This window comes from Priestia sp. YIM B13552 (assembly GCF_042787775.1).
In the GTDB taxonomy this organism is placed as follows: Bacteria; Bacillota; Bacilli; order Bacillales; family Bacillaceae_H; genus Priestia; species Priestia megaterium_E.
Genome location: NZ_JBHZOU010000008.1, coordinates 57,672 through 115,342 on the forward strand (window position 1 = coordinate 57,672; position 57,671 = coordinate 115,342).

Sequence of the window (57,671 nt, forward strand, 5' to 3'; positions counted from 1 at the left end):
CTTTGTATTTTCCAATGCATCTTTTTTCATTTCAGAAAGTTCTTCATTATTTAAAACATTATTTCCATCAACATCTGTGAAATAATATTTCTCATAAAGTTTCCCATCTAGTTCAGTTTGATATACTGCGTACAAATGATTGTTTCCCGGTTCTTCTATAACATTGGTATCTATTGGTTTTCCATTATTATGAATGAATTTTGTTTCTATATCACCTTGCGGTACAGTTTTAGATTCTACCTTAGATTTTAATTCGAATTTTTGGTCTTTATTATCTTTAGTATTATCTTGAATCCAACTTGTTTTAACTTCTGATTGTACAGATTCATTAAATAATTCTTTATCCAATGAATTTTGATTACTTACTTCAGCGTGAGCTTTTGACAAATCTAAAAGTCCAAATAATGATATAGTTACTGCGATAACAGTAACTTTTTTACAAAATACACCATTTAATTTCATGCACATTTACCTCCTTTTAATAACTTTAAAGTTAAATAAAAACAAAAATACCATAAAAATGGAATTACCTTTACCAGTGTACATGTTTTTATGAGTTATGAAAACAGTAAAATAAAAAAACTAGCCTTTTACAGCTAGTTTTTTTATTTTACTGTGTAGTCATTTACTTACTAATACAGCTAACAAGTCAATAATATCATCTATCCTGTATGCTATTATTGCTGTACTTACTGCAGTAACTAACAACAAAAATAATTTGAGAGTCTCTACCAAATCTTTGGCAATTTTGTGCATTTAATTCACTCCTTCTGAAATCAGTTTATTTACATATGTACATGGAAGGACTTACCATTCACTTAATAAATTTCCGTTCTAATTATCAAAGATGTATTTTTTAAACCAACTCTAACATGGTTATTATAAAATATAAATACTTTATTAAATTATAAACTAATTGAATTGGAGTTAATATAAGTTTATAAACAACAATTAATCAAGCTCTTATAATTATTTTTGAGAGAATATGTCCAAAATATATTAATTTTTTAGCCAGAAAGTCTGTCTCTATGATAATGCCTGTATCAAGTCTTTTCATACTATATTAAAAAAGGGGAAGTCTATTATACGCAATATCTAGACTATTCTGCCACAAAAGTATCCATTTTTCAGTTTATAGAAGGATGTTATAACTGAAACGGAATCTATAGTATAGCATCATCGACTGTCCACCCCTCAAACAATTGAAAAATAAATAGGAAAAGCACTTTAAGACTTGATGTTTCTGTGTCCAATTTATTAACTTAAATCCATTTTTTACAAAAAACCTTCGATAGGTTTAACACTTACATAATGATATTCTTCCTACTAAATCACTTACCATTATAATAGTTTTTTCTTTTTTCTATATTACCCCTTTTTATGAAAAATTTTTACAATAATTCATTTCTTTAGTATTGATAATTTGCTATAATGAAAAAAGTTGACTTTTAAACCCAAAAAAGTAACAATATAGGTAGTCTTAAAGGGGGCTCAATGTAGAGTTTTATATTAATGTTAATTACTTGAGGGTTAAGTTAACAATTTATTATCTACTACATTGAAAAGAGGTAGCCAAGTGCTTAAAAAGTTGAAAAATTCAAAAGGTCTACAAATAGCTTTAGCAGCTGGAATTTTAGGGGCTGTTATTATACCTTCTTCTGTATCAGCATCTGATGATGAATATGGGTATTATTTTACTATCAAAACTCTTCAAAAGAACTCATATACTGCATACAAATATAGACAAACAGATGATACAAGAAATCCCTGGAAAGTTGGTATGACTTATTCCAATGAGCCCGGTGGAAAGACTATTACTCGATTTTGGATGACAGAATCTAAAACTAAATCTCGAGCAACCAACTCAGTTGATGTGTTAGAGGGATATGAGTACTATAACCCCACATATAAACTAGCTAATAAACACGACGTAGCTTTAACCGCAGAGAATAACAATTACAATACTAATACATACATTGCTGAAGGCTATTGGGACGAAGAAACACGATAGGAATACTAAAATAAAATGCCCTCGTATGAGGGCATTTTATTTTAGTATTTATATATTGTTACTTTTAAAAAGAATGGAGAATAAAATGAAGAGTAATATATTAAGATTCTGTAAGGACAAAAAATCTATATCTATCTTTTGGTTTATCATTTTACTTCCTTGTTTAGATCTAATTTTAGTTAAAGCACAATGGAAGCTCGGTTTAAACCCAAATCTTTCGTTTGTATTAGCCGGAATGTCCGCAGGACATATACCACAAATTCTTTTGTTCTGGTTCCTGCCAATTTATACATTAATCTTGTGTTCAGATTCTTATATACAAGACGTTAAAACAGGGGTGAATAATTTAATAATTTCTAGAAAAGGAAAAAGAGCTTATTTGCTAAACAATTTTTATAGTTCTTTTCTAATTCCTTTTCTAGTGATGTTTATTGCTCTGCTAATCAACTTAATTTTGGCATGGATAGTAAATAGCAATGGACATGAATCTAGTGGCCTATTAGAAATGAGTAATCCTAAAAATGAATTATTTAGCTTTAGTCAGCAACATCCTTTTTTAATAAACGTTATTTTTTTAATAAATGTTAGTTTCTTTACAGGATTGGCAGGGTTATTAGGATTAAGTATCTCCATGATATTTCCAGATCGCAAGTATACATACCCATTAACCTTTTTTATATGGTTTATTCTTGTAGCTCTTCCCAATCACACCATAACTATGGTCATGCAGCCGTTTACAGAATATGATTATAACTATGTTATTTCTTCGTGGCTTTTTAATTTTATTATCCTTTTTATCATTGCTATTGTGGCTTATATTTATAAGGAGAAAACAGATGAATTATAATAATAAATCTCTTTTTATTGTTTCTTTCTTATTGCTTACCCTATTTTTAGCTTTCTTCTGGGTTATGCAAAATAGTACGTTTATTAATACAGTACAAAAAGATGTATTAGTATATATGAATAGCAGTTGGCAAGGATTTAACTCTCAGCGTGCCTATGCAATTTATTATACTTTACTTTTTCTCTTGTTTATGAACCTAGGATTAAGGAAGGAAGAACCTTCTGTTGTAGTTTTACATAAAAGTCGAACAGATTTCTATGTAAAACGATCAGTACATATTTTAATATCAGCTCTCTGGTTCTCTTTTTCTATCTCAATAATAAATATCCTTTTGACCCTTATTTTTATAGAACACTCATTATTAATAAAAGAAAGGTTCTATTTAATAACACTCTTAAACGGAATATCCATTTTTTTATTTTTCAGTTGGATTGGTATATTAGAAAAAATTATTGAGGACAAAATAAATTCTTATGTTTTAGGGTTAATAGTTACGTTCATTTTAATTAGTTCTACTTATTTTTTAAGAGATTATTTACCATGGCTACCGATTAAAGATATCCGTTTATATGAAGGGTTTTTAACAAAAGCTTGGGACATTTATGATACTCTAGTCCTTTATTTAAAGCAATTAGGACTTGTGGTAGCAATTTTAATTTTAGGACATATTATTTTTAAGGAAAAGGATATTATCTTTTATGAGAAATAATATGAGGAATTTTATACTGATTTTTTCATGTATTTTCCAGAGTTATAGCTTTGTTGCTTTTTTCTCCTCTTTTTATAATCAATGGGGGCATATACCTTCGTATTTAATGGCAATACCTACTGAAGCATCATATCCTTTAATGATTGTGTGGTACATCGTATTTTCCAGTATAAGTTTGTATTTTTCAGGAGAATTATATGATAAACTACATGGTTTTGGTAAATACATATTAGTGCGTAACTATAATAAGAAGATGTTTTTCTTAAGATTTATGGGATCGATTGCTATTAAAATAATATTTATTTTAATAATACAAACTTCTATTTACTACTTAACTATGTTATTTATTGATCATGATTTACATTCTATAGAATGGCTTTTACTGTTCAAAAGTTTGTTAATTTATTATATAACAATGTTTACTTTAATATTGCTTCAAATAGGATTAGAGCTATATATATCACCACAAATAGCTTTTTTAATTGTAAATATTTACGTAGTATTTTCTATCTTATTAGCAGGATTAATTTTTGATTATAGGGCTTATAAATCTTTGTTATACTTCTTGATACCGAACTTTATGATGGGACTAAGAACGGATATTATCAATCAACAAGACTTTATTATAGAGTTTAATTATGCAATTCCTCTTCTAGTGTTGTATATATCTACTATAATCTGTCTCTCTTTGCAAAAGATAATGAAAAAAGACTTCTATTAACTTTTTAACCGGAGGAATAAAATGACAACTATTATCGCTTCAAATTTAAGTAAAAAAATAAAAAAACAATATGTACTTAAAGATATAAATTACACATTTGACACTGGCATGATTTATGGATTGTATGGTCGAAACGGTTCAGGAAAAACTATGCTTTTAAGGGCCCTTTCCGGGCTGATACGTCCTTCAGAAGGTAGTATACTAATAGATAATAAGAAGTTGCATGAGGATATATCTTTCCCACCAAGTATAGGTGTAATCATAGAAAATACAAGTTTATTACCACAATATGATGCTTTTACAAACTTGAAGATATTAGCAAAAATTAAGAATATTGCATCAGATGAAGATATTAAAGAGGCAATTAAACGTGTTGGGCTTGATCCCCTTAGTAAATTAAAAGTAAAAAAATTTTCATTGGGAATGAAACAACGTTTAAGTATAGCTCAAGCAATATTTGAAAAGCCAGATATTATTTTACTTGATGAACCTACAAACGCAATTGATGAGGAAGGTATTACCTCTATTAGGAATCTATTATTAAAGGAGAAGGACAGAGGAGCTACAATTGTAATTGCCAGTCATAATAAAGAAGACTTAACCATATTAGCTGATAAAAAAATTATAATGAATAGTGGTGAAATTGTAGATAATGACTAATATTAAAAGAGGTATATTTATTGTTATTGTGCTGGTCTTAGCCTTCCTGTTGATTTATAGTATGTTTTTTTCAAAACTAAAGTTAGATTTAAAAAACCGTAATACAGTAGATAATCCTGCTAAAGAAATTACATTATCTACTGGTACATATACAGCAGGAAAAGAAATAAAGCCTGGATACTATGATGTTTCTAGCACTTCAGGAAGCATCAAATATAACAATATATCTGTAAAGAAAAAAGAAAGTATACTAAATTATCCAGTTCAAGATAATACTTCTCAAGATATCGAAGGGCATGGAAAGTTAAAATTTACACCATCGAAGTTTCAACAATTACATAAAGACAAATCTAATAAATATACTGTAGATCATACTGGCTTCTATTTGCTTGGAAAAGAACTTCCTCCGGGGCGTTATGAATTAGTAAGTCAATCTAATAGTGGTCAGGTTTATATATATGAATCTGAGGATATGAGCACAATAAATAAGAGCTTTGATTTAAAAACTCAAGATAAAAAAAATATTAATTTATATAAAGGCAACCTAATGTTTATTCAAATTAATGAACATGCAAGTAATGATCATCCTGTTGTACTCCACTATAAGCGTAAATTAGAAGAAAAATAAAGACTATAAAAGTTAATTAATGTGCAGAAGTGAATATGCACTATTACAGAAAAATTTTTTTATTTCATCTTATAACCCTTGTTTAAGACAAATTAACAAAAAGGTTAAGCGAAATGCTTAACCTTTTTGTTTTCAATTTAATTCTAGTCAATTAAAGCTTTAATTTTTTAAATCTTCTTGTTCTAACTTATAGTTTTTGTACTGCGTATAATAGCAATTCCTCGATGTTTCTTTTCCCTAGTTCTTTCGCTTTTTGTTGCAATTCTTTCTTCAATTCACTTGATATCTTTACGCGTACAACTTCCAGATCGCTATCAATATAAATCCCACGGCTGCGTTTATTAATCTTCCCTGAGACAAGAACCGACTCTAATAACTCAACGATTTCTTGTGCTGATTCCGTCAATAATACAGGTTTGATTTCAACGATAAATTGCTCTTTCTCTTCTTGTGGCGTAATTCTCATGTTGGTCGGGCTTAGGTACTGATAGAACAAATCCATGAGCTTATAAAGCTGTGATTTCGCATAGGCTGTTTGCTTAAAGGCAAATGTGGCATAGCCTTCTTTGGTAACAGTTTTTTTTGATTCAATCTCGTAGGCTGCTTCAAAGCCTCGGTGAAGTAACTCCTCTAATGTTATCTCTTCATGTTGTTCTGTAACAGCCATAATTGGATCTTCTACAGAGATGATACGGGCAAACTGCTCTTTTTCTTCATTTTTCTTCACAAAAAGCTGAAATAGCGCAATATTCTGTTCGGCATGATAAAAATGACGCTTACTCGGTTTGCGCCCTACTTCATGCGTGAGCTTAAACGCTTCTAGATCTTCCTCATTCACAAAATAACAATTAATGCCCCGGTATTCTTCTTGGAACGCAGGTAACAGTTCTTGCTTAATATACTTATTCACCGTTGTGACCGAGATATCCAGTTGATGCGCGACTTCTTTTGTCGTAAGTCCTGGCTTTTTTAACTCTTCTTGTAAACGAACAACATCCTCGATATCAAATTCATAACGTCCTTCGATATGCCAGTCATCTTTATTGATAGGGCTTAATTTTCCTTGTTGAATATATGTATAAATTGTTTTCTTTGATGAAATAGCTAACATCTCCATCACATCTTCAATAGTAATAATTTTAATAGGATTATCAATCATTACATACACTCCTTTTCTTTCTATTTCATTCAATAATTAATTATAACATATATATGAGTAATTACAGTTTAAAAGTTTTTATACATGATATGTAAATAGTACAACTAACTTATAAAAATATAAGTTTTACTATTTACTTTAAGTGATGACAAATAGGAGATTTTTCTACAAAAGATATAAATGATAAACTATTTATATAAAAAGTAAGTTTACAATTTTACTTTTAAATAGGTTACAATTAATAAGTACTAAATATAATAAATAATTTTAAATAACTACTTAATTATAAAAATATTAGGTATTTAATTAAGGTAATTAGTAATTTAAATTTTGTTAGTAATATTATTATTACGTGTTGCAAGTTTTTAACTATTTATATACATATAAATATAACTTTAACCCTCACATAGAGAAGAAACTATTTCAATACAAGGAATATCTATAAATAAGAAGACATGATTTACGAAAGGAGAGGTTTCATGCAAGATTTCTCGTTAGTACACATAGGAACAGAAGTAAGGGAAAGAAAAGGGGATTTCAATAAAATCGTTTCACTAATGCTGGACACTACATACTACGATGCTTTGGAAGAAAGAAATGAGCATCACCAGCGAAAAAATGAAGATATATTTAGTGATTTTACGGATGAAGAAATGATGTACTACTATGTCCATCAACGAAAGCATATTCGAAAGAATCGAGAACGAAAGGAAAATACAAAAACCGAATACGTACGGATACTACTGCAGTTTTATCAGTATGCTGTAGAAAGTGAATCGTTCCTACGCCAAGATATAGACAATTATATAGAAGAAACTATTTTTAAAAATCTACGTCCTTGGCATATACGGAACTATCAGAGTTATTTAAGCACTGCATTGTTAGGAAAGGGTGGAAAACCCTATTCACCTGCAACCTTAGACGCGAAAATGACGATTTTAAAAAGTTTTATAAAATGGCTACATGAATCGAAGTTTATACAGCATCCATTACACAAAGAAATCTTAAGTACGTCACTATCTGAGCAAGAAATTCCGAACCGAGATTTGTATTACCATGAAGTCAAACAGATTCTAGATTATTACAAAGACCATCCTATTAATTATGGATTGTTAACGATGTTAGCGATGACAGGGTTGCGCGTGCAAGAAGTAGCTAAAGCCTCATGGGGAGATGTGTATTTAGATAGTTTGAGTGGTCATTATCGGTTAAGAGGAGTAGGTAAGGGTGGAAAGAGATTTGATAAGTTACTTCATCCATCGCTATACGAGCGCATTCATGCTTTTCGAGAACGACGCCACGTCAGTACAGTATTAAATTCAAGTGATCAAGGACCATTATTTCCAACCAAAGACGGAGGATATTATCAATACAAAAATTTAAGTAATTATATTGTCCGTATTATTGAACGAACGGAGTTACCTTTTATAAAAGAACGGACTGACAAAATTACGCCCCATTATTTTCGTCACTTTTATGCGATTTATAGTAGGCAGCAGGGAGCAGACATCTTTTTAATCCAAAAAGAACTAGGTCACAGTGATCGTAAGACCACCGAACGTTATCTGGAGAAGGTTTTGCAGCGAGAGCAAGAAATTGGACTGATGTGGAAGGATCAAGATTTTTAGCTATTACTGTATAGTAAATGAAAAATCCTAATTATTACGAGTTGGCAACATACCTTAAGAAAGAGCTACTAATTTTTTTCAGTAGCTCTTTTTGTCTTTTTAATATGTATCTTATGAAGTTTTAATTTCAATCGTATATAAATTCCATTATTATACATAATAAAAAGAAACTCTCTCAAAAGGGGCTTTCGATAGTGAATAGAGAACAAGTTATTAAAATTTATCAAGATGTTCTAGAAAAGAGGAGAAAACGATTTCCAAACTATTTCTTTGTAGGTGATGAAGGAAAAAAATATATGCGCTATATGACATGCTATTTACTTGAGAAACACTTAACAATTCCAATTGATGAAATCCCTTTTCAAGTAGGCGCAAATACATTATGGTCTCATCGTCTAAGACCACCTGCTATGCTATATGGATGGAATTATTATGAAGTCATTGATAATGCCTATCCTGGAAAATTTAAACCTTGGCAATTCCAACAAGCTCCTGATAAATATTGGGATGGAGAAGAAGGAAAAAAAAGGGCAATTGAGGCAGTAAAGTATGTAATAGAGAATAAATCAAAACTCGCTATGGAAGAAATACCCTTTAAGGTTAATTTTCATTTTTTTAAACAGCATGGTTTGGGGGGTGCCTTTACCCTTTTAGGCTACTCTCCTTTTCAAATAGTTGAATCTATTTACCCTGGTGTCTTTAGACCTTGGCAATTCGCCCATGTTCCCATGAATTGTTGGAAAAATGAAGAATATATTCGAGAAGCTATGGAAAATTTTTTATTTAAGCAACTGCTTTTTTCTTCATATGAGGAGGCTTGTCTCAAATTAAAAGGAAGTGATTTTGCCGATTTCCAGTTAACTGGTCTGTTTCAAATGGCATTTGATTCAAGAATGAATAATGTGAGGAAGTGGATAAAAAGACAATTAAACAATATAGACATTGAACTATCATATGTAGATCTCGATTATTAAAAAGAATTACTTGAACTAAATTAACCTTGTTTCCAATTCTAACTTTTAAAATAATAATTAATAAACATATAATTACTTACTTTGATTTTTCTTCTTCATAAAAAGGTACAAAGACTCCACAAAAAAAAGAAAAATAAGAGAGAATAGAACAAATAATTCAGCTAATTCCATTACTCTAAAGGGACTTAGAGCATTGTAAAAAGCCTGAGAAACATCAAATCCTTGTAGCATATCAATGCCTAAAGAAAATCCCATTAAGCATCCCATCATTAAAAGGCTAATACCTATGATTTTCATATCTATCACGCTCCATTTAGTAGCTTCTTCTTTTTGTTCTAAGATGATACCCAATTATTTATTGTTAATTTTTACATAAAAATCTTTTATAAGGTTAAAGTAATAAAAACTTAAAGAAGGGTGTTTAAATTTATGCCTTCGTTTTTTAAAAATCGCAAACAAGAAAAGAAACGATCACAGGATGAAGAGCATCAGACTGCTAATCATGGAAAAGAACAGCTAGAAGTTTCATTAACACATAACCTTAACATGATTAAGCAGAAAACCGGAAAAAGTTCAGATGTGATTATCCGTGAGATAAAATTGGGCGGGGAATCTGATATTAAAACGGCGATTATTTATATAGAAGGAATTGTAGACAATCAGTCGATTCAAGATTATATATTACAATCTATAATGAAAGATAATCATAAAGAAGAAATTGGTGAGCACAATGCGATTGACCTGCTTTCTGAAGATATAATGACAGTTGGAAACATAACTCCCATAACTAGTTTGGATGATTTATTTTCCTCCTTAATGGCGGGAGATACTCTAATCTTAGTAGATGGAGTAAATCAAGCATTAAGTGCTAGCACAGAAGGTGGAGAGAAACGTTCCATTTCGGAATCTACTACCGAAATGGTGGTACGAGGGCCAAAAGGAGCGTTTACAGAGTCTCTCGGCACCAATACGGCTATGGTACGTCGTATTATTAAGACTCCAGATTTATGGATGGAGTCTCTAAAAGTTGGGCGTGTAACAAAGACCGATGTAACGTTTATGTACATACATGGTATTGCTAACGATAAAGTTGTTGATGAAGTTCGTCAGCGATTACAGAGAATTGATATTGATAGCATCTTGGAATCAGGATATATTCAACAGCTAATAGAAGATCAAACAGCCACTACTTTTCCAACTATATACAATACGGAAAGACCTGACGTTGTAGCAGGGAACTTGTTAGAAGGAAGAATTGCTATATTCGTGGACGGCACTCCCTTTGTCCTCGTTGCGCCAGCCGTATTTATACAATTTTTCCAATCGGCTGAAGATTATTATGCGCGATTTGACATTGCAACTTCCATTCGTCTTTTGCGTATTTTTATGTTCATGATTTCCCTTATCGCGCCAGCTACATACGTCGCGGTTACAACCTTTCACCAAGAAATGGTGCCAACAACGCTCATTGTAGCAATTGCAGCACAAAGAGAGGCCGTCCCATTCCCTGCATTCGTAGAAGCTCTACTTATGGAAATAACTTTTGAGATTTTACGGGAAGCAGGGATACGTTTACCCAAAGCTGTTGGTTCAGCAGTTTCTATTGTGGGAGCCCTTGTAATTGGCCAAGCAGCTGTTCAAGCGAGCATTGTATCACCAGCAATGGTTATTATTGTATCAATTACAGCCATCGCAAGTTTTGCTACACCTTCTTTTGATATGGCCATCTCAGCTCGCTTAGTTCGTTTTTTGTTTATGATTGGTGCAGCAACATTTGGTTTCTACGGCATTATTTTATGTCTTTTAATGATGGTTGTCCATTTATGCAGCTTACGGTCATTTGGAATTCCCTATATGTCCCCGTTTGCTCCTTTTATCGCGGTAAACAACGGTGACACTGTTGTAAAGTTACCATGGTGGACATTGAGACAAAGACCACGATTAGTTACTGCTAACACAGTTCGAGAGAGACCAAATCAGCAACCACGTCCTCCTGCATCTCGTGGCATGGTAAATCGTGATTTCGAAGAGGGTGACAACGATGAAGCGTAAAGGAATTCTTCTTTTTATGATGGTGACAATGACTTTATTACTCACAAGTTGCTGGAGTAAAAAAGAATTAACAGACCTTGCTATTGTCGCAGCAATGGGTATTGATAAAACAAAAGCTGGAAGGTATCACATAACGCTCCAAATTATTAACCCGGGCAACGTGGCAGGAGGTATGCAAGGAGGAGGAGGAGGTACACAAAGCCCTCCCATTACAATCTACTCAGCTTCAGGAGACAATCTAGTCGAAGCAAGTAGACGAGCTTCAGGAAGAATTTCCCGGAGATTATATTATGCTCACACAAACTTGGTGGTAGTTGGAGAAAAACTGGCTAAAGAAGAAGGCCTCGATACATTAATTGATGGTCTAGATCGAGATCCAGAGTTTCGAAATACATCAACACTTGTAATTGCCAACCATTCTTCCGCAGCTGATGTTGTTAAAACATTAACTCCAGTTGATAAAATTCCAGCAAATAAGATACTAAAAACCTTAGAATTTACACAAAGAAAATGGGGAGAAAATATAAAGACATCACTCCAAGAGGTAATGAAGAGTCTTGAATCTCCGGGAAGAGGAACAGTTGTATCAGGATTTCGTCTGGTTGGTAATCCTCAGCAAGCACAAAAGCTGGATAACCTTCAGGAAAGTGCACCGGCGGCAACGCTTCAAGCTTCCGGAATTGCTGTTTTAAAAAAAGGCAAATTGGTGGATTGGCTGTATGGAAAACCAGCAAGAGGAACGGTATGGATTCTCGATAAAATCCAAGGAACAGATATTAATATTGATTGGGAAGGCAAGAAAGAAGCTATTGCCTATCAAACTGTACGACAAAAAACAAGTGTTTCTGCTCAAGTGAAGAACCAGCAACCTCATATTTCTGTTCATACGCGTGTTGAAGGGGATATCGGTGATATGGAGGTACCTATTGATATTACCAATCCAAAGGTCATTAGGAAAATCGAACAATCCGTGAGAAAAGAAATTAAAAAAGAGCTAGAGACAGCTATTAAACGCGCGCAAAAAAACAAAACGGATATTTTGGGGTTTGGCGAAGTAGTTCATCGTACTAGACCAAATCAATTTAAGAAATTAAAAACAGAATGGAATGATGTCTACTTTCCAAAGTTAGATGTAGATATCACAGTGGAAGCCTATGTGCGTCGAGCTGGATTACGAAACAAATCGTTTCTTTCAGGTGTAAAAGAGAATCAAAAGTAAGGGAAAGGAGGTGTCAGTTAGATGGAAAAAGCTAAAATTAGTTCCAGTCAACTATTTATTTTAATGGTCCTATTTGAGTTAGGAAGTGCTTTATTAGTACCTCTTGCGATAGATGCAAAACAAGACGCTTGGCTTGCGATTCTGCTTGGAATGGTATGCAGTTTCATTCTATTATTAGTCTATCATAAGCTTTATACCTATTATCCAAACCTCTTACCTACAGAATATATGCAAAGGATTCTAGGGAAAGTACTTGGAACCGTACTAGCCTTTGTTTACATTCTTTACTTTATGTATGATGCATCAAGAGTTCTACGCGATTTTGGTGAGATGCTGTTAACTTTCGCCTATGCTGACACGCCTTTATTCATCGCGAATGCATTGTTAATGCTTGTCATTATTTATACCATTAGAAAAGGAATTGAGGTCATAGCTCGATCCGGAGAACTGCTTTTTATTTTTATGTATGTCCTTGCGATTGCTGGCTTTATCTTAATTGTTTCTTCTGGGTTAATCGAGATTAAAAATTTACAACCTATTCTGGAAGAAGGCTTATTTCCTGTCTTAAAAGTGGTATTTACTCAAACTTTGTATTTTCCTTTTACAGAAGTTGTTGTATTCACTATGATTTTTCCATATTTGAATAATCCTAAGAAGGCAAAGGTGACCATGCTATGTGCATCAGGATTAAGTGGAATCAATTTAATTATTACCATGCTTATTAATGTCTCTGTACTGGGTGTTGATTTAACTGCACGTTCCCAATACCCACTTCTTAGCACAATTGAGAGCATCCAAGTAGCTAATTTTTTAGAACGTCTTGATGTATTTTTTATGCTTGCCTTAATCATCACTATCTTCTTTAAAATCTGTGTATTATTTTACGCAGCTGTCGTAGGAACTGCTAGTCTGTTCAAGGTTAAATCACCTTCACAGTTATCGTATCCTTTAGGGCTAATCATTCTCTTTTTATCTATTACCATTGCGAGTAACCTTCAAGAACATAACCATGAAGGATTGAAGGTGGCAATGTTCACTATACACATTCCTCTTCTTGGGATTATTCCTCCTCTGTTGCTTCTTGTTGCTTTCTTGAAAAATAGAAAGAAACAGAGAGGATAACAGGTTCATTTGCCTGTTTTTTTTGATGATAAAATAATTCTTATATTCTGTTCAATCCTTCTAAGCTAGTGCTTATCAGTATGATTTTAAACTATGTGAGGTGAATTTTCTGTATACTTGGTTTTATGATCATTTCATCAATACAATTCTATTTCCTCTTACTTGTATAGGGATGGTAGCTATCATGTTGAGTGCATATGCGTACTTTAAATTTAGAAAAAACTAACTACCATAATATCTATTATTTAAAAAATATATTCTATTTGCTATTAAATAAACCAACTTCCTCCAAAAATATCCCTAAGGTGGTATTAAGATATGTCAGCACTCTATTGTAGACCTATCTTAGAAAAACTTTGTATTTGTCGTCAAGTAAAGTAAGCGATAAAGTATTAACTTTTATAATATAGCTTATATATTTACTGTTTTAGATAAGGTGAGTTTATATTATATTTCTAATTAAATTTATCTTGTTAAAAACATATTAATACCAAATAATTGTACAATTTTTGTTTAGCTACCATTAATATATAAATTCATTAAAAGAAATGTTATCAAAGTAACTTCTAGTGAATAAGATACCCATCGGAAGGAGGAAATTATTTAGTGGAAAAAGCAAAGATTAGTGGAAGTCAATTATTTACCTTAATGATATTGTTTGAATTTGGAAGCGCGTTCATTCTTCCTATTGCTATAGAAGCTAAGCAAGATGCTTGGCTTTCCATTATGTTTGGAATGATAGGCGGTTTCCTTTTGTTTTTAGTCTACTATCAACTCTATCGTTACTACCCTAACTTATTGCTTGTCGAATTCACACAAAAAATCATGGGAAAATGGATTGGGCGTCTTATTTCATTTCTTTATATTTTTTACTTTGCAAACATTGCTTCCAGAGTAATCCGAGATTTTGGAGACATGCTATTGACATTTGCCTATCCAGATACTCCTTTATTTATTGTAAATGCCTTACTGATGCTTGTTGTTATCTATACCGTGAGCAAGGGAATCGAGGTTTTGGCAAGATCCAGTCAACTTATGTTTATTTTGTTCTACCTCTCTGTTATTTCTGGATTCATTCTTATTGTATGTGCTGGTATAATCGATTTTACGAATTTACAACCTGTATTAGAAGAAGGTATTTGGCTTCCTCTAAAAACTGCTCTAACTCAAAATATATATTTTCCATTTGGAGAAACTGTTGTATTTTTGATGATTTTACCGTACGTGAAAAACATGAGCAAAGGAATTGGATTAAGTGCTATTGGATTAACAGGTATCAATTTAATGATTATCATGATTATAAATGTCAGTGTATTAGGAGTAAGCCTTACTGCTCGCTCACAGTTTCCTCTTCTAAGTACAGTAGAAAGTATTCAAGTGGCTGATTTTTTAGAGCGTCTTGACGTTTTTTTTATGCTTACAGCAGTTATTGGGGGATTTTTTAAAATAAGTGTGTTTTTCTACGCTACTGTAACAGGTACAGCAAATTTATTTAAAATTAAATCTCCATCTAAGATATGCTTTCCCTTAGGACTTGTTATTCTACTTTATTCTCTAAGCTTAGCAAATAATTATGAAGAGCTTATACAAGAAGCGCTTAAAATACTACCATTTTCTTTAAATATACATTTTCAAGTTATACTTCCTCTTTTACTCCTTACTGTAGCTTTCTTCAAAAATAGAGCAAAGCTTAAGAAATCCGATGTCACTCCACATCAACACTAGGCTTAAAGAATAGAAAGCAAGAACCATAAAATACAGTAAGGAACCATCGCCCTAATCTCTCCTTAAGAAAAAACAACCCAACTCCCACGGATTGTTTTTTCTCTTTTTAAGCTGTTATGTTATACAAAGTTAGTTAACATAAAACATATTCCAGAACCCAATAAAGAAAACCTTGCAGGGCAAGGAATTTAGAGATAATAAAAATACCATCTTTTTATTAATTATTCATTATCAGCAGCTTGTGTTGAAATTTGCCAAGTAACACCGAATTTATCTGTTACTTGGCCATATGATGGGCTCCAAAAAGTTTCTTGAAGTGGCATTCCTACTTGACCACCTTCTTTTAGTTTTTCGAACACTTCTTTTGATTTTTCTACGCTGTCTATGGTGATGGCTACCGTTACTTGTGATCCAATTTGGTATGGTTGACCCGGAAATGTGTCAGAAAGCATTAAATCATTCTCACCAATTTGTAAATGCGCATTCATTACACGATCTATTGCTTCTATAGGAGTAGGAAATTCTGGATTTCCGGGCATTTCTCCGAAAGTTTTAACTCCAATAACTTTTGCATCCAATGTTTTTTCGTAAAATTTAACAGCTTCTTGGCCATTACCGTTCATAACTAAATAAGGATAAATTCCTAAAACCATCAAAAACACCCCTTTTAAAATTTTATTTAGTCTTTAATAATCATAGTTACATGAAAAAAGAACTCATATTTGAGTTAGTCATAACACTTACTACGTATCTATACAACAAATTTATTGGGTTATCCTGCACCGTTAGTTTATTGAGAAAAAAACATTGAATTATTTGATGCAATCCAGGAGACATATGAAGAGTTGTTAGATGAAGAGAAAAGATATAGGTATGTTATAGCAAAACTAGCAGATGAATTTGATAACTTAGGCAAGATAGAAGATATTATTGTTGATAATGCTATTGGAAAAATCGCGATCGGCCATGATAAAGTTTTTGTTGGTGGTATTGAAGGCATAACAAAGAGGTTATTTATGTTTACCTCACAAGAAGTCAAAGCTGAATTAATACAATAACAAATTAGTGACTTATAGAAATACGTAAAGTAATTGATAGTCTGAAAAATGCAGAAGTTAATTATAATCCTCCAGTAGCAGAACAGTAATGTTTTTACAAGGAAGTAAGTAAAGAAAAATTAATCTTATTTTATGAGGAGAGATCAATGAAATTTATTTTAGCTTATTCCTATAATATATCTTATGGTGCGACAAGAAGTCGCTTTCTTACAGTGTAGCTAACGCTACTCATCTAGACGTAGAGATGATCTCCATCCAAAACGGCATACTTGGTAACGAGCTTGTCGGTTGCATGAGGAAATGCGGAAACAGAGGACAAATGCATGGTCCAGAATACTGCTAGGAGAAGATAGGTATGGTAAACGAAAGTGAAGGTTTGTAAGCTTCGTCAGTGTTAGCTCAAGATAATGCATAAGTCTCGCTTGGGTCTTGGTAAGAGGAAAAGTAGAATCATAAGGCTACTCTGATGCGTCCCGCATCTTACCCGGAGTAAAGAACCTGCCTACCCCTATCGCATCTGTAGAATGTGGAACTTGGTAAGCCCTATGTTATCTGCATAAGCAGTAGGATGACTGTAAAGTCAAACGAAGTGGCAGAGGGTATGGGACGTGAGAAAAAGCGAAGGCCGTTATCTCGAAAGAGAACAGGAAAACAAGAATATTGTATAACTGGACGGATACTGTCGTCTTTATAGACAATGGCAGGCTCGAAAGAGCGCCCACTTCTCACTGGTCTTCAACACGAAAATAAATTTGTGGCTATCTTCTAACGAAAAGGAGCGTGCTGTTATGAATACCTCTCTACGAGCGTCGGCGCACGTCTCGCATAAAGATTGGTACTCTATTGATTGGAGTATTATACAAAAATATGTAACGAAGTTACGACAAAGAATTTATCGTGCCGAACAACAAAATCAACAAAGAAAAGTAAGGAAACTTCAACGTTTACTCCTTCGGAGTAAAGCAAATTTACTGCTTTCTATTCGCAGAGTAACACAACAAAATAACGGTAAGCAAACACCTGGTGTAGATGGCTATACGGCCTCAAAACCAAGCGAACGTATCAAACTTTATCAACAACTAGTTCAATGCAATGTCTTTCGACATCGTCCAAAGCCAGCAAAAAGAACGTTTATTCCGAAGAAAAACGGAAAGCTAAGACCTTTGGGTATTCCTACGATGCGAGACCGAGTCTATCAAAACGTAGTAAAAAACGCACTTGAACCCCAATGGGAGGTTAAATTTGAACCTACTTCCTACGGTTTTCGTCCTAAACGAAGTACGCATGATGCAATAAGTAATCTTTTTAAGAAGCTTAACACCAATAGCAAAAAAAAGTGGGTATTCGAAGGAGATTTTTTAGGATGTTTCGGTGCGTGACGTTAATCTGAAATTTCAATAGAAATATTGATTGGGATGATTTAGTAATAAACTGCAATTCTGATAGAGGGAATGAAAGCCGTCATGTTGAGCTGAAACCTCTACACTGATACTCCCATGTGCAGAAAGAAAGGCTAATTTTGGACTGTTTAGTAGCTGGGTAAAGTCGATGAAATCTAATGGAATTCAACATTAGGTCAGAGTAATCGGGTGGTGATAGTACATGGTGAGAATGTTCTTTTAGAACCGACGAACTTCTGAATGTACAGGTCCTTAACCTAGGGATTTCCTGAGATGGATTTCTTGCCTCACACTGAGGTAGTTGGTGGAGTGAAGTAAAAATCGAAGCTATGAAACACTCTGTGTTTAACAATGAAAACAATGTGCCAACGGGCTTATAGGAAGCACCTAACTACTATCTATACTAGGAACTGTGGAACGTCAGAAACTAGAAACTGAGGTCTTCTTCGGAAGAAAAACGATTAGCCTCGAACAGGTGTATTGAAAACCTTACGGTATAAGATACTTTATTCTAGTGAAAGTGGTGCCATAGTACCGATGAAACTGCTAATCACAGTTGAGGGAGGGGCACTAGTCAATCCTATTTTATTAGTAACTCATACAATAGTTGAACTTCTATCTTCGAGTATGACAGGGAAAGCATCTCCTAGGAGGTGTCCCAATAGAAGGCTTATGAACAAATACAGGTATTCAGATTACTACAATATGACGCCCATATTTGATGAACTCTATCAGAAATCGAGTGAAAACAAGAAATTCAAAAAACTGATGGATGTAATCCAATCGGATAACAACATTAAGCTCGCTTTCAGAATGATAAAATCAAATACTGGTTCAAAAACAGCTGGAACTGATGGACTAACCATCCAAAATATTAAAGAAAATAATATTGATGAATACGTCCAGCAAGTACGTAATAAGCTTAACAACTTCAGTCCAGATGAAGTCAGAAGGGTTCATATCCCTAAGGAAAATAGCAAAGAAAAAAGACCGTTAGGTATTCCCACGATGATAGACAGACTGATTCAACAATCGATTAAACAAGTTCTAGAGCCTATATGTGAAGCGAAATTCCATCCACATAGTTATGGGTTCAGACCTAACAGAAGTACAAATCATGCTCTGGTAAGAATGAGTTCATTGGTTAATGTAGGTCATTTTTATCATGTTGTGGACATCGATATTAAGGGGTTCTTTGATAACGTAAGCCATAACAAATTGATTAAACAAATGTACTCGCTAGGTATCCATGATAGAAAACTTCTATCGGTTATTAAATCAATGTTGAAAGCCCCAATCGCTGGAGAAGGTATTCCAACCAAGGGAACACCGCAAGGTGGAATCCTTAGTCCCCTTCTCTCTAACATAGTTCTTAACGAACTAGATTGGTGGATTAGCTCACAGTGGGAAACGTTCAAAACCAAATCTAACTATTCAAATGACTCAAACAGATATAGAGCTATCAACAAAACAAAATTGAAAAAGATTTTCATCATTAGATATGCAGACGATTTTAAGATTATGTGCAAAACTCATAAACAGGCTCAGAACATATATCATGCAGTCAAAGATTGGTTGAAACAAAGACTTGGTTTAGATATAAGCCCTGACAAATCCAAAGTCATTAACTTAAAAAGAAATCCTTCGGATTTTCTCGGATTTGAAATTAGAGCAGTTAAAAAGAGTGGAAAATATGTTGCGTACTCTCATGTTAAGTCGAAAGCTAAGGTTAGAATCAGGAAACAATTAACGGAACAAGTTAAGAAAATCCAGAAGAAACCTTCGCCTGAAAACATTAAGCGATTAAACGCAATCATATTAGGACTCCATGTTTACTATAAGTCCGCAACTCACGTCTGGAAAGACTTTGGAGAAATTGCTTACCCTGTATATAGGATGATGTTCAACCGTCTGAAAAAGTTATCTAAATATGAAAAGGTTAAGAAAAAGAACACTATTTTTGAAAAATTCTATGGAAAATGCGATGCAAAAACATGGACGATTAGTGGAATTTCCATATTCCCTATTCACTATGTGCATTCGCAGAACATCATGTGCTTTTCGCAAGACACATGTGATTATACAAACAAAGGTAGACAGAAATCTACCAAGGCACTGAAAAATCAAACCGATATTAAAGTCATAGAACTTGCGAAAAACTACGTCAAAGAACGAAGCATACAATACAACGATAATCGTATAGCTCGTGCGTCGATGTGCAGTTTTAAATGTGAACTAACTGGAATGGAACTTGAAGTTAAAGATGTGCACGCACATCACAAAATACCTATTAAATTAGGTGGAACGGATGAATACGATAATTTAATAATTGTTCATAAAGATATCCATAGACTTATTCATGCAACATCTGAAACAGTAATAAACAAGCACATTAACCTTATTCATAACAAGCAAAAGCTTAAAAAGCTGAATACTTTAAGGGCATATTGTAAACTAGAAGCCATTTCAATGGCTTCAGAGGATAATAATAAAATAGCTTGATGAAACGCCGTATGCAGGGAAACTTGCACGTACGGTGTGAGGTGGGGGAAAAGTAAGTATCGTCACAGGTAATGCTGTCGAGAACACTTACCTATCACGCATACCATCTTAATCATGATTGGATAGTAGAACAAACATCTATGTTTCCAGGAAACACTCTCATCAAAAGATGGCTTAAAATGGGTTACATAGAGAAGGATATGCTTCGTACGACAACAGAAGGAACCCCTCAAGGGGGTATTGTGTCTCCCCTTCTAGCTAATATCGCCTTATGCGGTATGGAAGAAGAAATTGGTATTGTTTATAAAAAGACATACAAACCAAACGGAGGATACGCAATCGATCCAAAATGTAAGATAGGACGTGTTCTCTATGCCGATGACTTTGTCATCGTAACGGAAACGAAGGAAAAGGCTGAAAGCATGTATGAGAAACTAACTCCTTACTTACAAAAGCGAGGAATTACACTTAGTAAAGAAAAAACTAGAGTTACACATATTGAGAACGGGTTTGATTTTCTCGGTTTCTCGCTGCGTCAATACAAGACGGAACAAGGCAATAAGCTACTAATCAAACCTAGCAGAGACAGCATTAAAAAAGCAAAAAATAAGATAAAAGATACGTTCGCAATAATGAGAGGACGACCAGTAAAAGAACTAATACGTGTTTTAAATCCAATTATTCGTGGTTACGGACAGTATTGGAAACATGTCGTTTCTAAAAAGACGTTTGGGTATATGGATAATTACTTATTCCTTAAAATAACAAAACACCTTAAACGACTACATCCAAAGAAGGCGTGGAAATGGATTATTAAACGTTATTTTAAGAAGCCCAACCATGGAGGGAATGATAAATGGACTCTCACATGTCCACTTACTAACATTCAATTGTTAAAGATGTCCTGGATTAAGATAGAACGGCATGTCATGGTAGCCTATAAAAACAGCCCAGATGATCCGAGTCTAAGAGAGTATTGGGAAAAACGAGACCGTAAGGTCTTTAATAATGAAAATACATTGGATAGGATGAAGCTCGCAAGAAAACAAGGATATCGTTGTGCATTATGTAAGCAGACTTTACAAAATGGAGAGAAAGTTACAGTGCGAAACTTAGAGGTTTCTACAGGTGAATTTGCTAAATTAGTACATGTACCATGTATTAAATAAACAAGTTGTTCGGATAAAAAGAAGGCTTGAGCCGTATGACGGGAAATCTGTCACGTGCGGTTCTTAGGGGGGGCGGGCGCTCGTGAGAGTGCCTGCCTACCCGACGTAACGGAACATGTATAGGTTATGCAGTCTAAAAATAGAAGGAACTACTGCTCCTCAAAAGTAGTTCCTTGCTGTAATATAAATGTATTTTGGGTGATCTAATTTATCTGAAGTAGTTTATACAGAAAAAATAATTGATGAATAACTTACAGAAACAGATTCTTTTTTAGTTATTTACTAACTTCCACTACGAATGGAACTATAAAGACTTTGTTACTGCGCTGAAACTCTCCCCAAATTTTATAGACGCCAGGTGAAGGAAATGTTGTATGGAACATAGCATTAGACCCTTTTATCCTTTCATCCATCGGATGTACGTGCAGATATTTTGTTGCATCTTGATTCAAAATGACAACGTGTCCTACAGCTCCAAGGTATGGTTGTAAATCCTGAATAGGTTGTTTGGTTTTAGCGTCTTCAAAATGAAAATTTAGCATAGTTTCCTGATTCACTTTTAGCTGTCTATCTATTTTAAGAGACACTCGATTCCTATTCTCATTTTTTACCAATTCCTTATCAGGTGTAAGGCTAACAGGAACTGGTGTATTTCCTTTAACAGAAACCGTATGCATTTGAACTGTATCCGATTGTCCTTTCGGTACAAAGTCAGCAATTAACTGAAATGATCCTCCCTGAGTAAACGTAACAGGTACTGTGAACACACCTTTTCCCTTATAAGTAGGATGGATATGTTGATATTTTGACAAGTCTTTGCTTGCAACAATCAGATGCATTTTCTTTTCTTGATTCATCTCAAATTCGGAAATAGGCTTCCCTTTATTATCTTTAATTGTGATTGTTAACTGGTTGGTTGTATTAGTCTGAGGAGACTGTTTAAACTTCCAATCGGTTTGTACTGCGACTTGTTGTTTTTCTTTTAAAGAATCATTATGGTTCATGTTTGCCATGTCTTGTTTTATCTGCTTGTATTCAGACTCCTTATTACATGCTACCAAAGCAATCATAGTTAAGAGAGATACCACGACAAATAGTAACTTTTTCATATCTACACCCTTTCATTGTAATAAGTACTGCTGTCCCCTATTTATATCAAATGGATGTGGAGAAACTATGCAGACCTATCCATACAAATATAGCCTCTATACTCAAACACAGAATTAAGTAAAAATCGATAAGTAATTACGTAAACTTACTTATAATAAATTGTGTTTAATAAAAATAAGAAATCTTAAGAGGCATGCGTATTAATACGCATGCCTCTTAAGTGAGCTTTCATAAAAAATTCCAAAATATAAATATCAGATAATGCTTATAGGGTTTGTCAAAAATTATTTTATCAAATAAATGCCGACTGTTAAATATGGAAATATAATCAATTAAATAGGTTTATTTGGATAATATTAGTGAATTAGATACAATTACATAACTAGAAAGGTGTATAAAATGACTATCAACTATACTTCCGCCGAAAGTATAGTTGATACTGTTTCACAACGTTAATGAAATTAAATTTACTCCTTCTTACGAACTTCCACTAAAAATAATTTTTTATCAAAGACGCCTCTTTTATCAGCTTTATGTCGTCTAAATCTCTCTAAATCTTTGATGGAAAATCCATGGCACTTTGTTAATCCATAGATTACTTCTAATAAATCTGCAAGTTCTTCTATAGCCTCATTTGAGTTAGAAGCTGCTAAATACTCATTTAATTCTTCCTGACTTTTCCTTTGAAGTTCTTTTAAATAATCCTGTTCTGTTAAAACTTCAACCACACACTCGCCTTCGGATTCTTGGATAATTTCGGGTATGCGGTCTCTAATTAGTTTATTGTAAATAGTCATATATCTTATCTCCTTTATAATTAGAACGTTTACTATACAGACGCAGCAGAACTATCTAAACAAAAAACAAGCCTTTGAAAACAAATGCTTGTTTTTGTTTAGAACTTATTAATATAAACTGTTAGAAGGTATTTTCATCTGTATCTACATTGATTAATTTTTTACATTTTCATATTCAACAACACGTTTCATTGCTTGAATGTGGCCTAAATGATTGGATTCATGTAATACAGCCAAACCTGCTAATTGTTCATAAGTATCAAAACCCATAAATGGTTTTTGAAGTGTTTTCTTTAATTGTTCATTTGGAATTTGCTGAAGACGAATGGACTGATCCTTGAGCTGAATAATCAATTCGTCTAAGCTAGGCACCTCATACTTCCAATCAGCTGGTTTTGTACCATTACTAAACAATTCGATATAGTTTGCTGGAAGGTAAGTCGTTTTTTCTGGAAAGCCAAACATTAATTGCTCAGTGAATGTTAATACATGACCAACATGCCAATGAATTGTATTGTTAAAACCATTTGGCTGAACACTCGCTACTTCTTTAGAAATAGATTCTACATTTCTTATAAAGTAATCCTTTGCCACTTTAAACTGCTTAAATACTAATTCATTCATGTAATCTCACTACCTTCCAATCATTATTTTTCACTTTAATATTCCTATACAGGTATTTGATATTTAGGTGAGAAAGAACGTAATCTAACAACAGAATGTTTTAAATGTCTAACTAGCTGATTTATTTCATCTTCAGTGGTTAGTGCTCCTATACTTATACGAATTGAGCTTCTAATCTCGTCATCTGTCTTTCCAATTGCTTTTAATACATGTGAAAGTTTTGATGACGTAGAGCTACATGCGGAAGCAATAGATACACAAATTCCCAATTCATTTAACATACTGGCTAAGGATTCCCCTCTAATCCCAGAAAATTGAATGTTTATTGTGGAGGGAACATTAGCATGTATGTCTCCGTTTATTAAACAATCCTCGATTTCTGCTTGGAGATTAGTTAAGAATAAGTCACGTAGGTACTCTGTCTTTGTGAAATTCAAGTATAGATCTTCTTGAACTATTTTTGCAGCAATCCCAAAACCGACAATACCTGCTACATTTTCTGTTCCAGAACGCATACCAAATTCTTGAGATCCTCCAAGGATAAGAGGAGGAATATTCACCTCTTCACGTAAATATAAACACCCTACTCCCTTAGGTCCATAAATTTTATGTGCTGACATGGATAAACTATCAATTGGAAGTTCCTTTAAATTAACTGTTATTTTCCCAACTGCCTGTACTGCATCGCAATGGAAATGAATATTGTGCTTTTTACACAGTTTACCTATTTCTTTTATAGGCTGTATAGACCCAATTTCATTATTTACCATCATGACTGCAACAAGAACGGTTTGGCTAGTTATAGCTCTTTCGATATCATTAAGATCCACAATACCAGCCGCATTGACAGGTATTGTGGTAATTTGAAATCCATGATGCTTTCTTAAGTAATCACAAGTTTTTAAGATAGCTGGATGTTCAATTGCACTTGTAATAATATGCTTCCTCTTTGAATTTTTAGCTGCTATGCCCTTTAATATAGTGGAATTTGCCTCAGATCCACCACTTGTAAAAAATATATTACTATCCTCAACACCAATAAGATTAGCTATATCTTTACGTGCTATTTCAATGGCCTCTTTAGCGCGATACCCTATAGAATAAGTACTCGACGGATTTCCAAAATGATTTTGAAGATACGGTAACATACCTTCTAGTACTCTTGGATCAATAGGAGTAGTGGCATTATAGTCAAAATAAATAGGTGTATGCATTGTTAAAATGCACCTTCCCCTTCAACCAGAAATTCTTTCTGTTCAAATTTCTTTTTTGTTGGATTTGCGCACTGATTTAAAATATTTAAAGCGATATCAACACAATGAAGCTGTGAAGGTTCTAACTCACCTAACCATTCAACAACATCATCGCGTATAATAGACGAAATTTCAGCTTTAGACATACTAACTATTTTTTCTGAAACAATACTTGCTGTAGCAATAGACGTAGAGCATCCATAAGCTCTATAAGCTACATCGGAGATAACCTCTTGGTTTAACCTTAAATACATGTGTACTGTATCACCACAAATAGGATTACTGATTTCGATCACATAGTCCGCATCTGCAAGTTCACCAATATTCCTAGGATTCATAAAATGGTCACAGATTATATCATTGAACATTTTAAATTCCTCCTTTGACAGCCATGCCTTTTTCTTTTTCTTCGATAAACTTTTCAAGGTTAATTGCACAACAACCTACTTCTACGCCTGGCATCCTTGAAATATATACTAACGTCTGTCCATTACGACCACATTCACAAGATGTATCTTTTCTTAAATAGCCAACATCTTCTGTCAGAATGAAGCCTGGATAAGAAATAGAAGTTGGGTCATAAATAGCAATAATGCCTCTTTCTCCATATTCAACTTCTTCTAAGACATTGTGTGGGTTACGCATAGAAACGTGGACCCATGGTGGAATATGTTTTTCTTGTTTATGGCATTCTACTGCAAGCATATTAGCTTCTACTAATCCATACATATCCCTTACATTGTATGATTGAACGCCTAAGTATTCATGACAAAGCTCATTAAATTCTGCTCGTGGAATTTCTTCACCAGTGAACTTTTTCCACCCTCCAAGCGTAATAATAAAGCTATTCTTTTCTAAATTAAGTTTAATATTGCGATCCATACAATATTTAATTAATCTATATACTAAAAATGGAGGGCCTACTATATGTCTAGTATGCTTTCCATCCCAACTTTGTAAGGCTTCTACAGCTTTTTCGGGGTTGAATGTTATTTTCTTTACTAAATTAACGCTACCATCTAATAAACCAGCAAAAACATTCAGTGCTTTTACCATTCCCATTTCAGGCATTTCTTCAGTTGGTGGGAAAAGGAATAATCCCATCCCTCTGGAGAACTTAAAGAACTCTCTATAGGTAGTTACAACACTATCAAATGCACTGTCCATCGTTAAACGATCACGACGAGATACACTAGGAATACCACTTGTCCCTGTACTTCTCATTTCGAATTCAACTTCGTTTAATTTCGATGTCATAAGAAGGTGAGAATCGCATTGTTTAAATGTTTGAACTGGAATTAAAGGGATTTTTGCTAAATCATTAAAATCCTTTATATCCTGATGGCTAATGTTTTTCTTCTTACATAAATCACGATAAAATTGGTTGTTTTCATAATGGTAGTTAAAGTTATCTGCGATAACGCTACCTTTATATTCATTTACTGTATCAAAAGGCATTTTATAAAGGTTATGAGCACTGCCGACTAATGTATTTAATGGGGATAATCCTAGTTCTTTTAACTGAGTAGATAAGTTCATTTAATAGCCTCCTTAGTGTTCTGAGCTTGTATTTGTTTTACTAACAACACAACGTCCTCAATCGTTTTGCACCAGCCATAGTCCTCAGTTGGAATGCTAATATCTAACTTTTGCTCTAAATCTAAAACAAGTTCTAGGCGATCAGTTGAATCCAGTGATAAATCTCCGGACAAATTGCTATCTATTTTAATATCCGTTTCTTTTAAAGGTGAAAAAACTAAAATAGACCCTCTTATCATCGTAAAAATCTTATCGTTTTCCATAGTTAGAACCCCCACTAAAACTTTTCATATCAATTAAGTTATATGATTTGCCAAGAACTTGGCGTCTTCTCCAACCCCTAATAATAAGGCGGAACCTCTTCGGTATTGCCATGATAACCCTAGAAAGTAAAGACCCTTTTCTTTTGTTATGCCTCGATCATGAATCACATTATTGTTTTTATCAATTATATTAAGGACTTCAATCCATTCGTAATCATTGTGGTAACCAGTGGCCCAGATGATATTCTCTGGTTGGACTTTCTCGCCATTTTGACAAATTAAACTCTTACCGTCTGCCTTTGAAACTTTTGAAACCTTGTTAACAGCTCCTCTACTTAGCAGTGGTTTTAACTCTTTTCCTATAATTGGATCATTTTTTTTCATAAACTGCCCCAATTTTGAATGGATAGTTGCTTTTGATACTCCAAGCACTTGGAACCACCAAAAAATACTCCTATTCAGTAAGGTATAGGGTAGGAATTTCATTTGTTTACCTACAGATAGATAAACTTCTCTGCTTTCGGCTAACTCCGTTGCAATCTGTACCCCTGAATTACCGGCACCCACTACTAAAGTCATTCCTTCCTTTAATTGAGTTGGATTTTTATAATGAGCTGCATGAATCTGGAAAATGTCTTTTGAGACATCTTTCTCAATATCTGGTACAAAGGGTTTTTGAAAGGGACCAGTTGCAACTACTATATTTTTTGCTACATAATTTCCTTTACTGGTAACGAGGTGAAACTTCTTATTTTCTTTAAATAGATTAATAACTGATGTATTCAGTTGGACTGGAAGATCATAATAACGACTGTAGTTTTCTAAATAATCCGCAATCTCATCTTTGTTAGGGTAACCATGTGGTGGCCCTTCTACATTCATTCCCGGTAGAGCGCTATGAGATCTAGGTGTAAACAAGGTTAAAGAATCGTAACGATGACGCCAAGAGTCCCCAACTCTACTATTAGAGTCTATAATTAAAAATGAAAGAGATTTTTGTTTTAAATAATAGCCAATAGCTAGTCCTGCTTGCCCGGCACCGATTACAATTGTGTTATATGAATTTCCCATTTAACATCCCTCCTTCAACAATAGTAAGTACATTATGCATAGTAGGATGAGTTTATTAGGAAAAGAGGGAAAAGAACGAATTTAATTATGCCACACCTCTAAACCATTATTTAAATACGCGTTTTTACAAGCACTTCTTTGGATTTTCCCACTAGATGTTTTTGGTATACTGCTAGTCTTTAAAAGGTAAATAGTGTATGGCTGAACTTCATGTTCCTCCATTACTTGTTGACGGATGTTCCTTAAAACACTGTCTAAATAACCTTTTAATTCTCTTTCTTTGTGTGGTCTAGGCCTATATTTACGTTCAATTTCGGCAACTATAATCAACTTTTCTTCCCCATTAATATCAACAGAGAACGCAGCACTGGCTCCTGAAATAATAGCTTGATCTGCTTTTTCCACAGTTAATTCAATATCTTGTGGGTAATGGTTTTTCCCTCTTAATACAATGACATCTTTTAGTCTACCTGTTACAAAAAGCTGGCCTTCATGAAAAAATCCTAAATCCCCAGTTCTTAAAAAGCCATTTTCATTTGTGTCTTTTACTATATTATTAAACGCATAATTTGTTTCTTGTTTCCGTCCAAAATATCCTTTTGCTATACTGTCTCCTTTGACCCAAATTTCACCTATTTCATTTGATGCACACTTGGATAAGGAATCAGTATTAACAATTTCTACTTTTTGATTAAGCCAAGTTATACCACAACCAATTAATTTTACTGAATCTTCAGAATTTATGGGTCGCTCTATAGCTTTATTTTCTAAAAGACTTTCTTTGCAAAAGCCTTTGGAGACAGGCTTTGTTAATTTTTCATTACCTGTTATAAATAAAGTTGCCTCAGCCATACCGTAGCACGGAAAAAATTGATTTAGTTTAAAACCACAATCTTTAAAAGCCTGGGCAAACTTTTGAATAGTTTCATACCGCACGGGTTCAGCCCCATTAAAGGCAACTTCCCAACTACTCAAATCAAGCTGCACCTTTTGTTCATCTGTAATCTTTTTTAGACATAAGTCATAAGCAAAATTGGGTCCACCACTAATAGTTGCTTTGTACTTTGAAATAGCACTTAGCCATCGAAAAGGTTTTTGTAAAAAATCCATTGGCGACATAAATACACATTTAGCCCCAAGATATAGTGGTTGTAGAATGTTACCTATTAACCCCATATCATGATACATTGGTAGCCATCCGAGCATGACTGTATCCTCGTTATGCTGACAAGCTGCTTTGATCATGGCTTCATTGTGCAAAATATTACCATGAGTGACCATCACTCCTTTAGGAGAAGATGTAGATCCTGAAGTATATTGTAAAAAAGCTAAAGATTCTTTATCTACCTTTGGTTGTGACCACTGATCCCGATAATCATAAGATATATCGTCAATCGGAATCCACTTTAGATTCATATTTGATAGTTCATCTGAGAAATGAAAACTTATTTTTGAATGCAGTTGAGTAGTTGTCAAGATGATATTAGTAGCTGAATCATCCATAATTGCTTTTAAACGTTCCATATTTCGACTTAACCCGGGAGGGTACACAGGTACGGGTATTACATTCGCATAGATACATCCTAGAAAGGCTTTAACATAGTCTATCCCCGATGGATACATTAAAAGAGCTCGTTGTCCTTCTAAACCTAAATGTTGTAGGTAAGCAGCGATTTGCTTAGCATACATATGAAGTTCTTGATAGGTAATATTAGTTTCATCTTGGTTATCATTAGATAAAAATGTGTAGACTACTTTTTCAGGATGTATCATCACTTTATGTGATAACAAGTCTATCATTGAAGAATAATTACTTTTTGGAATAGTAGGATTGTCTATCAACTTTTCCATGCGGTCTACACCTCTTTTTAGTGTTCTAAAATCACAAAATCAAAAATTCTACTCTCTTTCAAAGGCATTGATGGCGTTTACGCTATGACTAATTGCAGCACCAGCTTTAAGTGCAGCTGCTACAGTCACTGCTTCTAAAATCTCATCCATAGTTCCACCTAGTTTTTTATACTTAGCTACATGAGCTTCAATGCAATATGGACATCCTGTTGTATGAGCCACGGCAATAGCAATCAACTCTTTTGTTTTAGGAGGAATCGTACCCGTATTAAAGACTTCATGTTCAAACTGCATAAATTTTGCTGCAACCTTTGGCGATCTTTCCTTTAATTCACCTAATCTATTTAAATATGATTTTTTATATAAAGTATCGTCTGACATCTTTTATTTCTCCCCTCATTGTTCAAATATAAGTAACTATCATGAAGAATAAAACAAACTACTTTAAAATAATAAAAACTTATTTAATCGTCGGACGATTTTCCCACCCCTTTTTCACAACGGTAAAATTTCACTAAGTCGGAATAGAAGAAAATTAACCTATAATTACCTCTATTTGTAAAAAAATCAGCTACAAATGGATTCTACAAACAATATTTTGGGTTGTCAATTACTTTATTTGAAATTTAAGAATAATTTAATAACTATTTTACAAGACTTTTAGGAGGTAAACTAAAGGCTATTCATTCACTAAGATAAGTACATTATTATGCTTAAAATTATATTAATAAAATCAAAGCAAGACTTATTTCAGGAGGTATTTTTGGGAAGTTTTAAAAAAATAAGTGGACTATAAGATATAAGAAAGTTTAGATGTTTTTTTAGGGCAGATGAATCTTTATTTAAAAGTGAGAAATTCACTATGTATAATATGTCTCTATAACACTCAAATGCTTTTTTGAATGTTAAAACATATGACAACGCTACCATTTTCACCAAAAAAGAATGTTACAAAAAAAATTTTAAAAAATTAAATTTACATTTGGAAATGAAGGTAAAAGATGAGAATGATAGTGTGAGGGATTATATCTATCTGCATTCAAGATCTCTTCTAGAAGTTATCCTAGATATAATCCCATTTTTTATAAAAGCCTAGGTGATGCTAATGTTTTTAAAATTGCTTATTGAAGTAAGTTTGGAACTCTTTACAAGTTAAATTTTATCTTATGCTTCAATTTCAAAACCTGAAGACTGTAATGGACCAATTGTAATTAAGCTAACTAACTGCACTGCCATATGTTTAGGAGAGTAGACTAAATCATTATTAACCCACCATTCTACAGTACCAATCAATGCTGAAGAAATGAAATGTATTAATAATTCTGGAGGAGTTGGAAATTTTTGTTCTTGTAAATTTATTGTGGCGAATTCTTTTCTGAATTTCTCTAGAATAACCCCTTGCATTTTGCCATTAAATCCATGTACCCCTTTTTCACTTAACATAATTTGATAAAAAGTAGCATGGTGGAAAATATTTGTGAATATAGCTTCAATCATTGATTGAAACTCTGATATTTTCACCCTTTTCTTTTGAATGTATATACAAGGGTTAATAATATCTGTTAGTTCCTCAAAAACTTCGTCAATTAATTTATCCACCAAATCTTGCTTATCTACATAGTGAAGATAAAAGGTAGCCCTGTTAATTAATGCATTGTCTGCAATATCCCTAATGGTAATAGATTCATAGCCTTTCTCTTGAATTAAATCAATAAACGATTCTTTAATCATTTTTCGTGTTCGAATAACACGCAAATCTGTTTTCTTTAACATTTTTTCATCACCTGTCTATGATTTCATTTTTAATTAACACTTAGGACTCATGTGTTGTATATATAACAAATAGCGCAATATTGATTATTGAGTATGTGAGAATAAGGAATATAATTACATTGTATATAACAGGGCGTTTCTTATGCAACGCTCTGTCGATAAAAACAAGATGTTCAGGAGGGAGATTACGTGTGCGTATTTAAGAGTTTTTTTTCACAAAAAAGATTTTGGGGGAGCTTACTAGGAATTATCATTGTCGTTATGATTTTCAGTATTGCTTTCATAGGATCAATTGTTAATCCCACTCCGAAGGACTTGCCTGTTGCATTGGTGGTAAATGATAAAGGTGCTGAACTGCCTAATAAGACAAAACTAAATGCTGGTGAGGAATATAGAGAAGCGTTACTAGATAATAAAGATATTCCCTTTAAGTGGTCAGTGATTGACACAAGAGAAGACGCTATCAGTGCAATGAATGAAAAGAAATACTATGCGACTATTGTCATTCCAGAGAGCATGTCTCAACAAATTATGTCACTTCAATCCCCTTCACCACAAAAGCCAGAGATAGAGGTAATTATTAATCAAGGAATGCATTACACGGCTTCTAATACAACAAAACAGGTTATCGATCAATCGCTTTCTAAAATAAATGGTCAAATTCAGGATACAGTTTTTACCCAGTTAGAAGCTAAAAAAGCTACTATTACTCCTTCGCAAGCAAAACTTTTGAGCAGCCCTTTACTTGTGAAGAATGAAACCATTAACGAAGTTGGAGATCACACAGCCAATGGGAATGCTCCTGTTTTATTTACACAGATAATATGGATCGCGGTCATTATTAGTTCTGTTATTCATTTTGTTATTATGAAGAAGGTTACAAATGGCCGTATAAGTACCCGATCTGTTTTAGCTCAATTAGTTGCAGGACTACTATTTGCAACAGCCATTGCTTCTACAGTCCTTTTATTTACTGATAATGTATTAAACGTTAATATATCTGACTTCCAGGCAACATTCTTATTTTTACTTTTTACTGCATTTATGTTTTATTTACTTCAAAACGCTATTTTAAATTGGTTAGGATTAGTAGGGGTTCCACTATTTATCTTACTTTTTCTCTTCTCAATTCCGGTATTAAATTTGCCTCCAGAGTTTCTACCTACAGTAACTCAAGATTGGTTTTATTCATGGGTTCCCTTTAAATATAGCGTAGAAGGTCTACGTAACATCTTCTACTTTGCAGGGCATGCTATCGAAAGCTATTTATTTGTTCTAGGAATGATAGGTGTGGCTTCATTTATAATCATGTCACTTTCTATACTCAAAACAACAAGTAAAGAAAAACCAAGGGTGGCTGTAGAAAAGTAATTTTTATTTATTAATAAAAAAAGACCTTGAGAAGAGCAAGATATATAACTTACTCCTCTCAAGGTCCTATTTGTTTTAATTAATCTTTTGATATCTTTAATTACATGTGAGCTATAAGCCTATACTTGATCTTAAACTTCAGGAGTTGGTGTTGGTTTTTTATAACCACTTTTATATAAGTCTACATATGAAACCTTAGCATATTAATGTGTGAATATAATACAGTAGTAAGTCGCATTGTAACGTAAGAGCCGACCCAAATATTTTGAAAGGAATGTAGCTCCTAGAAGGTGAAAATGAAAGAATGGTCATTCAATCTGTTTTTTCATATCAATTAATTGTTGTAATAAAATCTTTTCTCCTTCTGAGCTTAGCACGATATTACCTAGATACACTTTATTTTTATCACTTACCTTACCAGTGATAGCACAGGGTTTACTTTCACCACATTTTTCGATAATTATTGTTTCATTTTCTATAAACATTTCCACATAACTCTCACTGCCTTTTATCCCTAAGGTTCGTCGTAGTTCACTAGGGAATGTGACACGTCCAAATTTGCCTAGACCCTTAATCAGCCCTATTTTCTTCATTTTCTCACTCCTAATTTAAATTATCTTTCAATTTAATAATGGTTATTAATTAATTGTATTTTGGTGAAAAATTATCTCCGTAAGAGAATTTTTTGCTGGAGTAATTCCCATCTCGAAAATGTATTATATTACCTTATTATCTTTTTCTTTTAATAAAAGTAATATATGAATTTAAACTAATAACAAAGATTTATTAAGCCTCATTTTATGATACAAACTACAGAATTAAACAAAAATCTACATAAAAAACCAATAATATCCATTAAATTATTTATATGTAAAAAATATTTAAATCCATATATGATAACATTAAATGTTTCTATATCTAAATAATGGAGAATAAGCACTTCTTTCTTATCGAATCATTCACAAAAAATAATTTAGAAAATTTTTAATTTTTGTCGTTTTCTGTATGATTATATAGTTCCTAGTATAAATTAAAGATACGATGTCGCTGGAGAAAAATGAAAGCGTTTAATACTAGTTTATCTTTTCTTAGTTCCACTTCAATGGAGTGAAGATATTTATAAACTAACTACAGAAAAAAAGTTGCTCTCATTGTATCCTTATTAATGACTTAAAGGAGTATCACTATCTCTTCGAATTACGCTGATGTATCCACTCCTTTTGAAGCTAAGCAGACTACAATATCTACTATAATCCTTCCCTTATAAAGAAAGGGATTTTGGAGGATGTAATAGTCTTTCTATAATTACTACAACTTATATGAGAGAGGTTAAAAAATGAATCATTTACATCGCAGGATGGGAACTTTTTCTTTAACAATGGTTGGACTAGGTTCAATCATTGGTTCAGGTTGGTTATTCGGGGCATGGAGAGCAGCTCAAATTGCTGGACCTGCTGCTATTATTTCCTGGATTATCGGTATGATTGTTATTTTATTTATTGGACTTTCTTACAGTGAGCTTGGATCTATGTTTCCAGAAGCAGGAGGTATGGTTAAATATACACAATATTCTCATGGATCATTTCTTGGATTTATTGCTGCTTGGGCAAACTGGATTGCTATTGTATCTGTTATCCCAGTTGAAGCTGTTGCATCTGTACAATACATGAGTTCTTGGCCCTGGGAATGGGCAAAGTGGACAAGTAGTTTAGTGAAAAATGGCACGCTTACTTTACCTGGATTAGGCATTGCTTCTGCTTTATTACTTATTTATTTCTTACTAAATTATTGGACAGTAAGTCTCTTTTCCAAAGCAAATTCACTCATCACAATCTTTAAGATAGTGATTCCTGGCTTAACAATTGGATCACTTCTATTTGCCGGTTTTCATAGTGGAAATTTTACGTCTGGAGAAGGCATCGCGCCAAATGGTTGGGCAAGCGTACTGACGGCGGTAGCAACGTCCGGTATTGTATTTGCATTTAATGGTTTTCAAAGCCCTATTAATATGGCTGGAGAAGCAAAGAATCCTGGGCGTTCTATTCCATTAGCTGTAGTAGGATCGATTCTAATTGCTACCGTTATTTATATCTTATTACAGGTGGCATTTATTGGGGCAGTTTCTCCTTCTATGGTTGTTCATGGATGGAGTCACCTTAATTTCAACTCTCCATTTGCTGATTTGGCTATTGCTTTAGGTATTAACTGGCTTGTGATTGTATTGTACGCTGATGCATTTGTTTCTCCTTCTGGAACGGGAATCACCTATACGGCTACTACATCTCGTATGATATACGGTATGGAAAAGAATAAATATTTACCTGGTGTTTTAGGGACATTGCATCCTATTTATGGTGTGCCACGTCAAGCAATGTTTTTCAATTTAGCAGTATCATTCATTTTTTTATTTCTCTTTAGAGGTTGGGGTGTATTAGCTGAAATTATTTCAGTTGCGACATTAATCTCTTATATTACAGGGCCTGTTACAGCTATGACGTTAAGAAGAACGGGGAAAGAATTCTATAGACCATTACGTCTAAAAGGATTAAGTATTATTGCACCACTGGGTTTTATATTTGCGTCATTAACTCTTTACTGGGCGAGATGGCCACTTACAGGACAGGTGTTATTCATTATTATAATGGGTCTTCCTATATACTTTTATTATCAAGCAAAGTTGAAATGGAAGGGATTTCAAAAGAACTTCCTAGCAGGACTTTGGATGGTTACTTACTTATTATGTATGATAGTTATTTCATATTTAGGAAGTGAAAAATTTGGTGGAATAAATGTTATTCCATACGGTTGGGACATGCTGATCATTACATGTTTGTCTCTTGTTTTTTATGTTTGGGCTGTAAAGAGTGGATTTAAGACAGAATACCTCAAGGAAGCCACCAAAGTAAATGAAGAAATGAGATTAAGGGAGAGAACAATAGAATCTCAATTAGATAAAGAAAAAGTTGTATAAAAATTGATTTCTAGTACCAGTATTTTATAAGTATGTGGAGATAGTTGTTATGGTAAAAAATAAGGTAGGAAAGTTAAAGATCTTTACGGTAGACTATTCTATATTAAAAAACAATAAAATAATCAATAATTCTATAGTCATCCAATCCATCAATAATCCAGATGAAATTGTAAGGTTAGCTAAACTAGATATATCTACAAAAGAAAGAGTGTTCATTCAAAATGTAAAGATTTTAAGATTTAAGTCCATCCTATCTCATGGGCATAATTTAGAATAGGAAAACTCGTAAAAAAAGGAATTTACTTATAATAGCAAGAGCTTATTTTAACGATGTTATTGAGATATTTTACTTGTTTTATTAGATGCCTAGGGCATCTTTTTCTCTTTTCTCATATGTTCGAGAGCTATAGGAAAAGTCGAATTCCTATTTATCGTAATGCCACGACAAGCCAAAACAGGAAAAGGCCGAAAAGTTCTCTAAAAAACCCTGTACATTCTTTCGGCCTCTTGTTTCATTTATATAAAAATAGTGAAAGTTGTTATTTTATGGAGGTTTTATATGTCGGATAAAGTGCCATTTTCATTTATAGTAGTTATTGGTTTAATGTTATTTGCTCTATTCTTCGGGGCAGGAAATTTAATTTTCCCACCAATGCTTGGTCAATCAGCAGGAATAAATATTTGGTCAGCTAATGCCGGATTTTTAGTAACCGGAGTTGGGTTACCGTTACTTGGTGTGTTAGCATTTGGTTTTTCAGGGAAAGATGATGTACAGTCACTAGCAAGTCGCGTACACCCTGTGTTTGCTCTTATATTTACAACCGTACTTTATTTAGCGATTGGTCCTTTATTTTCCATACCAAGAGCAGGAACCGTTTCTTTTGAGATAGGCGTCAAACCTTTTTTGGCGGAAGATCTAGACCATATACCTTTATTTATTTTCACCATCATCTTTTTTAGCATCACATGCTTTTTCTCACTAAACCCTGTTAAAACTATCAATATTATCGGAAAATTCCTAACGCCTATTAAGTTAACATTTATTGGAATTCTTGTAGCGATGGCTTTTATTAATCCGATTGGGGATTTTCAGGCACCTACGAAGAACTATAAAATTCACTCATTTTTCAAGGGATTTCAGGAAGGTTATTTAACAATGGATGCTCTTGCAGCTTTTGTTTTTGGAATTATAATTATTAATGCTATTAAGGAAAAAGGCGCAAAAACAAAAAAACACATTATGACTATTTGTGCAAAGGCAACAGGAATTGCTGCGATTATCCTAATAACCATTTATACGGCTCTTTCTTACATGGGTGCTTCAAGTGTAGAAAAACTTGGACACTTAGATAACGGAGGTACTGTTTTGGTAAAAGTCTCGAATTATTATTTTGGAGCTTACGGTGGAATATTATTAGGATTAATGATTACGGTAGCTTGTTTAACAACTAGTGTAGGACTTGTTGCTTCTTGTTCTTCATTCTTTCATAAACTATTTCCAAAGATACCTTATAAAATACTTGCTATTAGTCTATGTGGTTTTAGTGCAATCGTTGCTAACATCGGGTTAACACAGTTAATTGCTATTTCTATACCTCTATTAACAGCTATTTATCCATTAGCTATTGTATTGATATTCTTAACTTTTTTTCATCCTTTATTTAAAGGAAAAACTGAAGTTTATCAAGGGAGCTTACTTTTGACATTTATTATTAGTCTATTTGATGGATTAAATACGGGCGGTATTCACATTTCATCTATTAATAGTTTCTTTATTAGAGTTCTCCCTATGTACAAAGTAGGACTAGGTTGGATTGTTCCAGCTATTATTGGAGGATTAATAGGTTTTAGCATAGTACAAGGAAAAACCCTTCTTAATTACAGGTCATCTAGACTGAATAAATAATAAATATTCTGATGCAAAGGTTACATCCATTTGAAAATAGGAGAAACTCGTCAAAAAGGAAGCTTTGTTCTTATTGAGCAAAGCTCCCTTTTTGACGAGTTTCTTCTGTCTTGAATGGGGTTCATTTTGTCTTAAAGCAAATCTCAGCATCTAGTTTATTAGATAACTTTTTAAATCCTCAAATGAGTGCTTATATTTGAACATTTTATAAAGACTGTGATATGTTCTACATATACATACTATATATGCAGTAAGAAATGAGGTATTTACATATGAAAAAAGCTGAATTAATCGATGCAGTTGCAACAAAATCAGAACTAACGAAACAAGATACTAAAAAAGCTGTAGATGCATTGTTTGAAACGATTTCTAATACACTTGCTAATGAAGAAAAAATTCAATTGATTGGATTCGGTACATTTGAAGTACGTGAACGTGCAGCTCGTACTGGACGTAATCCCCAAACTGGTGAAGAAATGACGATTCCAGCTTCAAAAGTTCCTGCGTTTAAACCCGGAAAAGAATTAAAAGAAGCTCTTAAATAAGTATAGGATGAATACTTTTCAGAAAGCCTCAAGGTTATTCCTTGGAGCTTTCTTTCATTTTTGACATCAAAATAAGCAAAGTTAAACTTAAAAGCTTACTTCGTTGATCCTGACGCTCCATAATCTTTAATCCTTAATTTCACATCGTAGTTAATCGGAACTCCACTAAATGTTTGATCCCAATTCTCTTTAGCCCTCATCCATACTCTAGGATGCTTAATTCTCAATCGATTTCCGAAACCCGCAACATCGACTCGATATTCTTTTTGCATTTTTTCTAGTACGTTTTTTACCAGGTACTTTACTTTTTTTTCTGAAGTTTTTTGTGCGTTCTGCAAAAATTGATTGTTAAAAGTGCTCCCTGAGGTCACCCAACTTTCAGATAGCCTTCCCACTGATTCAACGTGTACATCAAAAGAGATATTATTTCCTTTCACATAGGGTTGAATGTGACTTTTCATAGACTCTATTTCATATACGATCAGCTGACCGGTCTTTTTATCAAAGCTTTTTACTAGGCCACCTTTTCCTTTACCTGTGATCCAAGTCAGACCATCCAGTTCTTCCTCATTCAAAAAACCAATCATTTTGTTTGTTTTTCCTTTAATTATACCTGCACCTTCAAATTTGATTTCTCCATTTGCTGATACTACATTTTGCAACAGAAAACTAGATTGTGATTGGATCTTGCTCTCTAGTTTAATAAGCGACATAGGAGGTAAAATTCTCGTTGTTCGATAGGCATTTTCCACCATTGCAGACAAACGAAATGCTGGGATCTCTCCTGCTGTTTTTGATTCGAGTGTGTCGCTTGCTCTCCCTTTACTAATAAACATTAGACAACTTGGTCTAAAATCATTGTCACGAAGACTTTGATCCACTAATTGTTCCAAACTATACGATCGTGCAAGGGCCTCGCCGATAACCATCACTTTCATATGGGGACTAGTTAAAGGAGTATCACTTCTTAAAGATAATTCACGAATCATTTGAAAAGCAGAATCTCCTGTTTCAGACACATTTACATAAGATTTCTGTTGAGGACCTCCTTGTTTAGTGGTTGAACTTGCCACTTGTGGGGTGATAAGTTGATAGGTTGACGTAATCAGGTTCTTTCTCGCATATCCCCCTCCTTGTTCATCAAATTCTTTTTCAATCATGGACTCCTTCCCCTTATCAAGCGCCACACCTACCCCTAAACTTCTTTCTTCAATTTCATGACTACTCCAGCAGCCCATCAGAGGAACGAGCAAAAAAACAGAAAGTAAAACCAATAAGAACTGTATGTGATTAAAGTTGTGTTTCATACTTTCTCCCCTTTACTTTTGAAATGATGAGAAGAAGCAGTGGCAAAAAGCCAAATAAAACTAAGGCAGCGTTGCCAACCATATCCCCTACTTTAAATACATCATTGATGTTTTTGGGGATCATGGAAATGAGATAAATAACGGGAAGCACGCCATACATAAATGGATGAATGTTCTTTTGGAAAAGTTGAGATAGTCCTAATGAAGCAGCGTAATGGTTAACAGTAAAAGAAGTAAACATTTGCATAATCCATACCACCAGCAACAGAGAATCAAATCGTTCAAAAATCAAACCAGTCAGCTCAAAACTTCGTATCAAATCAAGTGTGGGCCATGTTCTTGTAACTACTCCATCAACTGATAACGCTCCGATCACCATTACAACAGTAATCACATAAATGAATAAAGGAATAGTAATTCCAACTAGTACAGCTTTTCCTGCTTTGTGTGGTTCTTTCATAAAAGCTAAAATGATTAACATGATTTCAGGACCCGTGAATGCAAGAGCAGTTGTTTTTATGCCTTTTAGCACCGGAGTGATACCTGAACCTAGTACCGGGCGCAGATTGTCTACTTCAAATATTTTGATACTCATAAAGGCAACAAGTAAAAAAAGAATAACCGTAATAGGTAATATAATCTCAAATAGACGAGCAATTGGATTTATCCCCCCTCTGATTAGGTAGAGACTTGCCCACATAAAGGGCATAATAATAGCCCATTTAGGGGTTCCTTCCAACAATAGATATCCTGTTACTTCTGCCAATGAACGGGCATGAAACCCACCAAGTACTAAAAAATAACCTATTATGAAGAAACTAAATAACTTGCCCATCCATTTCCCTACAATTTCTTGACTGTATTGATAAAACGTTTTTTTAGGAAATTTTCGACTTAATTTCACCATAATTACTCCTGCTATCATGGCAATTATTCCGCCTAAAATAACACTTAACCAAACATCTGGTGTTTTTACTTGTTCCGTCACTGTCCTGGGCAAAGTAAGAATTCCTGTTCCAAGTATAAAATTGATAACAACCACGGTTGCTTGAGGTGTCGTAATACGATCGTTTGAATTGAGCATTATCCACAGTTCACTTCCTTTCATCATAAGCTACCCTTTTCGTAAGGCTGTTTCAATTGGGATTCTGCTGAAAAATCAGCCATCAATGATGACAAAGTATGTTTATCAATAAGATCTCTATCTGATAGTCCTTCAACGAAGACTGCATGCTTGAATGCCGGTACGTCCTATAATAAACTCCCTAAAATGAACGTTAGAATTATGACCAATTTCTTCCAAACCCTTTACATTTGAATTGAAATCACGTGTAAATGGATTAGCTGAATTTTTAGATACAGATTCTTGTTTGTTTTCAATTTCATCACTCTTCCTCTGAAGTACGAATCCAATTAAACAATCTAGAGATTATATATGGAATAAAAAATGCTATTAACGCTTGTATAAAAACTTGCCACTCTGGAAGATAGGAAACCATTGATTTCCCCATACTAATCACCCTATTTACCTTTATATTAAGAAGGGGCTAGACACAAACACCCTTAAAATATCGTTATTTACTCCATAAGAAATTCTTTTATTTACCAGGTAGTATTATTCTTCTATTTATTTCTTATACAAAGGGAAGTTAATCTGATTTGAATATAGGAGAAATTTATGAAAAGAAGCCTTTGCTCTTGTTGAGCAAAGGCTTCTTTTGACGAGTTTCTTCTATGTTATATTGTTTTTATTAAGAGACAGATTTTAATTTCTCTGTTAAACGTAAAAAAGCTTCTTTATCTTTATTCTTTAAGGAGTGATCAATTTTCTCGAGGATTTTACTTCTTTTAAAGTCATTCATCATTTGATCCAAAAACAATTCAGCCAACATTTCATCACGCAAATTTGGATCAACCGAATCCATTCCGTTAAGTACATTATTTCCCATAAAACGTCAACCCCTTTATCTTTTCTCTTTTGCAAACAGTATTCCCTTTTGCGCTCTTTTTATGCAAGGTTGATAGATGAAGTGAGACATAGAATAATATGTAATATGCATGATTACACTCCTATATTAATTTTAGATATTTTTTAGATATCTTCAATTGGATATAACAACATAATTAATAGATAATTGCTTAAAGAGAAATGATAGTGATGATCAATTCATTATATTTATCAGAGAAAAGATAAAAATTAGCTTTTGAAGATAAACGTTTTATTAATTACACTTATTGACGACACATAGAGATTTAATCTCTTCTCATATACCACTCTACCCTCTATTTATCTTTTAAGAAATTGTTTTATTCACTTTATCTTAATGTAAAATTTATAAGTATTTATCATTAAGGCATTTTTAATAAGTTAAGTTAATTTAAAAATATAAAATCAATTTATTTTATGTAAAGAAGTAAATATATAAACTACCTTATAAAAATAATAGTTTTACTATTTACTCTACCTGACGACAAATATGAAGTTTTTCTACAATAAAAATAATGTTTAAAGTTTTTTAAAATAAAATACTTTAAACATTATTTTTATTGATTAACTTTAGATTATAGTAATCAGTTTTTGTTTTTTTTCTATTATTGGTAAGATATATGTTCTGTATAAATTTAACAAAATATAGTTAAGAGCTCCTAAAAGCTGCTAAATACTCATATCTAAAGATTTCGTTTTAGTTCATGGGCTTATGAATTTCCTGCCAAGTATTATATAAACTCTCCTTATTTGAATAAATCTTATTAGTTTCTAAATTCATATTTACTCCATCCATAATATATCTGGGTATTATGTGAAAGTGAAGATGATTTACATCTTGATCTGCTTGATCTCCATTATCTTGAACTATTGAAAAATCCTTACATATTCCCGATTGAACAAGCATATTTGATACTTTTATTAAGGAATCCATTAAATGACTTGATAGCTTTTGATCTTTTATAAGGTTTAATCTTTCTATATGTTTGTTAGGAATAAGGAGGGTATGACCCTTTGTAATCGGATTTATATCAAGAAAGGAAGTTACATATTCATCTTGAAAGATAATATGAGCACTACTTTTTTTGTTCACTATGTTACAGAATATACATTCTTTCAAAATTCCCACCTACACTTTACTAAGATTTCCTTTTTTTCTAACATTTTTCTCACAACATATAAAGAAAAGAACTCCTAAAATAAAGATTAATACGGATGATATAGTAAACAAGCCATATTCAAAAAAGGCTATATGTTTACTTAGTATGCTTTTCTTTAATAAGACAGAGCTAGAGTATATAGGTATCAAGGTAAGAAAGACATTATTATTAGCAGGTAAAGAAATAGTTGCTAAAAGTATATATTGTAAGATTGGTATGATATCTTGAATCCTTTTATACATAATGGAGAACCCCGCCAATATAAATCCAACACCATACATACCTACTACTGCTATAAATAGGATGATAATTGTTTGTAAATTAAATAAAATATCAGGTCTAGTTGTAATCATTATTAATACTAACAGCATTATAGTCCTAAGTGAGTTCACGAGATTTCCAGCTATTATTTTGGATAAAAGTATTCCCCAAAAAGGGTAAGGAGATAACCACCATTGCTCAATAGTTCCCCTAGATGATTCATTTACAATAACCCATCCAGGATCGGTTATTACTGAAAGAGAAAAATACCAAAATACATAACTTATAATAAAAGTAGATCTTGCATTGTCATTTGCTTGTACAATATTGTTAAATAACATATATAATGCAAAGAAAAGTAAAAAGGAATTTAAAACAGTAAACAGCATACCTATTTTACGATTATTAATTAAATGTACTTCTTTTATAATATTCCCTTTTATAACTTCTATCATATTACTTCCTCATTAGACCAAAACTTTTTATAAGCATCTTCTAATTTAGGAACATTGGTGCTTATACTTTCAATATATTCTAAGCTTAAATATTTTAAGTAATCATATAACTTTAAATCAGTACAGTAAGGGAGTACTATTTCATTTTTTTCGATTGAAATTTTATGTTCCCTTTTTAATGACATTATATTAGCTATATCAAATTCTGGGATTTTCTGATTATACTTCAACGTATATATTGTAGGAGCATATTTTGTTAGAAATACATTGGGCTTATTGTCAAATAACACTTTACCTTTGTGAAGAACTATTAATTTATCAGAAAGTCTCTGTAATAAGTCAAGCTGGTGAGAAGTTATAAGGACGATTTTCCCTTCTAACTTTGCTTGAACAATAAGCTTTTCAAATTCCTCTATTGAGAAAACATCTAATCCCAATGTAGGTTCATCTAATAAAATAATTGTACTCGGGAGTACAAAATTTAAAATGATTGAAACTTTTTGCTGCATGCCACGTGAAAGTTTGTATACCGGCTTTTGAGCATATTCATATAGATTAAACGCTTTTAAATAGTTATCTACATTATTATGTGTGGAGGTTGAGTATTTAAAGCCCCTTAGCCTGTAGAAATATTGAATATTCTGGTATAGGCTTAATTCCGAATAAAAGTTTTTATTTCCTTCAAATAATAATGACATTTTTTTTAAGTGTTTTTTATTTCTTTTCTTATTATAAATTTCGACTGTCCCTGAGTCTTGTAATATTAAACCTGTAATAATTTTCATTAGAGTTGTCTTTCCAGCTCCATTATGTCCAACTATGCTTACAATTTCTCCTTCTTTAAATTGTAAAGAAATATCTTCTATTACCGTTTTATTATCAAAAGTTTTATTTATATTCTTTAAGGTTAACATTTAGTTACTCCTTATCATTTAATAAAAAAACCTACCTTTAATAAATTACAAAAGATAGGTTTTTAATAATTTTTAAATTTATGCTTTAGTGTCTAGTTGTAGAGTTTCGTTTTTAGAAGTAAGCTCTTTATATAGTGTATTATCAGGTAAATTATTTAGCTTAAATGCCTTTTTTCTATCCTGACAAGGTGCACAAGATCCACAATGAATAGAACTGTTTGTAGCGCAACTCCAAGTTTCATCAAGACGTATTCCAAAATCATGTCCAATTTTTAGAACTTCTGCTTTTGTTTTATCTAAGAAAGGAGTATGAACAGTAAATTCCTTTCCAAGGTCAATTGAGATAGCCTTCGAAATTAATTGAAAAAATTCTTTGTTATTTTCTCTAAAAATAGTATCGTCCTTATGAACAGCGTAGAATAGATGACTAGCACCAATTTCTGCCGCGTAAGAAGCTGCTAAAGAGATTGCAACACCAGCACCAAACGCTTTTATAGGTGCATCATTTGTTGCTGCTTTTCTAAGTATATGGATAGGGTCTTCATCGCCCATATAAAAATCTTTCATAACCTTTTCAAAGCTAACAAATTTATGAGGAACATTTAGTTCACTTGTAAAATATTGTGCAGTCCTTTTTTCAGCCTCTCCTTCTTCTTCACCAAAGTTAAAAGTTAAAGTATTTAAGTCATACCCCTTTTCCTTAATCCAATAAGCTAGTGTAGTAGAGTCTGGTCCACCTGAGAATAAAAGAACAGCTTTTTCCATAACATCATCTCCCTTTGTATATTACAACCATTATTTTACTTATTATTTTCCTAAAAATAAACTATTTTTAGAATATTTTGTAATTTTTAAAACTATAGTCCTGCTTGTAATTTATTCCCCACTAACTTTTATATAGTATTATTATGAATTTTCTAATTACTGTTGCACTTATTGGATATGAAGGTACGAAAATAGTTTAAATTTATGACTGGGACGTTATTTCTTTCCTAACATAATCCTCAAAAAGAAAACACATAATTTCTTTTTGGGGTAGTTTTAGCTTCCTTTCGTATGGTAACCCTTGAATTTATATCCATATACACTCGCAAGATTAACGAAGCTTTTATAGGAATACGTAATGGCAACCGGTGTGCCCACTTGGACTTTATCATAAAGTTTTTCGATGTCTACATTATGCATTCTCACGCAACCTTGACTCACGTATTTTCCAATGCTATTTTCATTGTTATTGCCGTGAATGCCGTATGTATCACCATACGTACCGTTTGCATTTAGTCCTAACCAACGTTTTCCTAACGGATTGCGAGGATCGCCCCCAGGAATATGTCCTGTATAGTAAGGGCGGTTTTTAATTTTGTTTACCACTTTAAAAAACCCAACAGGTGTTTTATCCCACGTTTTCCCCGTTGCTACTGGATTAACGATTTCAATATAACCATTATGAAAATAGGCAAGCTTGTTGTAGTATTTGTTAATGATGATTAAATCTTGATTGGCTGGTTTGCTTGCTGCTTCTATTTCCCCCTGATTTACTCCACATAATGCCACCATTAATAACGTAAGAACGGTCATTGATTTCATAAGAATGTTCTTCATAAAAACTCTCCTCTTTTTTTATATTTTTATAAGAAACGAAAAAAGCACCTTCCAATTAGAAAGGTGCTTTCTCGTCACAATCATTCATAAATAAAAATCTAGTTACTAGTTAATCGATGATTTTGACATGCAGAGAAACGCTCTCTGACCAAACTAACTTTTGTTTTGCGTATAACTACTCATTCGATGCAAATTTCAGCGCCTATTTAGAGCAAGAAAAAACAGACCTTACTACACTGAAGGTCTGCTCTTACTTACTTCTTTATTAATTTTTTCTGTATGACGTCAAGAAGGGAAAGAGGAACAGCCAAAAAAGCGAGTGCCATTCCCATCCCGTACAACTAGATCTTGCCCACACTTTAGACATTTACGAGGTTCTGGTGTGATATTCCCAAAAATTTCCCGTGTCTTAAAAACAGGATTGACTTCATCAATAAACTTTTGCAGATCCGCCCGATCCAATAAAGTCACATCACATGCAACTGCAAGCTCTTTCGCTTGTTTCGTAAAATAACTATTGGTCACAACCCACGCCTGATTCGCTTTATAATACGCTTTTGCCCCATACACTTCTTGTACAGCTGAAATACTGACCCGATTTTTAATTCCATATCGTTTAGCTTGAATGACAATTTTTTCTTTGCCTTTCATCACTAAATCAGCCCCAAAGTCACCAGACTTTTTAGTTACTTGAGGTTTATACCCTAACTGTTGGAAAAGGGCCTGCAAATATATTTCAAACTGATAACCATCCATTTTATCAATATAGGGCATACCCGATTGGGCTAACTCTTTCATATACCTCCGTTCACGAAGGACACGGTAAGCAAATTGAGAAAGTTTCACTAAAATCATGATAAGAAAGAGGTAAAATACACCTTGAAACACTTTATCCATTCATTGAAAGCTCCTGTTCAGTTTGTTTATTCCGGAGACGTGATGCCACAGGTTGAATGCTTTTTCCATTCTTCTTTAATTCGTCGTTCCAATCTTTCGCTCCCTTTGGAATATCTGCTCTTATTAAATCAGCATTAACGATTTGGTTCATTTTGTCAATAAATTCTTTTCCCCCTTGGTCATTATCGACAGCTAACACCATTTCTTTAATGCCTAAGCCTTCTTTTCGAGCTTCGATATAAGACTGTGCAACCGTTTTAGGCTTTAAACCATTCATACTAATAAGGCGTGTATTCTGCAATTGAGTTTCTTGTATACTCCAATAAGAAAGCAAATCAATTGGACTTTCAAAAAAATGAATTTTATTTGGGCGACCAACGTCAACTGAAAAACCTGTATGTGGGTTATCGTTCGGTAAGACTTGTTTAAAAGAACCTCGTTTATTTTTTATCGAAGCTGTTCCCTGTCGATCCGCCCCAATCACTTTTCCTTTACCTCCATGTTCACGCCATTTAAACACCACATTGTTTCGTTTGTCCTGGGCGATTAAATCTTTTTGAAGGAGCCAGTTAACTAATCGAGGATCAATTTTTCGTTCTTTTATGAGATAATCTTTTACTTTGCTTTGATCCTTCACTTCTAACTCTTTTGGATAGCGAAAAGGCTCTTTTGATGATGAAACCGACGGTTGCTCATGCGACTGAGAAAGCTCTTTATAATCGCCTTTGTTAATATCTAATACAGCTTGTGGAAACGACATCCCATAATACATTTGAGCGAAACTGATTGCTCCGTATCCTGTTTCATTCCGGCTATTCCAAGCGTACATATTTCCTTTGATGAGTAAGCTATCATGTTCCGTATGACGATAATACTTTCCTTCTTTTACAAAGGTTTCGCCTTTGGCTTCCAGATACGACAACAAATCAACATCTCGGTCGGGTAGGTCAGGAATGTTACCATTCCTTTCCCCCCTAAGAACCGTGCTTGTGACTTTCACCACACACGGCTCAAGCGTACGTCAGATTGTCTTGGTTTTAACCTAAGAATGTACCTTGCAAATACATAATTAAGTTGTTAGTAATAGTTTCTTTTTTCGTAGCATTTTAGTAAATGCGACCATTTGTTTTGTCGTTGGTATTTTTCCTTTTGACGGAAATGCTTTATGCCATAAAATATGACAAGATGTATGAACCAACCATAGATTTTTATATTCATCTGTTCCACCATGAAATTCTGGTTTTCTATGATGTACTTCTAATCCTTCCTCTGTTAATAAGGAACATTGGCATATTGGACATTTGTGTTTTTGCTTTTTCGCCAGTTTCTGTCTAGATGTGATAGTATCTTTTTCAAATAGCTTTAGATCCCTTTTTTGATAGTAATCTGTCAGGTTGCTATCAAAAGGGGAATTTCTGTATTTAATTAATTGATGCCTGATGATTGGCGTCCATGACATTCGAATAATTTGATATTTTTTATTCGGGTCCGTTAATAGCCATTTGTCTCCACTTTGACCATGAATATCAGAATGAAAATATTGTTTAATTATCCACTTCCATGGTTTTGTTGAATGAAGTCTTCTAAGGAATTGCTTTGTTTTAATCCAAATATAATGGTCCATTTTTGAGAAGACTCCCTTAGAAGAAACCGTTTTCCAATAATTTGCATACCCACGAATAATAGGTTTTAAATCCGCAATAAGATTTTCTACGTTTGTCCCTTGATTTCTTTTGAAACAGTCTCGAATTTTACTTATCATTTTTGATTGAGACTTTTTACTTGGTTTAATAATTAATTTCCATAAACGCCCTTTTTCTTTGTTCGTAGGATATTGACGAAAGTTAAAGCCTAAAAAATCAAAGCCTTCGCTAATGTGAGTGACTCTGGTCTTGTTATGGGCTAATTCTAATCCGCGTTTGGCTAGATAAGACTTCAGATTTTCGTACATACTTTCAGCTTCCTTTTTACTTTCACAAAAAATTACAAAGTCATCTGCATATCGTATAACCGTTCTAGTGCTATTAATTTCATAGTACGTTCCCTTTTTCTTACGGAGGACGCGATATTTAATATCTAGTTCTTTCTCCATCCCGTGTAATGCGATGTTAGCAAGTAATGGTGACACGATTCCGCCTTGTGGCGTACCGAATTCGGTTTTCTTGAATACATCATTGTCGACGAATCCTGCTTCTAACCATTTTAATATCGTTTTCTTTGCTGGGAATTCTTTAATTTGTTCCATGATGTAATTATGGTTCAAGTTATCAAAACACCCACGAAAATCCCCTTCAAATACCCATTTCTTTTTAGATCCTAGGTTTATTTTATTAAAGATAGCTTCTACTGCATCATGGCAGCCCCGTTTGGGGCGGAAGCCGTAAGAAATAGATTCAAATCGCACTTCCCATTGTGGCTCAAGAGCCAATTTAATGATATTTTGATACACTCTATCTTTCATTGTGGGAATACCTAAAGGTCTTAACTTCTCCCCTTTTCCCTTCGGAATGTATTTCCGAAGAGCAGGAGAAGGGTTGTGTGTAAATACGTTATAGTTTCGCATCTTATTGTATAAGCTAGCGCGTTCTCTACTGGAAGTCGCTTTAAACCCATCGACCCCAGCTGTTCGTTTTCCTTTGTTGAGTTGAGTGACTTGTCGAATCGAGAGTAGTAATGCTGCTTCGCTCCTCATCAACAGTCGTTGCAAGGATTTGACCTTTCTTCGTTTCCCAAGACTTTCTGCACGATAAATCCGTTGTTGCAACTTCCTGACATACTGTTCTAATTGCATCCATGGGACGCTATCAAAATCAGTAAGTGGAGTCGCGGCGGACACTATCGATATTTCTGATGTGTTTGACATCGCACATCTCCTCCTATTAGTAGTATAGTCGCGTTCCGTTTTTCTTCGTGTTGTACACCAGGAAGCCCATTAAAGATGGACTTAGAGCTTACGCTCTTGGAAGTCAGCACCCTTTCAGGTGTGTCATAAGACATCTATCCACCACAGGAATAACCCCTTCCTGCTCCAGTTCTTGCTTAGTGGCATTCGCTTTTTCCACCCTCCTTTACCCACTTGAGAATTCAGGTTCACTTGCCGTAGTGCAAGCACCCTTAGCTTGATTCCCTTACCTGCTAACAGGACTCAATTGGGCTTACCAAGTTCAGCTTGTTTCAGATACGAATGGGACAGACTCCTTCTCTTCACCGCCTGATATATGGGTATAATCATCAATATAAAGCAAGTATTGATGCCAATCAGGAATGCAATGGTATCAGCTTTTTACCATTGGTAATCATAACGATGTTTATCAAAGGTTCACGTTAAGTTAGTCAATTGACAGGTAAATATACTTACTATAAGTTATTTCAACCTGCTCTATACCATTCTTTCTCTAGCATGGAGGACCACCTTAAGCTGGCAGATTCCATACATTTCTCTCATGCAACCGAACGATGCCGTTAACCAGCAAAGCCGTTTTGAGCGAGAACATCCGTTATACTCGGAAGGTTATTAACTTATGAAGCAGTTAATAACACTGAAACTGGGAGTTAAAGCTGCTTACTTGTCGCACTGCTTTCATGATTTCCCCCTCATTGACGTGTTTTCGTTCTCCCACCTAATCCCTCCTTCTCTTTCACCCTATGAAAAAAGAGGGCTTTTCAGCCCTCTCATTTCTTTTCACCTTTTGCTTATTTTATCGTTCCATTTCTTGTGTCTGGTCCCGTTTCTTTGAAGAAAATGCTCCATTATTCCGTGCAAAAAATTTTGTGAATCCATTTTGTGATTTCTCTTCTTTTTTCTGCTTGTCGTGATCCTTTTTCTCTGTGTCCAACGCCTTTTCGAGATTCGTTAACTTCTCACGTTGAGAATCAGTCAAATTCAGCTCTTTTAATTCCTGCAGCACTTCTTTTTTCAATTTGTACACCTTATCAAAGGAATGCTTTTGTTCAAACTCCTTCATTTTGGCCACACGCTGTTCTTTCTCTTGAGGTGTTTCTTGCTTGAGCTGCTTTTCGACAGGAGCCTTTTCTGATTCAGCTTCCTTTTTCACTTCTTTAGAAGAATCTTTTTCATCTGATATGCCTAATTGGGCCAGCAAGCTTTGTTTAAATAGCTGCTTATACTGTGTTTCTTCACTAGGCTGCTGTATAACTTCTAGTACTTCTTGTTTGTAATCTTCTTGATATTTCTCCTTCTCTTGTGACTGTTTTCGTGCTTGAAACTGATGAGAAAGTTCATTTTCCATTCCTTTTAATTGGTCAGGGGTAAACTGTTTTTCCTTTAAAGCACTTGATTTCAACATCACATAATCGTTTTCTGCGTTCACACGGGCTAACATACTATCAATATCTTGAGGCTTTTCTTTTTCATGCGCTTGTAAAAACGTAAGATAGCTTGTTTTGAGCTGCGTTTCTCGATCTTTCTCTAAAACAGGATTCACATCATGACTTCTTAAAAAATCAACTGTTGCTTCACTTTTATAGGCTTGTTTTTGCCCTTTTTCATCCGTAGAAACAAGTAAAACCTGCGGTTTTTCCTTTCCTAGAGCTGATTGTGTTAAGTAAACAGCACCAGAAGGGATGTCTTCTAGCTGTTTCTCACTGATGTTTGCCCAATCTGCCTCGATTTTTTCATTTTGTGGGTGCTTCATAAACTTCTTTAATTCTCGTTTATCTGCAATAAGTGTTTTAAATTGGTCATTTGAAAGAGACGTTACTTTTTTCATCATTGTTCCCCCAAGTAATTAGTATTTAGATAATAAATAAATTCCAAGTTGCATGAGAAAAAGCAGAGGAATAAACAACCTCTGCTTCTTTACATTTAATTTTATTAAGTTAAATTTAGATGCTGGATAAAGTTTGTTACTTTCAAAAGAGGAACCTTTAACTAACTCCCTTATTCCTTACTTGAAGCAACTGATCCAACTTCCTTGTCAGGTAGACCAATTATGTCTGTATGTTTAGGGATATGACCTAATAAACGTAACATAGCTACAATTTGTCCCTTATGGTGGAACTCATGTGTAATTGTATGCATGAGCAATTGTCGAGGGGACTTTCTTATACTATTAACCTCTGGTCTCCAAGCAAGTTTCCCTTCAATAATGTCATCGAAATTATCGCTAAATTGTTGAAATACAGCATCCACATATGCATCTGCTTGTTCAAAATAACGTTGAATATCCCTTATCTGCATATTACTAATTACTTCTTTTGGTAAAAGAGGCGATTTCGTTTGTAAGAGAACAAAAGAACCTAGCCAAGCATGATAGCAACCTGCAATATGAATCAAAGAATCTCTTACACTCTGAGAACCAAATCCTAGTTCTTTTGTAAAATCGTCTTCATTTAACTCTTTACATTGTGCTAATAAGATTTGACGTGTTTGCTTTACCCATTCATACTCTTGTTTTTCCATACTCTCTACTCCTTTGTTTGAATATTCCCACTTATATTATAATGTTCATTGTACAGCAAATAAGAACAGCCCACATTAATAAAAAAGAGAACTCTTTACGCCCCCTTACCTTTCGAGTTCCTGCTCTTCTTTTTTCTTTTTGACAGTGCCTGTACGTTTTTGGAATTGCATTTGACTGCCCACTTCCATACGGTCTTGAAAAGTAAGAGATTGTTCTTGAACTTGACCATTCATAATCCCCTTCTCGTTTTTAGTCACGGTTGAATCAATCTGATGTTCAAGTTTCAGGACTTCCTCCTTCGTCATCCATCCATTTTTGATTGCTTGTGTTTTGGTTGAATAATATTTCTCTTCAGCTGTGACACGATCTAAAATGCTATCTACATTTTGTGCCGATTCCTGTTGCTGTTTTTGTTTATAATCTACATATCCTTCTTTCATTTTCTCTCGTGTATTTTCAGAAGAACGAGGATCTGCTTGCTGCTGTTTTTCATCCTTTTTTTCTGGTGACTGATTTTTTTCTCGTTCTTTTACCAACGTTTCTTCGATTGTTTCAATAAAGCCAACTGACGTTTCATGCACCTCTTTTAATAGCTTGTTTTTGTCTTCAAAGGTCTTTCCCTTTGTCCAGTTCGAGAGGTAGTCAAGAGAATACTCACTCGTATCAATTCCAAAGTAGGACGAAACGGTATAAGCTGTCATTTCTGCCTGAAACTCTTTTTCCGAAGCTGTATAGTTTAGATATGTGTCCTTTATATGAAGTTTGGCATGGGTGAGTTCGTGAAGCAGTGTTTTTACATTTTGCTTTTCTGAATTACGAGGATTCAGTGCCACCTCTTTTGTTAATGTATAAGAAACACCTTTTGCAGATCCTAGTTCTTCTTTAGGAGCAATGATGGAAATACCGTTCTTTTCCCCAATAGCTTCCATTCCTTTATAAAGTGACTTGTAATCCTCTATATTGCCTTCTAACCAACGATTTGGAAAGATCTTAGGAAATCACTCGCTTTTGCGTTCGTCTGCGACACGTCGAAAACATGGCCGACTGAAAAGTACAGTCGGCCTTGAGTGATTTCTTTTTTACCCTCTTTAATCAGCTTCTTTTCTTGAGGAGTGGCTTTATTAATCGACTTCCATTTCCCCTTTTCATCTTTAAATTTAGGCACCGTTTTGTTTGAAACAAGGATCTTAATCCCCTTTTCCCCTTTATTGACAGAGAACCCTTTATCTTTCCAAAACTTAAATGATCCAACTGCTTGAGCACCAAAGAACTGTTCCTGAATAAGAGCTGTGTTGGACATCGAGTATTGATAAAACTTACCCATAAAAGATAAATAGTCTTTTAGTTCTTCGGCAGAATGAAAATGCTGCTCCACCTTCTTTTCCATACCTTTCGTTAACTCTTCAACCTCTTTACGCTTATCTTCAACTGATTTTTCCGCATACGTTTTATTCATTTTCATCCTCCTCTTCTTGATAGGAGATCCCCTTAAGTTCTTCTAATTCTTGTTCATACCAAGGTTCTTCTAAATCCACAAAAAGCTTCTGTGTTTTAATATTCATCGGCACCAACATATTCTCTTGATGTACGACATATTGATGAAACTCCTTCGCCTCTTCTGGACTTAAATTCACCTCTACTTCTTTGTCTTGATACTGTACAATGGCATGATCCTCTCCTACAGCTTTAATCGAAGCTAATACTAAATCCTTGTTAAAAAACATATCTGATTCCTCCTCTACATGTTTAAAACTATCTTTATATAAATCCATCATTAAGATGGTTGTTTCCCTTTGGACTCTTCCCAATCAATCCGTTTTTGACGTTGATTTGCAATACGCTTCTCAACAGCTTCCTTCGCAACCTTTGTGCTATCTAACTCTTGTAAGTCGGTTGTCATTAATCCATCAAAACCGTGATGGAAGAAAAGACCGTTCATATATTCAATTAAAATTTGTGTGTTTTTATCAGCACTATTTGCCCCAAGACGAATCTTTGTTAATTCATCTTTTAAAACCTGATGTAAGTTATTGCTGACCACTTCCGAAATATATTGTAATGACCATTCCTTTTCTTTGGTTTCTTGATACTTTTGGCAAATATCCATAATGGCTTCCCCTGGAAAACGAAAATGATGTTCTTCCATATAAGCTTGAATATATTCATCTGTTTTCGTATCTAATGAAATGGTACGTCGATGTTTCTCCATCATTCATAACCCCTTTCAGCTTCTCGATTATGTTCAATATCTTTTTGCAATTGCTCATAATGTTTTTGATTTTTCCAACTTTCATATTCTGATTTAAATGCTTGCTCCATCTTTTTTAATGTAAAATGCATAGAGATATGTTGATTAAAACTTTCAGGACGTTTTGATTGTTTTCGGCTTTCTACCATTCTTTTAACCTGTTGCTGCTGCTTATCGTAATCCTTCATTTCTTTTAAAAAAGCATTTCCCATTCGCTTATAGAGATCATCTATTTTTGTTTGCTTGTAGTCCTTGTATCGTTTCTCATCAACCTTTCCTTCTCCATATGCTTTCTTTAATTCCTCTACTTCTTTATCTAATTTTCCAAGTAATTGTTGATACTCATTGCGATGATACTTTTCAATATATTTTTGACTCAACACATCAATAAATGGCTTCATTGGTTTTAATGTTCGGTAACTATATTGCCACTGCCTTTTATCTTCTGGAAGATGATTATAGATTTGTAAAAACAATGGTTGAATGTCACGATTCTTCCACCTTAATGAAGAATCCTGCTTCTTTTTCCCGACCATATCCTTTCGAATTAACTCATTTATTTTCTCGTGCTGCTCACCTCGATTTAAAATTTGATTCACGACTGTTGACTTCATCGCATCCAATGTTTTAGGCTTTCTTTTGCCTCGTTCACGAGTAGGTTGTGGTTCTACTGTTGCGATATGAATATGAATGTTTCCCGTATTGTAGTGAACGGCAGCTGACCAAACAGCCGACTCATTTAGCCTTTCCCTTTTAAGCATTTCCTTCATAGACTGACGGGTAATATCCATTAATTTTTTCTCATCCACTGTATGAGTATCAGCATCATATAAACCATTTTCTTGGAGCCACGGATTATGAAATGTAATGACATCCTGCCACATAATGCTGTTATTTTTTTGCGCTTTTTCAAACACTTTTTTTAATTGCTTTTTCTCCTCGTCATTCAATTGATTTGACTGTTCGGTAAACAACGAAGATGTCTTATCAGGGTTATCCATATAATCTTGATAAAGAGTAAACAGTTTCTCATGAGTATGCTGTTCTTTTTTCGCATCATCACGATCTACATAATCGACATAATCTTGAAAAGCTTTCTTATCAGATGTAACAAATTTTGTTTTCAACACTACGCCTGGAATAACAGGAGATGTACTCATTCCTCACCTTCTCCCATCATATCTTGAATAAATCCATTGATTGTTTCAATTGCCACTGCACACCTTTCCATCATCTTTATATTTCGATCAATGAGACGTTCTAGCTCTGCTTCACGATCTTTTTGTTCTTGAAATACAGCCAGTGTTTCAATTTGACCTTTTAAAAATTCTTGCCGAGAAATCTTTTTTTCTTTTGCGATTTTATCAATTTTTTTAAGTGCAACTGGATCAACATATCGAATTTTAATTTCCATTTTATCCGACCTCTCTTTTGTAGTAGTGCTCTTTCCCCTAAAAAGGGAGAAGAGCATAAGGGGTTTTTGCCCCCACCATAGGTGTGGGGCTAGGCAGAGCCTAGCAAAACCGTGGGTACAAAGAAAGTCGCTTAATGTCCCCTTTGCGTCCCCTTTTAAAATCCTATTGTCCCTTTTATGTCCCCCTATTTTGGAGCCATGTCCCCTTTGCGTCTCCCTATGTTTTTTCATTTTATGGCTAAATATTGTTGCTTTCCATTCATTTTTTCATCTTTTCACGTAAAATTTTCTGCTTATATTCATGAAGCAGGATGCTTTTAGCATGTAAGTGAATCTTTTATATCCTTGTTTCTGTTTCTCTATTCTTTTGATAAAAATTAAAGACATGTACTTTTCAAATTGAAAACTTTTCATTAATTCACTAAATAACTTTTTAAGATTTTATTATCACCCTAATATATAACTAAACAATTAGATTTTCTTTTTTCTTCTGCAAGAATCTAACTCTAATTTTAAAAAACCAAGTTAATTATCACTAATTTAGACTCAATTTAATTAAAATTAACTCAACAAAAAAGAAGTTTAATTTAATTAAAATAGAGCATATCAACTTGTCTGATTAAAAGCTGTCGAATCTATATTTTTTTATACCCAATTAGTAATTAATTGATTTAAATTAATTTCAATTAGGTATACATAGACTAAATGTACCAATAAAAGCTGACTCTACCTAATTAATTTTCATTCAAATAAGATAACTAATCCAGACTCAATTGAGTCTGGATTAGTTATGACTACTGGACAAAATCAGGAAATGAACATAAGTGGGAGAAAATAAAATGATGACTTGAAAAATGGATTATGTATTTATACCATGCTGAAAACTTGGTTAAATAATTAAGCAGCGAATATAGTGATCAGAAGTAACAATTTATAACTGCGTGAATGCATTAACATCTTTTAATGCAGAGGAAAGCTCTCTAATACCTAGAGAATTAGCTAAGATTCTTCAAAAAAGAGGCTATGGTCATATTGACGAAAAAGCAAAACACATTTTAGCGTTTCAAAAATTTATCAAATATCTCTAGACAATGAGTGCTTGAAATTAAGTATGTCTCTATGATACGAGGCGGTTGGTTTTGTTTAGCATCTTCATTAAATTCACATTAAAGAAATTGTGTACTATTTTTTCTCGTTTAATCACATCAGAATTAATCATTGAAGCACTTCAAAAAACTTACACTGTCCAAAAGCCCTAAAAGGGTTTACTTATTCGTAACGATTTCGATTCACAATAAATAAGCGACGAGTTTACTAAGCATGTCCACAAATAAGAGATAAAGCA

The 57,671-nt window shown here is 33.7% G+C and carries 53 protein-coding genes and 3 pseudogenes (1 of these 56 only partly in view); 21 read left to right on the forward strand and 35 right to left on the reverse strand.

The window, feature by feature from the left end; translation table 11 throughout:
• Both ACFX40_RS23785 and ACFX40_RS23790 read right to left on the reverse strand, forming a co-directional pair.
• A protein-coding gene (locus tag ACFX40_RS23785) for a hypothetical protein (RefSeq protein ID WP_377256575.1) crosses the window boundary here: on the reverse strand, positions 1-462 show its start. The gene continues 663 nt to the left of window position 1, outside the view; 462 of the gene's 1,125 nt are visible here — the first part of the coding sequence; the start codon lies at positions 460-462; the stop codon falls past the left edge of the window.
• Between the two features lie 159 nt (positions 463-621).
• Positions 622-756 (reverse strand): hypothetical protein, encoded by a 135-nt coding sequence (locus tag ACFX40_RS23790; RefSeq protein WP_274583246.1) that lies wholly within the window; start codon positions 754-756, stop codon positions 622-624.
• A gap of 820 nt (positions 757-1,576) precedes the next feature.
• Between ACFX40_RS23790 and ACFX40_RS23795 the strand changes: the two genes are divergently transcribed.
• From ACFX40_RS23795 to ACFX40_RS23820, 6 genes are all read left to right on the forward strand, one after another.
• Complete coding sequence (locus ACFX40_RS23795; protein WP_377239119.1) at positions 1,577-2,011, forward strand: DUF2712 domain-containing protein; 435 nt, start codon at positions 1,577-1,579, stop codon at positions 2,009-2,011.
• Between the two features lie 85 nt (positions 2,012-2,096).
• Positions 2,097-2,858: a DUF2705 family protein gene (locus ACFX40_RS23800; RefSeq protein WP_377256578.1), complete on the forward strand. Its 762-nt coding sequence runs from the start codon at positions 2,097-2,099 to the stop codon at positions 2,856-2,858.
• Positions 2,848-3,567: a WxPxxD family membrane protein gene (locus ACFX40_RS23805; protein ID WP_377256581.1), complete on the forward strand. Its 720-nt coding sequence runs from the start codon at positions 2,848-2,850 to the stop codon at positions 3,565-3,567. The genes ACFX40_RS23800 and ACFX40_RS23805 overlap by 11 nt, the downstream gene beginning before the upstream one ends.
• Positions 3,557-4,288, forward strand: a complete 732-nt coding sequence (locus ACFX40_RS23810) for a DUF2705 family protein (protein WP_377239116.1) — start codon at positions 3,557-3,559, stop codon at positions 4,286-4,288. Before ACFX40_RS23805 ends, ACFX40_RS23810 begins: the two co-directional genes overlap by 11 nt.
• A 21-nt stretch (positions 4,289-4,309) precedes the next feature.
• On the forward strand, positions 4,310-4,948 hold the full coding sequence (locus tag ACFX40_RS23815) for an ATP-binding cassette domain-containing protein (protein ID WP_328246602.1): 639 nt from the start codon (positions 4,310-4,312) through the stop codon (positions 4,946-4,948).
• Complete coding sequence (locus tag ACFX40_RS23820) at positions 4,941-5,576, forward strand: hypothetical protein (RefSeq protein ID WP_377239115.1); 636 nt, start codon at positions 4,941-4,943, stop codon at positions 5,574-5,576. Before ACFX40_RS23815 ends, ACFX40_RS23820 begins: the two co-directional genes overlap by 8 nt.
• Positions 5,577-5,763: 187 nt before the next feature.
• On the opposite strand, the gene ACFX40_RS23825 is transcribed toward ACFX40_RS23820, so the two are convergent.
• Entirely contained in the window at positions 5,764-6,735 is a 972-nt protein-coding gene (locus ACFX40_RS23825; RefSeq protein WP_377256584.1) for a helix-turn-helix domain-containing protein, read from the reverse strand.
• A gap of 479 nt (positions 6,736-7,214) precedes the next feature.
• Here ACFX40_RS23825 and ACFX40_RS23830 point away from each other — a divergent pair, with 479 nt between their 5' ends.
• Positions 7,215-8,363, forward strand: coding sequence for a tyrosine-type recombinase/integrase (locus ACFX40_RS23830; RefSeq protein ID WP_377256587.1), 1,149 nt, complete (start codon positions 7,215-7,217; stop codon positions 8,361-8,363).
• A 194-nt stretch (positions 8,364-8,557) separates the two neighbouring features.
• Entirely contained in the window at positions 8,558-9,337 is a 780-nt protein-coding gene (locus tag ACFX40_RS23835) for a DUF4046 domain-containing protein (RefSeq protein ID WP_377256590.1), read from the forward strand.
• 72 nt (positions 9,338-9,409) lie between these two features.
• Here ACFX40_RS23835 and ACFX40_RS23840 read toward each other — a convergent pair whose 3' ends face one another.
• Positions 9,410-9,634 (reverse strand): YczF family membrane protein, encoded by a 225-nt coding sequence (locus ACFX40_RS23840; protein WP_377256593.1) that lies wholly within the window; start codon positions 9,632-9,634, stop codon positions 9,410-9,412.
• A 132-nt stretch (positions 9,635-9,766) separates the two neighbouring features.
• Here ACFX40_RS23840 and ACFX40_RS23845 point away from each other — a divergent pair, with 132 nt between their 5' ends.
• The 4 genes from ACFX40_RS23845 (at position 9,767) to ACFX40_RS23860 (ending at position 15,455) form a co-directional block, all read left to right on the forward strand.
• The gene (locus tag ACFX40_RS23845) at positions 9,767-11,389 is read left to right on the forward strand and encodes a spore germination protein (RefSeq protein WP_377256596.1); all 1,623 of its coding nucleotides are present in this window, start codon (positions 9,767-9,769) and stop codon (positions 11,387-11,389) included.
• The gene (locus ACFX40_RS23850; protein ID WP_253353070.1) at positions 11,379-12,608 is read left to right on the forward strand and encodes a Ger(x)C family spore germination protein; all 1,230 of its coding nucleotides are present in this window, start codon (positions 11,379-11,381) and stop codon (positions 12,606-12,608) included. The genes ACFX40_RS23845 and ACFX40_RS23850 overlap by 11 nt, the downstream gene beginning before the upstream one ends.
• A 21-nt stretch (positions 12,609-12,629) precedes the next feature.
• Positions 12,630-13,730 carry a GerAB/ArcD/ProY family transporter gene (locus tag ACFX40_RS23855; RefSeq protein ID WP_377256599.1) on the forward strand — a complete coding sequence of 367 codons (1,101 nt, stop codon included), beginning with the start codon at positions 12,630-12,632 and terminating at the stop codon, positions 13,728-13,730.
• 606 nt (positions 13,731-14,336) lie between these two features.
• Positions 14,337-15,455 (forward strand): GerAB/ArcD/ProY family transporter, encoded by a 1,119-nt coding sequence (locus ACFX40_RS23860; RefSeq protein ID WP_377256602.1) that lies wholly within the window; start codon positions 14,337-14,339, stop codon positions 15,453-15,455.
• Positions 15,456-15,676: 221 nt separating this feature from the next.
• On the opposite strand, the gene ACFX40_RS23865 is transcribed toward ACFX40_RS23860, so the two are convergent.
• Positions 15,677-16,108, reverse strand: coding sequence for a VOC family protein (locus ACFX40_RS23865; protein ID WP_253353067.1), 432 nt, complete (start codon positions 16,106-16,108; stop codon positions 15,677-15,679).
• Positions 16,109-16,261: 153 nt separating this feature from the next.
• On the opposite strand from ACFX40_RS23865, the pseudogene ACFX40_RS23870 reads away from it, so the two are divergent.
• From ACFX40_RS23870 to ACFX40_RS23885, 4 genes and pseudogenes are all read left to right on the forward strand, one after another.
• A pseudogene (locus ACFX40_RS23870) lies at positions 16,262-16,602 on the forward strand (Imm3 family immunity protein).
• A gap of 699 nt (positions 16,603-17,301) precedes the next feature.
• A pseudogene (locus tag ACFX40_RS23875) lies at positions 17,302-17,883 on the forward strand (reverse transcriptase N-terminal domain-containing protein); the annotation flags it as partial.
• 702 nt (positions 17,884-18,585) lie between these two features.
• Positions 18,586-20,415, forward strand: coding sequence for a group II intron reverse transcriptase/maturase (gene ltrA, locus ACFX40_RS23880; RefSeq protein ID WP_377239158.1), 1,830 nt, complete (start codon positions 18,586-18,588; stop codon positions 20,413-20,415).
• Between the two features lie 71 nt (positions 20,416-20,486).
• Positions 20,487-21,584: a group II intron maturase-specific domain-containing protein gene (locus ACFX40_RS23885; RefSeq protein WP_377256605.1), complete on the forward strand. Its 1,098-nt coding sequence runs from the start codon at positions 20,487-20,489 to the stop codon at positions 21,582-21,584.
• 275 nt (positions 21,585-21,859) lie between these two features.
• Here the strand turns inward: ACFX40_RS23885 and ACFX40_RS23890 are convergent, their stop codons facing one another.
• The 11 genes from ACFX40_RS23890 to ACFX40_RS23940 all read right to left on the reverse strand — a co-directional run bounded on the left by ACFX40_RS23890 (position 21,860) and on the right by ACFX40_RS23940 (position 31,865).
• Positions 21,860-22,693, reverse strand: coding sequence for a hypothetical protein (locus ACFX40_RS23890; protein WP_377256608.1), 834 nt, complete (start codon positions 22,691-22,693; stop codon positions 21,860-21,862).
• Positions 22,694-23,161: 468 nt separating this feature from the next.
• Complete coding sequence (locus tag ACFX40_RS23895; RefSeq protein ID WP_377256611.1) at positions 23,162-23,491, reverse strand: pyrophosphohydrolase domain-containing protein; 330 nt, start codon at positions 23,489-23,491, stop codon at positions 23,162-23,164.
• Positions 23,492-23,644: 153 nt separating this feature from the next.
• Complete coding sequence (locus ACFX40_RS23900) at positions 23,645-24,115, reverse strand: DinB family protein (RefSeq protein WP_274157558.1); 471 nt, start codon at positions 24,113-24,115, stop codon at positions 23,645-23,647.
• Positions 24,116-24,159: 44 nt separating this feature from the next.
• Complete coding sequence (locus ACFX40_RS23905; protein ID WP_377256614.1) at positions 24,160-25,329, reverse strand: cysteine desulfurase family protein; 1,170 nt, start codon at positions 25,327-25,329, stop codon at positions 24,160-24,162.
• Positions 25,330-25,331: 2 nt separating this feature from the next.
• A complete protein-coding gene (locus tag ACFX40_RS23910; RefSeq protein WP_377256617.1) occupies positions 25,332-25,736 on the reverse strand; it encodes an iron-sulfur cluster assembly scaffold protein in 405 nt (134 codons plus the stop codon).
• A 1-nt stretch (position 25,737) separates the two neighbouring features.
• Positions 25,738-26,907 (reverse strand): LuxE/PaaK family acyltransferase, encoded by a 1,170-nt coding sequence (locus ACFX40_RS23915; protein WP_043980822.1) that lies wholly within the window; start codon positions 26,905-26,907, stop codon positions 25,738-25,740.
• Positions 26,904-27,170 (reverse strand): acyl carrier protein, encoded by a 267-nt coding sequence (locus tag ACFX40_RS23920; protein ID WP_043980824.1) that lies wholly within the window; start codon positions 27,168-27,170, stop codon positions 26,904-26,906. Before ACFX40_RS23920 ends, ACFX40_RS23915 begins: the two co-directional genes overlap by 4 nt.
• A 33-nt stretch (positions 27,171-27,203) precedes the next feature.
• Positions 27,204-28,241 carry a flavin-containing monooxygenase gene (locus tag ACFX40_RS23925; RefSeq protein ID WP_377256620.1) on the reverse strand — a complete coding sequence of 346 codons (1,038 nt, stop codon included), beginning with the start codon at positions 28,239-28,241 and terminating at the stop codon, positions 27,204-27,206.
• An 81-nt stretch (positions 28,242-28,322) separates the two neighbouring features.
• Positions 28,323-30,092 carry a fatty acyl-AMP ligase gene (locus ACFX40_RS23930; protein WP_377256623.1) on the reverse strand — a complete coding sequence of 590 codons (1,770 nt, stop codon included), beginning with the start codon at positions 30,090-30,092 and terminating at the stop codon, positions 28,323-28,325.
• Between the two features lie 48 nt (positions 30,093-30,140).
• Positions 30,141-30,473 (reverse strand): carboxymuconolactone decarboxylase family protein, encoded by a 333-nt coding sequence (locus tag ACFX40_RS23935; protein ID WP_043980830.1) that lies wholly within the window; start codon positions 30,471-30,473, stop codon positions 30,141-30,143.
• 783 nt (positions 30,474-31,256) lie between these two features.
• The gene (locus ACFX40_RS23940; protein ID WP_377256626.1) at positions 31,257-31,865 is read right to left on the reverse strand and encodes a TetR/AcrR family transcriptional regulator; all 609 of its coding nucleotides are present in this window, start codon (positions 31,863-31,865) and stop codon (positions 31,257-31,259) included.
• Between the two features lie 189 nt (positions 31,866-32,054).
• Here ACFX40_RS23940 and ACFX40_RS23945 point away from each other — a divergent pair, with 189 nt between their 5' ends.
• The gene (locus tag ACFX40_RS23945) at positions 32,055-33,236 is read left to right on the forward strand and encodes a YhgE/Pip domain-containing protein (protein ID WP_377256629.1); all 1,182 of its coding nucleotides are present in this window, start codon (positions 32,055-32,057) and stop codon (positions 33,234-33,236) included.
• A gap of 308 nt (positions 33,237-33,544) precedes the next feature.
• On the opposite strand, the gene ACFX40_RS23950 is transcribed toward ACFX40_RS23945, so the two are convergent.
• A complete protein-coding gene (locus ACFX40_RS23950; protein ID WP_043980836.1) occupies positions 33,545-33,829 on the reverse strand; it encodes an AbrB/MazE/SpoVT family DNA-binding domain-containing protein in 285 nt (94 codons plus the stop codon).
• A 743-nt stretch (positions 33,830-34,572) separates the two neighbouring features.
• Between ACFX40_RS23950 and ACFX40_RS23955 the strand changes: the two genes are divergently transcribed.
• The 4 genes from ACFX40_RS23955 (at position 34,573) to ACFX40_RS23970 (ending at position 38,658) form a co-directional block, all read left to right on the forward strand.
• Entirely contained in the window at positions 34,573-36,207 is a 1,635-nt protein-coding gene (locus ACFX40_RS23955; protein WP_377256632.1) for a glutamate/serine transporter AimA, read from the forward strand.
• Positions 36,208-36,256: 49 nt separating this feature from the next.
• Positions 36,257-36,484 carry a hypothetical protein gene (locus tag ACFX40_RS23960; protein WP_043980840.1) on the forward strand — a complete coding sequence of 76 codons (228 nt, stop codon included), beginning with the start codon at positions 36,257-36,259 and terminating at the stop codon, positions 36,482-36,484.
• Between the two features lie 282 nt (positions 36,485-36,766).
• Complete coding sequence (brnQ, locus tag ACFX40_RS23965) at positions 36,767-38,113, forward strand: branched-chain amino acid transport system II carrier protein (protein WP_098525976.1); 1,347 nt, start codon at positions 36,767-36,769, stop codon at positions 38,111-38,113.
• A gap of 272 nt (positions 38,114-38,385) precedes the next feature.
• Positions 38,386-38,658, forward strand: a complete 273-nt coding sequence (locus tag ACFX40_RS23970; protein WP_013083575.1) for an HU family DNA-binding protein — start codon at positions 38,386-38,388, stop codon at positions 38,656-38,658.
• A gap of 95 nt (positions 38,659-38,753) precedes the next feature.
• Here the strand turns inward: ACFX40_RS23970 and ACFX40_RS23975 are convergent, their stop codons facing one another.
• The 18 genes and pseudogenes from ACFX40_RS23975 to ACFX40_RS24060 all read right to left on the reverse strand — a co-directional run bounded on the left by ACFX40_RS23975 (position 38,754) and on the right by ACFX40_RS24060 (position 56,326).
• Positions 38,754-39,965, reverse strand: a complete 1,212-nt coding sequence (locus ACFX40_RS23975; RefSeq protein WP_377256636.1) for a Ger(x)C family spore germination protein — start codon at positions 39,963-39,965, stop codon at positions 38,754-38,756.
• Positions 39,949-41,076, reverse strand: a complete 1,128-nt coding sequence (locus ACFX40_RS23980; RefSeq protein ID WP_377256639.1) for a spore germination protein — start codon at positions 41,074-41,076, stop codon at positions 39,949-39,951. The genes ACFX40_RS23975 and ACFX40_RS23980 overlap by 17 nt, the downstream gene beginning before the upstream one ends.
• Positions 41,077-41,716: 640 nt before the next feature.
• The gene (locus tag ACFX40_RS23985) at positions 41,717-41,914 is read right to left on the reverse strand and encodes an IDEAL domain-containing protein (RefSeq protein WP_098525980.1); all 198 of its coding nucleotides are present in this window, start codon (positions 41,912-41,914) and stop codon (positions 41,717-41,719) included.
• Between the two features lie 735 nt (positions 41,915-42,649).
• Positions 42,650-43,072 carry an HIT family protein gene (locus ACFX40_RS23990; protein WP_377256642.1) on the reverse strand — a complete coding sequence of 141 codons (423 nt, stop codon included), beginning with the start codon at positions 43,070-43,072 and terminating at the stop codon, positions 42,650-42,652.
• Between the two features lie 9 nt (positions 43,073-43,081).
• Positions 43,082-43,828: a hypothetical protein gene (locus tag ACFX40_RS23995; protein ID WP_377256645.1), complete on the reverse strand. Its 747-nt coding sequence runs from the start codon at positions 43,826-43,828 to the stop codon at positions 43,082-43,084.
• The gene (locus tag ACFX40_RS24000) at positions 43,825-44,742 is read right to left on the reverse strand and encodes an ABC transporter ATP-binding protein (protein ID WP_377256647.1); all 918 of its coding nucleotides are present in this window, start codon (positions 44,740-44,742) and stop codon (positions 43,825-43,827) included. Before ACFX40_RS24000 ends, ACFX40_RS23995 begins: the two co-directional genes overlap by 4 nt.
• 78 nt (positions 44,743-44,820) lie before the next feature.
• Complete coding sequence (locus ACFX40_RS24005; RefSeq protein ID WP_377256649.1) at positions 44,821-45,507, reverse strand: 7-cyano-7-deazaguanine synthase; 687 nt, start codon at positions 45,505-45,507, stop codon at positions 44,821-44,823.
• Positions 45,508-45,783: 276 nt separating this feature from the next.
• Positions 45,784-46,344, reverse strand: a complete 561-nt coding sequence (locus ACFX40_RS24010) for a L,D-transpeptidase (protein WP_377256652.1) — start codon at positions 46,342-46,344, stop codon at positions 45,784-45,786.
• 285 nt (positions 46,345-46,629) lie between these two features.
• Positions 46,630-47,241, reverse strand: a complete 612-nt coding sequence (locus ACFX40_RS24015; RefSeq protein WP_377256655.1) for a restriction endonuclease — start codon at positions 47,239-47,241, stop codon at positions 46,630-46,632.
• Entirely contained in the window at positions 47,234-48,196 is a 963-nt protein-coding gene (locus ACFX40_RS24020) for a toprim domain-containing protein (protein ID WP_377256753.1), read from the reverse strand. The genes ACFX40_RS24015 and ACFX40_RS24020 overlap by 8 nt, the downstream gene beginning before the upstream one ends.
• Before the next feature lie 114 nt (positions 48,197-48,310).
• Complete coding sequence (ltrA, locus tag ACFX40_RS24025) at positions 48,311-50,104, reverse strand: group II intron reverse transcriptase/maturase (protein ID WP_377256658.1); 1,794 nt, start codon at positions 50,102-50,104, stop codon at positions 48,311-48,313.
• Between the two features lie 835 nt (positions 50,105-50,939).
• On the reverse strand, positions 50,940-51,974 hold the full coding sequence (locus tag ACFX40_RS24030) for a hypothetical protein (protein WP_377256661.1): 1,035 nt from the start codon (positions 51,972-51,974) through the stop codon (positions 50,940-50,942).
• 167 nt (positions 51,975-52,141) lie between these two features.
• Positions 52,142-52,663 (reverse strand): DinB family protein, encoded by a 522-nt coding sequence (locus tag ACFX40_RS24035; RefSeq protein WP_377256664.1) that lies wholly within the window; start codon positions 52,661-52,663, stop codon positions 52,142-52,144.
• 456 nt (positions 52,664-53,119) lie between these two features.
• A pseudogene (locus ACFX40_RS24040) lies at positions 53,120-54,126 on the reverse strand (ArdC-like ssDNA-binding domain-containing protein); the annotation flags it as partial.
• Complete coding sequence (locus ACFX40_RS24045) at positions 54,113-54,388, reverse strand: hypothetical protein (protein WP_043977016.1); 276 nt, start codon at positions 54,386-54,388, stop codon at positions 54,113-54,115. The pseudogene ACFX40_RS24040 and the gene ACFX40_RS24045, both read right to left, overlap by 14 nt.
• Positions 54,389-54,438: 50 nt before the next feature.
• On the reverse strand, positions 54,439-54,873 hold the full coding sequence (locus ACFX40_RS24050) for a hypothetical protein (protein WP_074682816.1): 435 nt from the start codon (positions 54,871-54,873) through the stop codon (positions 54,439-54,441).
• The gene (mobP2, locus tag ACFX40_RS24055) at positions 54,873-56,072 is read right to left on the reverse strand and encodes a MobP2 family relaxase (RefSeq protein WP_377256667.1); all 1,200 of its coding nucleotides are present in this window, start codon (positions 56,070-56,072) and stop codon (positions 54,873-54,875) included. Before mobP2 ends, ACFX40_RS24050 begins: the two co-directional genes overlap by 1 nt.
• A complete protein-coding gene (locus tag ACFX40_RS24060) occupies positions 56,069-56,326 on the reverse strand; it encodes a hypothetical protein (RefSeq protein WP_098580420.1) in 258 nt (85 codons plus the stop codon). Before ACFX40_RS24060 ends, mobP2 begins: the two co-directional genes overlap by 4 nt.
• Positions 56,327-57,671: the final 1,345 nt, after the last annotated feature.

Excerpts from the sequence above, each read along its gene's own strand:
- ACFX40_RS23790 (WP_274583246.1), bottom strand. The coding sequence starts at position 756 with ATGCACAAAATTGCCAAAGATTTGGTAGAGACTCTCAAATTATTTTTG.
- ACFX40_RS23800 (WP_377256578.1), top strand. The coding sequence starts at position 2,097 with ATGAAGAGTAATATATTAAGATTCTGTAAGGACAAAAAATCTATATCT.
- ACFX40_RS23805 (WP_377256581.1), top strand. The coding sequence starts at position 2,848 with ATGAATTATAATAATAAATCTCTTTTTATTGTTTCTTTCTTATTGCTT.
- ACFX40_RS23810 (WP_377239116.1), top strand. The coding sequence starts at position 3,557 with ATGAGAAATAATATGAGGAATTTTATACTGATTTTTTCATGTATTTTC.
- ACFX40_RS23815 (WP_328246602.1), top strand. The coding sequence starts at position 4,310 with ATGACAACTATTATCGCTTCAAATTTAAGTAAAAAAATAAAAAAACAA.
- ACFX40_RS23820 (WP_377239115.1), top strand. The coding sequence starts at position 4,941 with ATGACTAATATTAAAAGAGGTATATTTATTGTTATTGTGCTGGTCTTA.
- ACFX40_RS23825 (WP_377256584.1), bottom strand. The coding sequence starts at position 6,735 with ATGATTGATAATCCTATTAAAATTATTACTATTGAAGATGTGATGGAG.
- ACFX40_RS23830 (WP_377256587.1), top strand. The coding sequence starts at position 7,215 with ATGCAAGATTTCTCGTTAGTACACATAGGAACAGAAGTAAGGGAAAGA.
- ACFX40_RS23840 (WP_377256593.1), bottom strand. The coding sequence starts at position 9,634 with ATGAAAATCATAGGTATTAGCCTTTTAATGATGGGATGCTTAATGGGA.
- ACFX40_RS23845 (WP_377256596.1), top strand. The coding sequence starts at position 9,767 with ATGCCTTCGTTTTTTAAAAATCGCAAACAAGAAAAGAAACGATCACAG.
- ACFX40_RS23850 (WP_253353070.1), top strand. The coding sequence starts at position 11,379 with ATGAAGCGTAAAGGAATTCTTCTTTTTATGATGGTGACAATGACTTTA.
- ACFX40_RS23855 (WP_377256599.1), top strand. The coding sequence starts at position 12,630 with ATGGAAAAAGCTAAAATTAGTTCCAGTCAACTATTTATTTTAATGGTC.
- ACFX40_RS23865 (WP_253353067.1), bottom strand. The coding sequence starts at position 16,108 with ATGGTTTTAGGAATTTATCCTTATTTAGTTATGAACGGTAATGGCCAA.
- ltrA (WP_377239158.1), top strand. The coding sequence starts at position 18,586 with ATGAACAAATACAGGTATTCAGATTACTACAATATGACGCCCATATTT.
- ACFX40_RS23885 (WP_377256605.1), top strand. The coding sequence starts at position 20,487 with ATGCTGTCGAGAACACTTACCTATCACGCATACCATCTTAATCATGAT.
- ACFX40_RS23890 (WP_377256608.1), bottom strand. The coding sequence starts at position 22,693 with ATGAAAAAGTTACTATTTGTCGTGGTATCTCTCTTAACTATGATTGCT.
- ACFX40_RS23895 (WP_377256611.1), bottom strand. The coding sequence starts at position 23,491 with ATGACTATTTACAATAAACTAATTAGAGACCGCATACCCGAAATTATC.
- ACFX40_RS23900 (WP_274157558.1), bottom strand. The coding sequence starts at position 24,115 with ATGAATGAATTAGTATTTAAGCAGTTTAAAGTGGCAAAGGATTACTTT.
- ACFX40_RS23905 (WP_377256614.1), bottom strand. The coding sequence starts at position 25,329 with ATGCATACACCTATTTATTTTGACTATAATGCCACTACTCCTATTGAT.
- ACFX40_RS23910 (WP_377256617.1), bottom strand. The coding sequence starts at position 25,736 with ATGTTCAATGATATAATCTGTGACCATTTTATGAATCCTAGGAATATT.
- ACFX40_RS23915 (WP_043980822.1), bottom strand. The coding sequence starts at position 26,907 with ATGAACTTATCTACTCAGTTAAAAGAACTAGGATTATCCCCATTAAAT.
- ACFX40_RS23920 (WP_043980824.1), bottom strand. The coding sequence starts at position 27,170 with ATGGAAAACGATAAGATTTTTACGATGATAAGAGGGTCTATTTTAGTT.
- ACFX40_RS23925 (WP_377256620.1), bottom strand. The coding sequence starts at position 28,241 with ATGGGAAATTCATATAACACAATTGTAATCGGTGCCGGGCAAGCAGGA.
- ACFX40_RS23930 (WP_377256623.1), bottom strand. The coding sequence starts at position 30,092 with ATGGAAAAGTTGATAGACAATCCTACTATTCCAAAAAGTAATTATTCT.
- ACFX40_RS23935 (WP_043980830.1), bottom strand. The coding sequence starts at position 30,473 with ATGTCAGACGATACTTTATATAAAAAATCATATTTAAATAGATTAGGT.
- ACFX40_RS23940 (WP_377256626.1), bottom strand. The coding sequence starts at position 31,865 with ATGTTAAAGAAAACAGATTTGCGTGTTATTCGAACACGAAAAATGATT.
- ACFX40_RS23950 (WP_043980836.1), bottom strand. The coding sequence starts at position 33,829 with ATGAAGAAAATAGGGCTGATTAAGGGTCTAGGCAAATTTGGACGTGTC.
- ACFX40_RS23955 (WP_377256632.1), top strand. The coding sequence starts at position 34,573 with ATGAATCATTTACATCGCAGGATGGGAACTTTTTCTTTAACAATGGTT.
- ACFX40_RS23960 (WP_043980840.1), top strand. The coding sequence starts at position 36,257 with ATGGTAAAAAATAAGGTAGGAAAGTTAAAGATCTTTACGGTAGACTAT.
- brnQ (WP_098525976.1), top strand. The coding sequence starts at position 36,767 with ATGTCGGATAAAGTGCCATTTTCATTTATAGTAGTTATTGGTTTAATG.
- ACFX40_RS23970 (WP_013083575.1), top strand. The coding sequence starts at position 38,386 with ATGAAAAAAGCTGAATTAATCGATGCAGTTGCAACAAAATCAGAACTA.
- ACFX40_RS23975 (WP_377256636.1), bottom strand. The coding sequence starts at position 39,965 with ATGAAACACAACTTTAATCACATACAGTTCTTATTGGTTTTACTTTCT.
- ACFX40_RS23980 (WP_377256639.1), bottom strand. The coding sequence starts at position 41,076 with ATGATGAAAGGAAGTGAACTGTGGATAATGCTCAATTCAAACGATCGT.
- ACFX40_RS23985 (WP_098525980.1), bottom strand. The coding sequence starts at position 41,914 with ATGGGAAATAATGTACTTAACGGAATGGATTCGGTTGATCCAAATTTG.
- ACFX40_RS23995 (WP_377256645.1), bottom strand. The coding sequence starts at position 43,828 with ATGATAGAAGTTATAAAAGGGAATATTATAAAAGAAGTACATTTAATT.
- ACFX40_RS24000 (WP_377256647.1), bottom strand. The coding sequence starts at position 44,742 with ATGTTAACCTTAAAGAATATAAATAAAACTTTTGATAATAAAACGGTA.
- ACFX40_RS24005 (WP_377256649.1), bottom strand. The coding sequence starts at position 45,507 with ATGGAAAAAGCTGTTCTTTTATTCTCAGGTGGACCAGACTCTACTACA.
- ACFX40_RS24010 (WP_377256652.1), bottom strand. The coding sequence starts at position 46,344 with ATGAAGAACATTCTTATGAAATCAATGACCGTTCTTACGTTATTAATG.
- ACFX40_RS24015 (WP_377256655.1), bottom strand. The coding sequence starts at position 47,241 with ATGGATAAAGTGTTTCAAGGTGTATTTTACCTCTTTCTTATCATGATT.
- ltrA (WP_377256658.1), bottom strand. The coding sequence starts at position 50,104 with ATGTCAAACACATCAGAAATATCGATAGTGTCCGCCGCGACTCCACTT.
- ACFX40_RS24030 (WP_377256661.1), bottom strand. The coding sequence starts at position 51,974 with ATGATGAAAAAAGTAACGTCTCTTTCAAATGACCAATTTAAAACACTT.
- ACFX40_RS24035 (WP_377256664.1), bottom strand. The coding sequence starts at position 52,663 with ATGGAAAAACAAGAGTATGAATGGGTAAAGCAAACACGTCAAATCTTA.
- ACFX40_RS24045 (WP_043977016.1), bottom strand. The coding sequence starts at position 54,388 with ATGTTTTTTAACAAGGATTTAGTATTAGCTTCGATTAAAGCTGTAGGA.
- ACFX40_RS24050 (WP_074682816.1), bottom strand. The coding sequence starts at position 54,873 with ATGGAGAAACATCGACGTACCATTTCATTAGATACGAAAACAGATGAA.
- mobP2 (WP_377256667.1), bottom strand. The coding sequence starts at position 56,072 with ATGAGTACATCTCCTGTTATTCCAGGCGTAGTGTTGAAAACAAAATTT.
- ACFX40_RS24060 (WP_098580420.1), bottom strand. The coding sequence starts at position 56,326 with ATGGAAATTAAAATTCGATATGTTGATCCAGTTGCACTTAAAAAAATT.